This window comes from Streptomyces sp. NPDC045470, from assembly GCF_040646595.1.
Taxonomy (GTDB): Bacteria; Actinomycetota; Actinomycetes; order Streptomycetales; family Streptomycetaceae; genus Streptomyces.
The window spans coordinates 227,606-283,288 of record NZ_JBEZAN010000010.1; the positions used below are offsets into that span (position 1 = coordinate 227,606).

The following is a 55,683-nucleotide window of genomic DNA, read 5'->3' on the forward strand; positions in this document are numbered from 1 at the left end:
GACCTCGCGGGGGTGGGCAAGGCGGCGACCGGCGCACTGGTCACCAAGCGCCTCGACTCCCTGGCGGACAGCCTGCACGAGCGGACTCTGAACGTGCGCGACCGGCTGGACGCCGGCGGGACCGCCGGCAAGGCCGCGGACACCGTGCGCGGCGTGACCGGCGGCGGGCGGGACGACGAGGAAGCGTCCGACGACGGCGAGGAGGAGAGCGCGCCGAGAAGCCGCGGCAGCGGTGCGCGCAAGTCCGGGGGTGAGGGACGCGGCGCCGCCAAGAAGCAGAGCGCGCGGTCCTCGAAGACCTCCGCCAGGACCGGCGCCAAGTCCGACTCCGGTTCCGGCACCAAGGCCGCGCCGGACCAGCGCAAACGGCCCGCGAAGCAGGCGGCAGCCGCGCCGAAGAAGACCGCCTCGGCCGCGAAGAAGACGGCTCGCGCCGGCACCCGCCGGAGCGGAGGTGAGGACCGTGGCTGACACGAAGTCCGGCGGTCCGATGGCCACCGTCAAGGAGACCGTGGCCGGCAACCCGGCCGTCGACCGTCTGAAGGAAGAGGCCGTCTCGTTCGCCGCCGCGCAGGCCCAGCGCCTGCTGGTGGCCACCGGCAAGCGGCTCGGCGAGGCCACCACCCGGCTCACGGACGTGGCCGAGGGGCGCAGTGACAGCCTGATCGGGCCGGTGATCAAGGACACCCTCAAGGGCGCGGTCAAGGACACCGCCAAGAACTCCGTCAAGGGCGCCTTCAAGAAACTCACCGGCGGGCGCAAGGGCGGCGGCGGCAAGGGCAAGTTCGTCACGATCAGCGAGGACGTCGACGTCGGCGTGCCGGTGCGCGAGGCGTACAACCAGTGGACGCAGTTCCAGGAGTTCAGCACCTTCGCCAAGGGGGTGCAGGGGGTGGAGTCCACGGACGACACCGACTCCAACTGGCGCGCCAAGATCTTCTGGTCCACGCGCAGTTGGAAGGCGCACACCACCGAGCAGCTCCCCGACGAGCGCATCACCTGGACCTCCGAGGGCGCCAAGGGCACCCTCAAGGGCGTCGTCACCTTCCACGAGCTGGCCGCCAACCTCACCCGGGTGCTGCTGGTCATCGAGTACCACCCCAAGGGTCTGTTCGAGAAGACCGGCAACATCTGGCGGGCACAGGGCCGCCGCGCCCGGCTCGATCTGAAGAACTTCCGCCGCTTCGTGATGATGCGGGGCGAGGCGACCGGCGAGTGGCGCGGCGAGATCCGGGACGGCGAGGTCGTCGTCGGCCATGACGAGGCCGTCGAGCGCGAGGAACAGGAGCGCGACGAGCAGGGCGCGGACCAGGACCGCGCCGAGCAGGAAACCGAGGGCGCGGGCAAGCCGTCCGAGGACGCGTACGAGGAGGAGACCGGCGACTCCGACGAGGAGCCGGACGCCGAGGACGCGTACGACGACGCCGAGGACGCCGGGGAACCGGAAGCCGAGGACGAGGAAGCGGACACCGAGGCGGCCGACGAGGAAGCGGACGACGCCGAGGGCACGTACGACGACGACGCCGAGGACGCCGACGACGAGCCCGAGGACGCGTACGACGACGAGGAGGACGCCGCGGACGAGTACGACGACGAGGAACCGGCGGACACCGAGGACGAGCGGGAGCCGGAGCCGGCCCGATGAGTTCCCAGGTCCCCTCCCCGTACGGCTCGAACGGCGGCGCCAACCTCGCCGACATCCTCGAACGCGTCCTGGACAAGGGCGTGGTCATCGCCGGGGACATCCGCATCAACCTGCTCGACATCGAGCTGCTCACGATCAAGCTGCGGCTGATCGTGGCCTCGGTCGAGCGGGCGGAGGAGATGGGCATCGACTGGTGGCGCGACGACCCGTCGCTGTCCTCCGGTGCCCGGCGCCGCGAACTCGCCCAGGAGAACGAACGGCTGCGCGAGCGGATCGCCGCCCTGGAGGGCGACCAGGAGCCGCGAGAGGAGATCACTTGAGTACGCACGGCGCCGAGCTGATGTACACCTACGCCGTCGCCCGGGCAGGCTGCCGACCGCCGGACGGACTGCTCGGCGTCGCGGACGCACCCGTGGAGACCGTCACGGAGGGCGCGCTGGCCGCCCTGGTCTCCCGGGTGCCGGCCGCCGACTTCGAGGAGGAGGCGCTCCGCGCCCACCTGGAGGACATGGCGTGGCTGGAACGGACCGCCCGGGCACACCGCAGCGTGGTGGACACCGCGGCCGCGGAGTTCTGTGTGCTGCCGCTGCGCCTGGTGACGGTCCACCGCGACACGCGCGGGGTCCGGCAGGTCCTCGCGCAGCGCGCCGAGGAGTTCCTGAGCGCGCTGGTGAGCCTGGACGGCCGGATGGAGTGGGGCGTCAAGGCGTACGTCGAGGACGCCGGGGCCGCCAAGCCCGCCGTTCCCGCGGGCGGGTCGGCCCGCGAGGCGGCCGCGGGCGGCTCGGGCCGCGACTTCCTGCGCCGGCGGCTGGCCCACCGGCAGGCGCAGGAGCAGAACCAGCGGCGCGCCGACGAGCTGGCCCGCGCCGCGCACGAGGCGCTGGACACGTTCGCCGAGCGCAGCCGGCTGCACCGCCCGCAGGACGCCCGGCTGTCCGGGGTCAGCGGCCGCAACGTGCTCAACGGCGCCTATCTGATCCCCCGCGAGCAGGCCGGGGCGTTCGCGGGCCTGGTCGGTGAGCTGGCGGACCGCAGCCCGGGCGTGCGGATCGAGCTGACGGGGCCGTGGGCCCCGTACTCCTTCGCGCAGCCTCCGCAGCCCTCGGAGGCGGCCGGGGACACCGGGACCGGTGCGGTATGACGTCCCCGGTGGCCGGCCCGCAGCCGGACAATCCGCTGGCCGAACGGCAGATCGCGCTGGTCGACCTGCTGGACCGGCTGCTGGGCGGCGGCGCGGTCATCGCGGGCGACCTCACCCTGCGCATCGCCGAAGTGGATCTCGTACGGATCGATCTGCGGGCCCTGATCAGCTCGGTCAACGCCAACGTTCCCTCGCCCTTCGAGGAGTTGGAGCAGTGAGGTCCGTGACGGGGTCCGGGGAAGCCGAGGAGGAGGTGGCGCCGTGAGCCGGCGTGTGGAACTGGACGAGGACACCGTGGAGCGCGACCTGGTGCGGCTCGTGCTGACCGTGGTGGAACTGCTGCACCAGCTCATGGAACGGCAGGCGCTGCGCCGCGTCGACCAGGGCGATCTGTCGGAGGACCAGGAGGAACGGATCGGTCTGACGCTGATGCTGCTGGAGCGGCGGATGGGCGAGCTGTGTGAGCGGTACGGCATCGGGAAGGACGAACTGAACCTCGATCTCGGCCCGCTGGGGCCCCTGCTGCCCCGGGAATGACCCCCGCGCCGCACCCGTCGGGCCCGCCGCAATGATCCGGCCGGGCTGCGCACACCCTCTCGCGCGACCGGGCCGGGACGGCCATCATGGCTTGAGCCCGAGCACGTCCAGCACGTCCCTTACCGACTTCCCGGGCGCGCCGGAGGGTTCCGGCCGCTTCGGTGTCTCTTGGCGAACGAGGTGGCGCAGATGGGTACGGACACCGTGGAGGCGAGCCCGGGACCGGTGCGGGCGCGGCGGCCCGGCGCGGTGGTGGTGGACTGGCTGACCACCACCGACCACAAGAAGATCGGCCATCTCTATCTGATCACCGCCTTCGGCTTCTTTCTCGTCGGCGGTCTGCTGGCGCTGCTGATGCGGGCCGAACTGGCCCGCCCCGGACTCCAGATCATGACGAACGAGGAGTTCAACCAGGCGTTCACGATGCACGGCACGATCATGCTGCTGCTGTTCGCCACCCCGGCCTTCGCGGGCTTCGCCAACGAGATCATGCCGTTGCAGATCGGCGCGCCCGACGTGGCCTTCCCACGGCTGAACATGCTCGCGTACTGGCTGTTCCTCTTCGGCGGTCTGATCGTGCTGGGCAGTCTGCTGACGCCGACCGGCGGCGCGAACTTCGGCTGGACCGCCTACGCCCCGCTCAGCTCGATGGTCCGCTCCCCCGGCATCGGCGCCGACATGTGGATCATGGGGCTGGCGCTCTCCGGCTTCGGCACCATCCTCGGCTCGGTCAACTTCATCACCACCATCATCGGGATGCGCGCGCCGGGCATGACGATGTTCCGGATGCCGGTCTTCACCTGGAACGTGCTGTTCACCTCGATCCTGGTGCTGGTCGCCTTCCCGGTGCTGGCGGCCTCGCTGCTGGCGCTGGAGGCGGACCGGCGCTTCGGCTCGGTGGTCTTCGATGCCGAGTGGGGCGGCGCGCTGCTGTGGCAGCACCTGTTCTGGTTCTTCGGGCACCCCGAGGTCTACATCATCGCGCTGCCGTTCTTCGGCATCATCACCGAGATCATCCCGGTCTTCTCGCGGAAGCCCATCTTCGGCTACGTGATGCTGATCGGCGCGACGATGGCGATCACCGGGCTGTCGGTCGTGGTGTGGGCGCACCACATGTTCGCGACGGGCGCGGTGCTGCTGCCGTTCTTCTCGTTCATGTCGTTCCTGATCGCGGTGCCGACGGGGGTGAAGTTCTTCAACTGGATCGGCACGATGTGGCGCGGCTCGCTGTCCTTCGAGACCCCGATGCTGTGGGCCGTCGGGTTCCTGGTGAGCTTCCTGTTCGGCGGGCTGACCGGGGTGATCCTGGCGTCGCCGCCGCTGGACTTCCACGTGACCGACACGTACTTCGTCGTGGCCCACTTCCACTACGTCGTCTTCGGCACGGTCGTGTTCGCGATGTTCGCCGGCTTCTACTTCTGGTGGCCGAAGTTCACCGGGAAGCTGCTCGACGAGCGGCTGGGCAAGGTGCACTTCTGGACGCTGTTCACCGGCTTCCACACCACCTTCCTCGTCCAGCACTGGCTGGGTGTGGAGGGGATGCCGCGCCGGATCGCCGACTACCTGGCCGCCGACGGCTTCACCGTGCTCAACACCCTCTCGACCGTCGGCGCCTTCCTCCTCGGCCTGTCCACGCTGCCGTTCCTCTACAACGTCTGGAAGACGACGAAGTACGGCGTGAAGGTCACGGCGGAGGACCCGTGGGGCTACGGCCGCTCCCTGGAGTGGGCGACCTCCTGTCCGCCGCCGCGCCACAACTTCCTGACCATCCCCCGGATCCGCTCGGAGTCGCCCGCCTTCGATCTGCACCACCCGGAGATCGCGCGGCTCAGCCCGCCGGGCACTCCGGAGCCGCAGGGGGCGCGGGAGACGCGGGAACCGCAGGCGTCGCGGAAGCCGTCGGGGTCGGGGCCGTCCCCGACGGAGGAGCCGGATCCGGGGGCAGCGCCCGGGTCAGCCGGTCCCTGACCTCGCGGATCGCGTCCGTCAGCGCCGGCGGCTCGCGCACCTCGAAGTCGAAGCCCAGCAGGACGGCATGGACCACCAGGACGTCCAGGCGGTGCGCGCCGGTGTGCAGCAGGCAGCGGTGGGCGTCGAGCGGTTCGACGACGCCGACGGACGGGCTGATCCGCTGGGCGGCCTCCGCGGCGGTGGCGTGCAGCACCAGGGTGGCCCGCTCGGCGTAGACGTCCGTGGAGACGCCCCGCGAGACGTACGCGGCGAGATCGGCGGCCGGGCCGGGGCGCGGGGTGAAGCGCGGGCCGTGCGGCGGGGTGGGGGTGATCCGGTCGACGCGGAACGTCCGCCAGTCGGCGCGGTCCACGTCCCAGGCGACGAGGTACCAGCGGCGCTGCGCGGACACCAGCCGGTGCGGCTCGACGGTGCGGCGGCCGGCCGTACCGTCGTGGCTCGCGTAGTCGAAGCGCAGCCGTTGGCTGTCCCGGCAGGCGTTGGCCAGTTCGGTGAGGGTGGCGGCGTCGACCCGGGGGCCGGCGGCGCCGGGCATGGGCACGGTGAAGGCGTTGAGGGCGCCGACGCGGCGGCGCAGCCGGTGGGGCAGCACCTGTTCCAGCTTGGTCAGGGCCCGTACGGAGGTCTCCTCGATGCCTTCGACGCCGCCGGCGGCCGCCGTGCGCAGCCCGACGGCGACTGCCACCGCCTCCTCGTCGTCGAGGAGCAGCGGTGGCAGTTCGGCGCCCGCGCCCAGTCGGTAGCCCCCGGCGGTGCCGGGGGCCGAGTGGACGGGGTAGCCCAATTCGCGCAGGCGGTCGATGTCACGGCGGACGGTGCGCGGAGTCACGCCGAGCCGGTCGGCGAGATCCGCGCCCGTCCACTCGCGGTGTGCCTGCAGGAGAGAGAGCAGACGCAGCAGTCGTGCCGAGGTTTCCACCATGCCGGGCAGTCTGGCAGCACATGCGGACAGCTACCGTCCGCGTCTCTCCCGGGTCACCACCTGTACCAGCGTGTGCGACCACCGCCCGCGCCCGTCGAACGGAACAGGAAGCCCAGCAGCCAGACGACCAGCACCGCGACGGCCACCCACCACAGTGCCTTGAGCGCGAAACCCGCGCCGAACAGGATCAAAGCCAGCAGCAGTACCAGAATGACAGGAACCATGTGTATCGCACCTCCGCTGCTCCGAGTGCCCCCGGCGTGCGGTGTTATGCGTGCTGTCTGACGAGGCCCGGTCAAGAACCGGCCGGGTCCGGTCGGTCCGTCCCGCCCGTCCCGCCGGCCCCGTCACTCGCGTCCGTCCCGCCACCCGTGACCCGGACCGTCAGGTCGTTGTCGCGGGTGTAGGAGGGGCCGATGCGCAGCCGGCCCGACGGGCAGCCGACGGACAGCGCCGGGTGGCTGACGGTCTCCGCCTTCTCCGGTACGTCGTCGAGCAGCCGGGCGATACGGACCGGCTCGGCCTCCTCGGTCACCCGCAGCCACAGGGCCCAGTGGTCACTGCCGCCCTGCCAGCGGCCCGCGAGCTGCGTGTGGGGCAGGGTGAAGACGAAGTCGGGGCCGTCGCCGGTGAGCGGGACGGTGACGCGGGTGGCCGGGTCGGCCGTCTCCGGGGCGCCGGGGCGGGTCGTGGCCTCGGCGCGGGCGCCCGGGCCGAGGGCGGCGCCGTAGAGGCGGCCCGCCACCGTCACACCGCAGGCGTCGACGAGGACGTCCCCGGCCTCGGCGTGCGGTCCGCGCAGCCAGCTGCGCAGCGCCAGACTGCCGGACCTGGTGGTGTACGGGATGCGGACGCCGAGCCGGCCGATCCCGGCCAGCGGGCGGCGGTCCACCAGCGGGCTCAGGTCGGTGACGCCGGGCAGCAGCCGCTGCGGGCCGCGGCCGTCGCCGAGGTCGGCGTAGGTGTTCCAGCGGCCCTCGGGGAGCGCGACGGTGCTGGGCAGGACGGCCCGCAGGCACCCGGAGCCGTTCGGGCCGAGCGGCAGCCGCAGCTCCTCGTCGGCGCCGCCGTCGCGCGGGCTGAGGACGAGCGCCGCGCTCCAGACCGGCCTGGTGCCCTGCGGGGTGGTGATGTCGAAGGTCAGGCCGCCGGCGGAGTCGGCTATGCAGTCCGCGTGCAGCGGCTGGGCGGCCCCGCCCGCCGCGCGGGAACCGCGGCCGGTGGCCGTGACGTCCGGCCCGGCGGGGGCCGTGGGCTCGGCCCGCACGGGAGCGACGGCTTCGGGACCGGCCGTCCCGGCGCCCGTCACGGGCAGTTGCGTCGACGCGTTCATACCCTCCGCACCCCTCTCACAGCGGCCTGCGCCGCGTCCTTGGTTGCGTACGCCCCGTGCTCCGGGCGGGGTCGCGTCCGCCGGGCGCCGGTCCGGGCCGCCCCTCCGGTGCCGTGGGCGTGGTGAATCAGGAATGAGCTGTGCATCCGTCCCCGTATTCCGTCCCCGTATCCCTTGGTCGCCGCGGACGAGTCCCGCTGTCTGCCCCGTTGAACGGTTGGACCACGTTCCCGGGTTCCGGGTTGAGGCGTTTGGCCAACTTGTTCCGAAAGAGTTAGGACATCGGTAGCGGCGTCGAGGAACTTTCCCGAACCGTTGATCGTCGGTTCTGTGCCGTGCTGTAACGCCACAAGTTATGCCGTCCCGGGGCGTCCCGTCACGAGGTGTGCAGCCAACGGCTCGCTCCGCCGGTCTTCCCGGGCCGACGGGCCGGGCCGACGGTGACGGCCGGGTCCTCAGGGCCGGTACGGAAGCTGGGGGACGGTGAAACAGTTGGTGTCCATGTCGCCCTGGGTGACCCAGCCGCCCCGGCCGCCCCGCGCCGCGTCGCGCCAGCGGGCGACCGACAGGCAGGTCCGGTCGGTGGCCGGCGGCTCGGCCTGCGGCCGGTACGCGGCGGGGAGCAGCAGGCCACGGGCGGTGTAGGGCGCACCCTGCCCGACGAAGCGCTCCACGCACGCGCGGGTGGGCCGCTGCCCGCAGGAACGCGCCGCGTCGGCGAACCACATCGCGGCCGCCCACCCTTCGAGCTGCCACTGCGACAGCGGTCTCCCCTCGGCGTACCGGGTCATACCGGCACGGAAGGCCCGTACCGCCGCGCCGCCCGGCCCGCTCCCCGGATCGTCGTAGTTGCGGCTGGCGCCGGTGGCCCACAGGGCGTTGCGGCAGCCCGGCGAGTCCTTGTAGTCCTTCGCGACCGTGTCCGACCAGTTCTGTACGTTCGTGACCTTGGCGGTCGGCCGGACGCCCGCCGCGTCCATCGCCTCGCACAGTTGCGCGTTGCCGTGCGTGTCCATCGCGTCGAAGACCAGATCGGCCCCCCGGTCGCGCAGCCCGGCGGCGACCGCCGGGAAGTTGGGCAGCGCGAAGTCGACCTGCTCGCTGGTCACGTCGTACCCCTCGGCCTCCAGACCGCGCACGATCAGCCGGGCGTACGCGGCGGACGCCGCCTGGTTGTAGGAGACGACGGCGGCGGTGCGGGCCCGCTGGACGCGCTTGAAGTAGCGGTAGACCTCCGTGCCGCCGTACAGCTTCCCGCCCCAGCCCGCCGCCTTGCCGTCCCGTGGCGCCCGGCTGCCGTAGATCCCGTACAGATGCGGATACGTGTCGTACGCGGCGCCGACCGGCTGTCCCCCGATGTCGGGGACGCCCGCGGCGGAGACCCTGGGCGCGCCCGCGTAGTCCAGCGCGGTGGTCGCGACCAGCGCGAACACCTTGTCCTCGGTGAGAAGTTTGCGCACGCACTCGTTGTTGCCGACGCCGCTGCCCCCGTCGTCGCAGGTCACCGCCCGCACCGGCCGTCCGTTGACGCCGCCCTTCGCGTTCAGGTCCGCGAAGTACGCCAGCGCGCCGTCCCGTGGCCCGGTGAACGCCTCGCCGCCCACCGGGCTCGTCGCACTGGTGATGATCCCGACGACGATCGGCTCCCGCGCCCGGCCGGTGGCGGACGCGGTCCCGCGGTGTTCGAAGTCGCTCTCCGGCAGCCTGCTGCCACAGGCGGCGGTCAGCGCGAGCAGCAGCGCCGAGGCGGCCGCCCCGGCCGCCTCAGCAGCCCGGCGCGTCCGCATTGCCGCTCATGCCCACCAGCGCGCACAGGGTCTTGAGCGCCACCTTCCACACCTTGCCCTGGTACACGGAGGCGCCCTTGGCGTTCGGCAGCGCGGTGGCGCCCTTGAGGGTGAGGCTGTACGTCACCTCGGCCGCGGTCGCCGAGGTGAACCGTACGGCGGACACCTGCGCCGCGACCTGCTTCCCCCGCTGGTCGCCGTTGAACGCCTCCAGCAGCAACTGGAATTCCTCGCCGTTCTGGAGGTACTTCGCCTTCTCCGCGTTGGACAGCTTCGGGTCGAAGAACTTCCGCCAGTTCTCCTTGATCTCCCGCTCGGCGGCGGCCGGATCGGCCGGGGCGTCGCCCGGGGAGGACGGCGGACCGGAGGTCGCCGTTCCCGTACCGCTCTTTTCCGGGGCGGAGGACGCCCCGCTGGGCGCGCGCTGCCCGCCGTCCTCGGCGTCACTGCAACCCGCCGCCCCGGCCGTCATCAGCAGCACCGCCGCCGTCACCAGCGCCGGAGCCCGCCGTGCACGCCCCCCACGGACCGCCATGTACACCACCGCCTGTCATCGCGACCGGCCGCGACCGGTCTGGCACAAGCCTTCTGGGTGCTGTCTTCACAGGGCATAGTGCAGGCATTCGCCGGAAGCCGCGAGGGGGCGTGATGCGCAACGCGCGAACACGGTTCGGGGCGCGCCTGGCCCCGTGGGGCGGCTGGGCGGCGCTGGCGGGCGGGGCGGTGCTGTGCGCGGCCGGTTGGTACGGCGTCTCCGGCGAGCGGTTCGCCGAGCGCCAGATCCCGTTCCTGGCCTCCTGCTCGATCCCGGGCGCCGCCCTGATCGTCGCGGGTGCCGTGCTGGTGGCGCGGGGCGACCAGGGCCTGGCGGCGGCGCGCGTCGAGGAACTGTACGGGCTGCTGGTGACGTACGGCGCCGAGGACACGGTCACGGCGGCGGGCGGCGGGGAGCCGGCGGGGGCGGGCAGGGCCGCGGCCGTGCGAAAGGAGCAGGACGCGGAGGCCGGTCCGCCCCTCACCGTGCCCGGCGGAACGCTTCTGCACCGGCCCGGCTGCCCGCTCGTGGCCGGACGGCCGGACGCCCGCGCCGCCGCCGGCGGACCGGCGGAAGCGGATGTCTCCCCTCCGGCGCCCTGCCCCGTCTGCGAGCCGGACGACCCGCGCCCCGGCCCGGAACGGTGAGCTCGCTCTCGTACGACCTCACCCTGGCCGGGCTCGCGGTGGGCAGCGCCGCCGCGCTCACCGGCATCGGACTGATCGTCACCTACCGGGCCACCGGCGTGCTGAACTTCGCGCACGGCGCCGTCGCCATGGTGTGCGCCTACGTCCTGCGGCAGCTCGTGGTCGGCTGGAACTGGCCGCTGCCGCCCGCCGCCGCCGTCACCCTCCTCCTCGTCGCGCCCGGCATCGGACTGGCGCTGGACCGCGCCGTCTTCCGGCCGCTCTCCCTACGCGGTACGGGCCCGGCCCGCACCCTGGTCGCCTCCCTGGGCGTCTTCGTCCTGCTGGTCGGCGCCGCGGGACTGCTGTGGGGGCCGGGAGCGCGTGCGGACGCGCCCGCGCTGCTGCCGGACGACCCCTGGGTGCAGCTCGCCACCGCCGTCATCCTGGCCGCCGGGGTCGCCGCCGTCACCCGCTGGACCCGCTTCGGCCGCGCGCTGCGTGCCGTCGTCGACAACCGCCCGCTCGCCGTCCTCAGCGGCATCGACGCCGATCGGGTCGCCGCCGCCGGCTGGGCCTTCGGGTCCTTCACCGCCGGGCTGACGGGCGTGCTGCTGGCCCCGCTGCTGCGCCTGGACCCGTACGGACTGCCGCTGCTCGTCATGGAGGTGATGGCGGTCGCGGTGGCGGCCGGTCTGCGCAGCCTGCCGGTGGCGGTGGCCGTGGCCCTGGCCATCGGCGTCGCACAGAGCCAGCTCACCCGGCTGCACCCGGGCGGCAGCCTGGAACCCCTCGTCCAGGCCGTCGGCGCCAACCTGTTCGTCGTGGCGTTGCTGGCCGCCGCCCTCGCCCGGCGCGGCCTCGGTGCCCCCCGGGCCCTGCCGGACGCGTCCCACGGCGCGGCACCGGCCCTGCGCACCGTCCGGCTGCCCGACCACGACGGCCGCGCCTGGCTGGTCTGCGGCATCCTCTTCCTGCTGCCGCTGGGCTTCGCCCACGGCGACCTGCGCACCTCCGTACAGGTACCGGCGCTCGCCGTGGTGCTGCTCTCCTTGGTGGTCGTCACCGGGCGCGGCGGCCAGATCTCTCTGGGGCAGGCCGCGTACGCCGGTCTGGGCGCCCTGTTCACCGCACTGCTCGCGGCGGGCCGCTTCCCGGGCCTGCCGGCCGTCCCCGGGCTGCCCGCCCTGCTGCTGGCCGTCCTGCTCACCGCACCGCTCGGCCTGCTCACCGGCCGGCCCGCGCTGCGGCGGTACGGCCTCGCGACGGCCCTGGCCACCCTCGCCTTCGGGGTCGCCGTCAGCCGGTTCGTCTTCGCCCAGCCGTACGCCACCGCCGGGCTCTCCCTCGACCGCCCCGCCGGTTTCGCCGGCGACCGCGCGTACTACGTCCTCGAACTGGCCCTGCTCGGCCTCGCGCTGCTCGGGGTGGCGGCACTGCGCCGCGGCCGTACCGGGCGCGCGCTGGCCGCGATGCGCGACCACGAGCCGGGGGCGGCCGCCGCCGGTGTGCCCGTACCGGCCCTCAAACTGGCGGCGTTCACGGTGGGCGCCGCCCTGGCCGCACTGGGCGGCGGGATGCTCGGCATGGCGCTGCGCGCCTTCGACCCGGCGTCCTACGACCCGGTACGCGGCCTGCTGTGGTTCGCGGCCGTACTCGTCCTGGGCGCCGACAGCCTGCTGGCGGCGCTCGCCGCGGCGGTCCTGCTGGTCGGCCTGGACTCGGGGGCCGGGGGCGGCGCGGCGGCCGCGGTGATCGGTGTCCTGGCCGTGCTCGCCGGCCGGCTGCCGAGCGGCCCGCACGCCGCCCTGCGCGAGGCCGTGGCCCGTCGGTCCGGGGCTCCGGAGCCGCGGCTGACTCCGCTGGGGGCACGGGCGCGGGCGAAGATGGCGTCGGCACGTCCGCCCGGGGGCCGTACGTCCGGGAACCGTGGTTCCGGGAGTCGTACGCCCGGGAGCCGGACGCCCGAGAACCGTACGCCCGGAGGGGGCCTCTCCGAGCCCCGCCGCCCCGCTCCGAAGGAGCCCGTCCCCCACGCCCCGGCGCCCCCTCGCGCACCATCACTCCTCTCCTCCCCCTCCTCCCCCATGCCCGCTGCCCGCCTCAGTCCCTCCGGCCGCCCCCTCCCTTCCGGCCGCCTCACCGCCCGCTCCCTCCACGCCCGTTACGACGGCTTCACCGTCCTGGACGGTGTCGACCTGGCCGTCGCGCCGGGCCGGGTCACCGCGCTCATCGGGCCCAACGGGGCGGGCAAGAGCACCCTGTTCCACTGTCTGTGCGGCACCCTGCGCCCCGCGGCGGGCCGGGTACTGCTCGACGGGACGGACATCACACACCGCCCCGCGCACGCCCGGGCCCGCCTCGGGCTGGCCCGGACCTTCCAGCAGCTCGCCGTGTTCGACGGGATGACCGTGGCCGAGAACGTCCGGATCGGCGCCGAGCAGAGCGGCGTACCGGACCCGGCCGCCGCCACCGGCCGGGCGCTGGACCTGCTCGCCCTCGACGGCCCGCTGCGCGCCGCGCCCGTCGCCGGGCTGGACACCGGCACCCTGCGCCGCGTCGAACTGGCGCGCGCCCTCGCCGGCCGCCCGCGCACCCTGCTGCTGGACGAGCCCGCGGCGGGCCTGGACAGCGCGGAGGTGGCCGCGCTCGCCGGTGTGCTGCGCGCCGTGGCGGCCGACGGCACGGCCCTGCTCGTCGTCGAGCACGACCTCGACCTGGTCGCCGGGCTGGCCGACACGGTCTACGCGATGGCCGCGGGCCGGATCGTGACGCGGGGGCCCGCCCGCCGCGTCCTGGCGGAGCCGCGGCCGTGAACGGCCGGCAGCGCGCGGAACGCCGACCGCTGCGGCCCGTGACGGCAAAGACAGCGACGGCGGCGGCAGCGGCATGAGCATCGAGACGGCCCTGAGCGCGGCCCGCGTCCGGTACGGCTCCCTGGAGGCCCTGCACGGCATCGACTTGGCCGTGCCCGGCGCCCGTGTCACCGTGCTCCTGGGACGCAACGGTTCCGGCCGCACCACGGTGCTGCGCGCGCTCGCGGGCACCGTGCCGCTCGCCGCCGGGCGGGTGGTGTGGCGCGGTACGGACATCACCCGGCTGCCCGCGCACGCCCGCGCGCGCCGCGGACTGACCCTGGTGCCCGACCGCGGCGCCGTGTTCGGTTCGCTCTCCGTCGGCGAGCAACTCGAACTCGCCGCGCCGGACGGTGCCGTCGGCCCGGCTCTGGATGCCTACCCGCGGCTTCGCGCGCTGCTCGGCCGCCGCGCGGGCACTCTCTCCGGCGGTGAGCAGCGGATGCTCGCCGTGGCCCGCGCGCTGGCCGGGACCGCCCGGCTGCTCCTCCTGGACGAACCGGCCCAGGGCATGTCCCCGGCCGTCACGGCACGCACGTACGCGCTGCTCGGCGACCTCGCGGCCGCCGGGCGCACCGTCCTCGTCGCCGAGCAGACGCTGCCGCCCGCCCTGTGCCGCGCCGCCACGGTCGCGTACGTCCTGCGGCGCGGCACCGTCGCCTTCGCCGGCGAACCGGCCGAGGCCGCCCGCTTCCCCGGCCTCACCGGCCCGGCGGCACCGCCCAGTCCGTGAGCCCGGACAGCGCCCGGTCCCGCTTGCCGAGCCCGTACCGCTTGGCGCAGTACGGCCAAGCCGACCAGCCCTGCGTGCGCCGCACCCGTTCGGCGACGGCGATCTGCTCCTTACGGGTGGCGAGGTCGGCGCGCGGCGCGTAGGCCAGGCCGCCGTACTGCTTCCAGGTCGACTGCCGGAACTGCAGTCCGCCGTAGAACGCGTTGCCGGTGTTCTTGCGCCAGTCACCGCCGCTCTCGCACTCGGCGATGCAGTTCCACGGCCCCTTGCTGAGGGAGCAGCCCGCCGGGGACGGCAGGTGGTGCGCGGTGTCCCGCGCCTGCGCGCCGCCGGGCACGCACAGCAGGACCACCGCCGGGACCAGGGACAGGACGGCCGCTCGGCGGCGGCCGGTTCTCGCGAGACGCTTGGGCATCAGCGCCCGAAAAGAATGGGACATCGGGTCACGCTAAACAGGGACACGCGTACCTGCGCGCCGCCGCGCCCGGACAGCGCGACGCCCCACCCGGTCGGTGGACGGCCGGGTGGGGCGTTCGGAGTACGGGCTCCGGGGCCGGGGGCCGTGTCGCGGCCCGGGCGTGCCGCGCGGCGGCCCCGTGGCTCAGATCGAGAGCCGCTGCCCCGGGACGATCAGGTTCGGGTCGCCGCCGACGACGGCCCGGTTGGCGGCGTACAGCCGGTGCCAGCTCACGTTGTGCGCGGCAGCGATCCGGCTGAGCGTGTCGCCCTGCCGCACCGTGTAACCGCCGGCGCCGGCCCGCGCCCGGCCACGGTCGGCGTGCCCGCCGGTGCCGCGCGCCTTCTTGCCGACCTTGGCGCCCACGTCCCGGCGGACGTCCTTCTGCATCTGCCGCTTGCCACTGTCCTGGCCGGAACGGAACGCCTTCGGTGCCTTGGGGGCGCTCCCGTACGCACCGGCACGTGCGGCGCAGGTCGGCCAGGCGCCCCAGCCCTGTGTCGCCTGGACCCGGGTTGCCACGGCGATCTGCTGGGCACGGGTGGCTCCGGCGGCCGTCGGCGCGTAGGCCGTGCCGCCGAACGCGCGCCAGGTGCTGTGGGTGAACTGCAGGCCGCCCGAGAAGCCGTTGCCGGTGTTGATGTGCCAGTTGCCGCTGCTCTCGCAGCGGGCGATGCGGTCCCACACTCCGCCGTCCGCCGCCTGCGCCGGTCCGGCGGTCGCGGCCACCAGCGCGAGCGGGGCCACCAGGGCCGCCCCGGCGAGCGCGGCGATGTCACGGCGTATGACGCCCTTCGAAAAAGGCATGGAATCCCTCTCCACGACCCCGGGAGTCCCCCTGGTGACGCGGTGCGGGCGCATCGTGCGTCCGCGGTCCGCGGCACCCCGCCCGCCGCGGGGTGGTGCCGGTCGTGCTCGGTGGTGCTGCGTGCGGTGCATCCGGTGCCACACGATCCGGCCCGTGAGCCGGGTGTCGTGTGGCGCACCGGCCGTGGTGCGGGCCGGCGGATGCGGACGGCGGGCGTCCCCGGGTGGTGCTCGGTGCACACGGCCGGAGAATGTAGGGAGGCTCACGCACGGTTATCAACCGTGGCGCCGTCCTGCCTGGCCAGTCGGTTGTTACCGGAGGTATCAGCCAAAACCGGCCACCCACTTGATTGCTCGATTTCCGCATTTGTCACCCGGGCCGCCCGGCGATCTGTGACCCACCTCACCAGCCCAACTTTCGTGCCCGCAGCACGAGTTGGCAGGGAGTGAGCGGTTCCGGTCCGCAGCTCACGCTCCGCTTCGAACGGTGCGATCCGGTACCCGGCCGCGCGTGACTCCTGCCACAGATCGCCCGTTGTCCTGGTACGAGCCGGGCACCGCCCGGCAGCCCGCGCAACGATCGAGGAGCCATCCGTGCCGCGCATGCTCGACGTCAGTGACGACGTTCGCGCCGAGATCGGTGACGAAGAAGCCGACCGCCTGCTGGCCGGTGGCAACGCCCCCGGCAACTACGACTGCACCTCCTGCCGCACCCCCGGCGACAGCGAGCAGGAGCGCACCAGCACCGTCCTGTTCGTGGGCGAGGAGACCGCGGTGCTCGCCTTCGCCCACGCGTCGTGCATCCCCTCGCAGGTCGTACCGGTCTCCGAGGAACAGCTCCAGGGCGCCGTGCGCTCCATCACCGGCGAGGACGGCCGGGCCGCCGAGCCGCCCGCGGCGCCGCCGCCCGCCACCCCCTTCGCCGCCCTCCCCGGCGAGCACCGGCAGGCGACACTCGGTGTCACCTGCGGTCTGGTCCTGGTCGAGAACGACCTGCGGCCGGCGCTGGTCGTCGAGCCCGCCGGGCCCATCGCCCGCCCCGGCTCCACCGAGCCGGGCGACGCGTTCCTGCCGCTGCTCCTGGAGCACGGCTTCGCCACGGTGACGGACATGGCCCTGCTGCCCGCCCCCAACCCCGGCTGGTCGGTGCTGCTGGCCGCCGGGCAGCTGCACGCCATCCTCCAGCCGGGCGACGACGGCGGCCAGCCCAGCTCGTGGTGGCAGGCGCACCAGCCGCTGCCCGTCTCGGACGGCTGGCGCGCCGCCGCCGCCAAGGCGCGGACCGTCCTGGTGTACGCGGCACCCGTCGGCGCCGTCGGCCACCAGCCGCGGGAGGACCTGATGCGCGAGGCGATGGAGAAGGCCGCGGCGGAGAGCAGGCTGGTGGCCGCCTCCATGCCGCTGGCCGGCACCTGACCCGCGCCCGTCCCCTTCCGGTTCCGGCGCCCCGGTCCCGCCCCCGCACGGGGCGGGGCCGGGGCGCCGCCGCGCGACGGCGCCGGGAGCCGGTCGTGAGCCGGTCGCGCTCCCTCCGATCAGCCGATTCTTCGCAGAGCCCGCATCCCGGGAGCATCCGGGTCGTTGGCACAGACGTGCACCCATACGACCCCTCCTCCCGCGTCCCGTATCCCTACCAGATCCCCGGTATGCGCCCGTCGCACGACGCGACCACGGCGACCATGACGGCCCCGCACGCCGCCCCCGCCTCGGCCACGCCGATCTTCGACGCGCTGTACGCCGAGTACCGCCGGTCCTTCCGGGCGCTGCCGGGGGACCGGAGCGGCGAGGAAGGGCTGAGCGCCGAGGCGATGCGCAGCATCTGGGGCCGTACGACCACCGCGACCGGCCACCTCCCGTCGTCCGGCCACTGGGAGCCGGTCTCCCGCCAGCCGTTCCACGGCCACCCGCACCACGCGGGCGGCCACCACCGGGGCCACTTCCCCCCGGCCCTGCCACCGGCCCCCCGCGAGTACCGCCCGCACGGTCACTGACCAGCCCCGCAAGCCCGTACGCCCGTACGGCCCCCGCGCACGGAAACGGTGGCGGGGCGGCTCCCAGGAGCCGCCCCGCCACCGTTTCGCCGTCGCGCCGACGGCTACTTCTTCTTGCTGCGCTTCTCGCGCACCCGTACGGAGATGTGGATCGGCGTCCCCTCGAAGCCGAACTCCTCCCGCAGCCGGCGCTCGACGAAGCGGCGGTAGCCGGCCTCCAGGAAGCCGGAGGCGAAGAGCACGAAGCGCGGCGGCTTGGTGCCCGCCTGGGTGCCGAAGAGGATGCGCGGCTGCTTGCCGCCCCGGATCGGGTGCGGGTGGGAGGCGACGATCTCACCGAGGAAGGCGTTCAGGCGGCCGGTGGGGACGCGGGTCTCCCAGCCCTCCAGCGCGGTCTCGATCGCCGGGACGAGCTTGTCCATGTGGCGGCCGGTGCGCGCCGAGACGTTGACCCGCATCGCCCACGGGATCTGCACGAGGTCCCGCTCGATCTCCCGCTCCAGGTAGAAGCGGCGCTCCTCGTCCAGCTGGTCCCACTTGTTGTACGCGATGACCAGCGCGCGGCCCGCCTCCACGGCCATCGTGATGATCCGCTGGTCCTGGACGCTGATGGACTCGCTCGCGTCGATCAGGACGACCGCGACCTCGGCCTTCTCCACGGCCGCCGCGGTGCGCAGCGAGGCGTAGTAGTCGGCGCCCTCCTGGAGGTGGACCCGCTTGCGGATGCCCGCGGTGTCCACGAACTTCCAGGTCTTGCCGCCCAGCTCGATCAGCTCGTCGACCGGGTCGCGGGTGGTGCCGGCCATCTCGTTGACGACCACCCGCTCCTCGCCCGCGACCTTGTTCAGCAGCGAGGACTTGCCGACGTTCGGGCGGCCGATCAGCGCGATCCGGCGCGGCCCGCCGAGCGGGGTGCCGAAGGTCTGCTCGGGCGCCTCGGGCAGCGCGTCGAGGGCGGCGTCCAGCATGTCGCCGGTGCCGCGGCCGTGCAGCGCGGAGACCGGGTGCGGCTCGCCGAGGCCCAGCGACCACAGCATGGCGGCGTCCGCCTCGCCGGACGGGCCGTCCACCTTGTTGGCGACCAGTACGACGGGCTTGCCGGCCCGGCGCAGCAGCTTGACGACGGCCTCGTCGGTGTCGGTGGCGCCGACCTTGGCGTCCACGACGAAGACCACCGCGTCGGCGGCCTCGATCGCGAACTCGGCCTGCAGGGCCACGGAGGCGTCGATGCCGAGCACGTCCTGCTCCCAGCCGCCGGTGTCGACGACCTTGAAGCGGCGGCCGTTCCAGTCGGCCTCGTACGTGACCCGGTCGCGGGTGACGCCCGGCTTGTCCTCGACGACCGCCTCCCGGCGGCCGATCATGCGGTTCACCAGAGTCGACTTACCGACATTGGGGCGGCCGACGACGGCGAGGACGGGCAGCGGGCCGTGCCCGGCCGCGGCGATGTCGCCCTCGACCTCCTCCAGGTCGAAGCCCTCCTGGGCGGCGAGCTCCATGAACTCCGTGTACTCGGCGTCACCAAGCGCACCGTGCTCGTCGCCGGTGGGGGTCTGGTCGTTCATGAAGTCCGTTCCTCGTTCTCCGTCATCGGTGCCCGCTCGTCCACGGGCCGCCGTTCAAGTCTCGTTCAGTGCCCGGTCAGGCGCCTGGCCTGGGCAAGGTGAGCGGTCAGCCGCTCCTGTATGCGTACGGTGGCCGCGTCCAGCGCCGTACGGGTGCGCCGGCCGCTGCCGTCCCCCGCCGCGAAGGCGTCGCCGAAGACCACGTCGACCCGGCTGCGCAGCGGCGGCACCGCCTTGACCGCCCGGCTCCGGCGTTCCGCACTGCCCAGCACGGCCACCGGCACCACGGGCGCTCCGGAGCGCACCGCGAAGTACGCCAGGCCCGCGCGCAGCGAGGCGAAGTCGCCCTCGCCCCGGGTGCCCTCGGGGAAGATCCCCAGCACGCCGTCGTTGTCCAGCACGGCCAGCGCGTCGGTGACGGCCTTGCGGTCGGTGCCGGAGCGGTCCACCTTGAGCTGGCCGATGCCGCGCAGGAACGGGTCCAGCGGGCCGACGAACGCTTCCTTCTTGATCAGGAAGTGCACCGGCCGCGGCGCGGTGCCCATCAGCATCGGGCCGTCCAGGCCGTGGGCGTGGTTGACCGCGAGGATCACCGGGCCGGCCGGCGGGACCCGCCAGGCGCCCAGCACCCGCGGCTTCCACAGGCCGTACATCAGGCCGATGCCGATCCGCCGGCCGACCGCGGCGCCGCTCGCGCTGGGCAGCCGGCCGCCGTCGGCGTCCGCCGCCCTGCCGCGCTGCCTCACCGCGCCGCCTTCGCGGCCATCGCCGCCTCGGTCAGGGTGACCACGCACTCGATGACCTGCTCCAGCGTGAGGTCGGTGGTGTCCACCTCGACCGCGTCGGCCGCCTTGGCCAGCGGCGAGGTCTTGCGGCTGGAGTCGGCCGCGTCCCGCTTGACCAGGGCCTCGCGGGTGGCCGCCAGGTCGGCGGCCTCCTTGCCGGTCAGCTCACCGCTGCGGCGGGCCGCGCGGGCCTCCGGCGACGCGGTGAGGAAGATCTTCAGGTCGGCGTCGGGCAGCACCGTGCTGCCGATGTCCCGGCCCTCGACGACGATGCCCTCCGGGGCCCCGGCGGCGATCTCGCGCTGCAACTCGGTGATCCGGGTCCGTACCTCGGGGACGGCGCTGACGGCGCTGACGGCCGAGGTGACCTCCTGGGTGCGGATCGGACCGGCGGCGTCCAGGCCGTCCACGGTGATCGTCGGGGCGGCCGGGTCGGTGCCGGAGACGATCGTGGGCTTGGCCGAGGCGTCCGCCACGGCCACGGCGTCGTGCACGTCGAGGCCGTTGCTCAGCATCCACCACGTGATCGCGCGGTACTGGGCACCGGTGTCCAGGTAGCCGAGCCCCAGCTTGGCGGCGACGGCCTTGGAGGTGCTGGACTTGCCCGTGCCTGCGGGGCCGTCGATGGCGACAATCACTGCAGCCGGGGCGGTCCGGGCGGGGGTTTCCACGGTGTCGGGCACCTTCCTCGATCACGGGGCGGGACAGGGGGCCGCTGCGCGGGGCCCCGCACAAGGTTACTGGCAAGCAGCGGCGCCCCGTGCAGCCCGTACGCCCCGGCCCGCGGGTCCGACCCCCGCCCCGGGCACCGGACCCGGCTACTGGCGGATCGACCAGCCCCGCTCGCGCAGCTCCGCCATCAGTATCGGCGCCGCCTGCGGCTCGACCATGAGCTGGATGAAGCCCGCCTGCTGGCCGGTGGCGTGCTCGATGCGTACGTCCTCGATGTTGACCGCGGCCCGGCCGGCGTCCGAGAAGATACGGGCCAGTTCGCCGGGCTGGTCGCCGATGTGCACCGCGACGATCTCGTAGGCGGCCGGGGCGGCGCCGTGCTTGCCCGGCACCCGCTCGCGGCCCGCGTTGCCGCGTACCAGCACGTCCTCGACGCCGCGCGCGCCCTCGGCGCGCTTGTCCTCGTCGGCCGCCTGCAGAGCGCGCAGCGCCCGTACGGTGCGCTCCAGGTCGGCCGAGACCTCGCCGAGCACGTCGGCGACCGGCCCCGGGTTGGCGGCGAGGATGTCCATCCACATCCGGGGCGCGGACCCGGCGATCCGGGTCACGTCCCTGATCCCCTGGCCGCACAGCCGTACGGCGGTCTCGTCCGCGTCCTGGAGGCGGGCGGCGACCAGGCTGGAGACCAACTGGGGCGTGTGCGAGACCAGCGCCACGGCCCGGTCGTGGGCCTCCGCCTCCATGACGACGGGCACCGCACGGCACAGCGCGACCAGCTCCAGCGCCAGGTTGAGCACCTCGGTGTCGCCGCCCTCGGCGGGGGTCAGGACCCAGGGCCGCCCCTCGAAGAGGTCGGCGGTCGCGGCGAGCGGCCCGGAGCGCTCCTTGCCCGCCATCGGGTGGGTGCCGAGGTACGCCGTCAGGTCGCAGCCCATCGCCTCCAGCTCGCGGCGCGGGCCGCCCTTGACGCTGGCGACGTCGAGGTAGGCGCGGGCGGCACCGCGCCGGATCACCGCGGCCAACGTCGGCGCGACGTGGGCGGGCGGTACGGCCACCACGGCCAGGTCGACCGGGCCCGGCGGCTCCGCGGCGGTGCCGGCGCCCAGCGCGGCGGCGGTCTCGGCCTGGTCCGGGTCGTGGTCGGCCAGGTACACCTGGACGCCGCGGCCGTGCAGCGCGAGGGCGACGGACGTGCCGATCAGGCCGGTACCGACGACGAGCGCGGTTCTCACTGGGCGATGTCCTTCCGCAGGGCCCCGGCGGCACCGAGGTAGACGTGCTGCACCTCGGCCTTGCTGCGGTCGGTCTCGACGTGCGCGAGGACGCGCACCACGCGCGGCATGGCACCGGCGATGTCCAGTTCCTGCGCGCAGATCAGCGGGACGTCGGTGATGCCCAGCTGACGGGCGGCGACCGCGGGAAAGTCGCTGTGCAGGTCGGGGGTGGCGGTGAACCACACGCTGATCAGGTCGTCCGGGGCCAGATCGTTACGCTCCAGTACGGCCGTCAGCAGCGCGGACACCTGCTCGTGCAGGTGCCCGGCCTCGTCCCGCTCCAGTTGCACGGCCCCGCGTACCGCTCGTACCGCCACGTCACCGCTCCCCTGAACATCCGTGTACGGCGCCCGGCACGCATTCCGCGCCGGCCGCCGGCTGCTACCCCACAAGCCTAGCCAGCTCCGGCACCCGGACACGACGCCGACCGGTCCGCGAGACACGGAGCGGCCGGGCACGAGACACGGACCGACCGCACGCGGGTCGCGAACCGGCCGGACACGGGACGCGTGGCCGCGTCCCGGACACCGTCCGGGAAGGAGCGGTCACGTGCGGCTACGTCCGCCCGGCGGTCCGGTGCCGCCGGGCGACGAGGTCCTGCAACGCGGGGTCCTGCGGTATCCGGCCGTCGGGCGTCAGCCGGTCCACGGCCTGCGGCAGCGTGTGCGCGAGCTGCCGGGCCGCCTCCCGGGCGCTGACACCGTTCTCCTCGGCGATCCGCCGCAGGGTCTCGCCCGGCAGCGCCTGGGCGACCTGTTCGGGGGTGACCGGTTCGTTGGCGCCGTGTCCCACCCAGGAGTGCGCCTGCCGTCCCAGCTCCCCTTGGAGGAGCTTGCCGAGCACGGCCTGTATGCCGCCGCCATGGCCGCCGGGACCGGCGCCGCCGTGTCCGCCGGGGCCGGTGCCGCCCAGCGCTCCGAGCAGCGATCCGACGAGGTTTCCTGCCGCGCCGCCCTGACCGCCACCGGGCAGTCCGCCCGTCGGTCTCCCGAGGTCTGGTGATCCCGTCATGTCCGTGCCCTTCCGCGAATTCCGGCAGTGTCGATGAGGCCCGCGCGACGAGTGACGTCATTCCAACGTACCGACGCGCGGGGTTTCCGCCACCCGGAACCGGCTGGCGCCGCACCCCTCCCACCAGCCACAATCCCCCTCATGCCGACCTCCGCCGCAGGCCACGCCCTGGTCACCGGACACACTGTCTACGCCTGCGTCATGGGCTCGCGCGCCTTCGGACTGGCCACCGGCGCCAGCGACACCGACCGGCGCGGGGTCTACCTCGCGCCCACCCCGCTGTTCTGGCGTTTCGAGAAGCCGCCGACGCATGTGGACGGGCCGCGCGAGGAGGAGTTCTCCTGGGAGTTGGAGCGCTTCTGCGCACTGGCGCTGAGCGCCGACCCGAACGCCCTGGAGTGCCTGCACTCCCCCCTCGTCGAACACGCCGACGCCACCGGCCGCGAACTCCTCGCGCTGCGCGGCGCCTTCCTCTCCCGCCACGTGCACCGCACCTTCACCGGCTACGCGGCCGGCCAGTTCAAGAAGCTGGAGGCGGACGTACGGCAGCACGGCGCGCCCCGCTGGAAGCATGCGATGCATCTGCTGCGGCTGCTGCGTTCCGCCCGTGACCTGCTGCGTACGGGCATCCTGACGCTGGACGTCGGCGAGGCGCGCGAGGAACTGCTCGCCGTCCGGCGCGGTGAGGTGCCCTGGGCCGAGGTCGAGCGCCGGATGGCCGTCCTGACCGAGCAGGCCGCGGCGGCCGCGTCCGGTTCCCCGCTGCCGCCCGAGCCCGACCGCCGCCGCGTCGAGGACTTCCTGTACCGCGCCCGGCGGGCCTCAGCGCTGCGCTGCGCCGAGGCGGGCGCGTACGACGAGGTCGTGTAGCGCGTCGTGGCCGCCGGGGGCGTCCGGCAGCGCGGAGGCGGCCTGCGCCGCGTCCAGCCGGGCGTGCAGCGCCGCCACGTCCTCCCGCAGCCGCGCCACGTCCACCAGTTCGGCCGCCGGCCCGTGCTCCGCTTCCGCCTTGGCCTCGACCAGCTCCGGTACGTACGAGGGCGCCGCCACCAGCCCGGTCAGCGTGGGCAGATGCGCCTGCACCTCACCACTTCCCATCAGGTGAATGCCGGTCAGCAGCACCCGCAGCGTGTACAGCAGCGGCTTCAGCTCGCCGGTCTTCTCGAAGAGACGCCACTGCGTGGTCGCGAAGCCGCGGTAGTGGTGGGCGTGATGGCGGGTGAGCACGGCGGGCGCCAGCGCCGTCAGCTCCTCGTGCACCGCGCTCGTCCGCACCACCAGCGGGGAGAGCAGTTGTTCCAGTACGTAGCCGTTGCGGCGCAGCATCAGCCGCGCGAACTTGCGCAGGTCGTGCGTCACCAGATCGACCTCGACGCCGTCCCGGTCCGCCGTCCAGGACCGGGTCTCGTCCGGCTCCCGCAGGCCGACCAGCGCCGCGGTGGGCAGCAGATGCGCCCCGCGCAGGTCCACGTCGGAGTCACGGGACGGGAAGCCGTACAGATGCGCGCCGGAGACCGTCGCGAAGACCAGCGGGTCCCCCTCCCCCGCCGTCACCACGCCAAGGTCGGTCTCCGGCAGCCCGGCCGCCTCCAGCACCGTGCTACGCATCCCACGCCTCCCCGAGCGCCAGCAGCTCGTCGCGGTACTCGATCCGGCCCGCCCACTCCTCGGGCCACGCCCCGGCGCCCAGGTGGGCACCGGCGAAGGCACCTGCGAGGCAGGCGACGGAGTCGGAGTCGCCGGACGAGCAGGCGGCCCGGCGGAGCGCGGCCAGTGGCTCGGCGGGGAAGAGCAGGAAGCACAACAGACCGGCGGCGAGCGCCTCTTCGGCGATCCAGCCGGCGCCGGTGGCCAGGCACGGGTCGGCCTCCGGGTCGGGCGCGCGCAGCGCGGCGTCCAGCCGGTCCAGGGCGCCGAGGCAGTCGTCCCAGCCGCGCGCGACGAAGTGCTCCGGGGTCGGATCCTGGGCGTACCGCCACAGCTCACCGAGCCAGTCGGCCCTGTACACGCCACGGCTCTCGACCGCGTACGAGCGCAGCGACCCGGTCAGCTCGTCCGGCCGGGCCCCCTCGGCGAGCAGGTGCACGGCGTACGCCGTGAGGTCGCTGGCGGCGAGCGCGGTGGGGTGCCCGTGCGTGAGCGCGGACTGGAGCTGCGCGGCGCCGGACCGCTGCTCCCGGCTCAGCCCCGGCACCAGTCCCACGGGCGCCACCCGCATGTTCGCGCCGCAGCCCTTGGAGCCGGTACGGCTGGCCTCGGCCCACGGGCGGTCGCCGTCACTGAGCAGGGAGCAGGCGGTCAGGCAGGTGTTGCCGGGCGCCCGGTTGTTGTCCGGGGAACGCCACCACTCGACGTAGTTCCGCCGGACCGGCGGGAGCAGGCCCGCAGCGTCCAGACCGCCACCCGCGGCCGCCATGGCGGTGCGCAGGCCGCGCCCGAGGGCGATCGTCATCTGCGTGTCGTCGGTGACGTACGCGGGATCGGGCAGCCCCATCCCCCGCCACGGGCCGTACGCGGCCTCGATCGCGCGGACATCCTGGAACTCGGTCGGGTACCCGAGCGCGTCACCGAGCGCCAGCCCGATGAGCGATCCGGTCGCGGCGGACGCCATGAAAAGAACCACCCCTTAATCGTCACAGTGACAATAAGGGGTGGTCCTACCGCCCGCCAAGGCACACGGCTCCAGGTGGCTAGAGCTCGACCTCACGCATCAGCATGCCGACCTCGGTGTTGGTCATCCGCCGCAGCCAGCCCGACTTCTGGTCGCCCAGCGCGATCGGCCCGAACGCCGTCCGCACCAGCTTGTCCACCGGGAAGCCCGCCTCGGCCAGCATCCGGCGCACGATGTGCTTGCGGCCCTCGTGCAGGGTCACCTCGACCAGGTAGTTCTTGCCGGTGTTCTCCACCACCCGGAAGTGGTCGGCGCGCGCGTAGCCGTCCTCCAGCTGGATGCCGTCCTTGAGCTGCTTGCCCAGGTCACGCGGGAGCGGCCCCTGGATCGCGGCCAGGTAGGTCTTCTTCACGCCGTACCGGGGGTGGGTCAGCCGGTGGGCCAGCTCGCCGTGGTTGGTGAGCAGGATGATGCCCTCGGTCTCCGTGTCCAGCCGGCCCACGTGGAACAGCCGCGTCTCGCGGTTGGTCACGTAGTCGCCCAGGCACTGGCGCCCGTCCGGGTCCTCCATGGTCGAGACGACACCGGCCGGCTTGTTCAGCGCGAAGAAGAGGTACGACTGCGTGGCGACCGTCAGGCCGTCCACCTTGACCTCGTCCTTCTCCGGGTCGACACGGACGCCCTGCTCCATGACGATCTGCCCGTTGACCTCGACCCGAGCCTGCTCGATCAGCTCCTCGCACGCCCGGCGCGAACCCATGCCCGCACGGGCCAGCACCTTCTGCAGGCGCTCGCCCTCCTGGTCACCGAACGTCTTCGGCGTCTTGATCTGCGGCTTGCTGTGGCGGGCGCGGTTGCGCTCCTCCACCTGCGCGTCGTACTCACGCGGCCGCGCCGGAGCCTGCCCCCGCCCGCGCGGCTGCCCCTTGCCACCGGGCTTGCCGCCGCTCTTCGGGCTGGTACGGGGACCACCCTTGGCGCCGCCGCGGGCGGCCGCACCGCGGCCCCTGCGCTCGTCGCCCCGGTCCGGAGCACCGCCACGGCCGCCGGAGCCGCCACGGCCGCCCTGGCCGCCGCCGCTCTGGCCGCCGGAGCCGCCCCGGCCCCCGCCGTCGCCACGGCCCGGACCGCCCTCGCCCACGTCGTAGCGGCGCTCCTCGGGACGGGGCCGGCCGGCGCGCTGCTGCTTCTCGTCCTTCTTGTTGCCCGCACCCCGGTAGTTGCCCCTACCGGTGTCCCTGTTGTTCCTGCCGCTGCTTCGCATCAATGATCCGTCTGAGAGTCGCCGCTGTCGTCTACGTCGAACGACGGAACACCTTCCCGGGAATCGCCTTCGACCGCCTCCGCCTCCGGGAGGAAGGGAGCGAGCTCCGGGAGCTCGTCCAGGCCGCGCAGGCCCATCCGCTCCAGAAAGTAGTTCGTCGTCCTGTACAGGATCGCACCTGTTTCAGGTTCCGTCCCCGTCTCCTCCACCAGACCGCGCTGGAGAAGGGTGCGCATCACACCGTCACAGTTCACCCCGCGAACGGCCGAGACCCGGGAACGGCTGACCGGCTGACGGTACGCGACCACCGCCAGAGTCTCCAAGGCGGCCTGCGTCAGCCGCGCCTGCTGGCCGTCCAGCACGAAGCTCTCCACGGCGTCCGCGTACGCCGGACGGGTGTAGAACCGCCAGCCCCCGGCCACCAGCCGCAGGTCGAAACCGCGCCCCTGCCGCGTGTAGTCCTCCGACAGCTCCCGCAACGCCAGCGCGACCTCCCGGCGGGGCCGCTCCAGCACCCTGGCCAGGTGTTCCTCGGTCGCGGGCTCGTCCACGACCATCAGCACCGCCTCCAGCGCGGGCCGCAACTCCAGCTCCGCCACACCGAGCGCCCCCGCCGGGGCGTCCTGCGCCTCCGCGTGGGCCACCTCCACGTCACTCACCCCGCGTCCTCCTCACCCTCACCCGCCGGCGCCTCCGGCCCGGGTTCCCGGTCGAACTCGTCCGTAACGACCGGCTCGGCCTCCGCCCCGCCCGTCCACCGGACCGTCAGCGCACCCAGCGCCTGCTCCTGGTCCAGTTCCACCACCCGCTCCCGGTACAGCTCCAGCAGCGCCAGGAAGCGGGCGACGACGGTGAGCGTGTCCGGCGCGTCCGCGGCCAGCTCCGGAAATCCGGCCTCCCCCACCGCGCGCAACCGGGCCACCAGCACCTCCGCCTGCTCCCTGACACTGACCAGCGGCGCGTGAATATGGTCCACATACACCTGCGGCCGCGCCTTGGGCTGCATCGCCTTCACCGCGAGCCGCGCGAAACCCTCGGCACCGATGCTGATGGCGACCTCGGGCAGCAGTTCCGCGTGGTGCGGCTCCAGGCCGACCGTACGGGGACAACGGCGCCCCTCGTCCTCCAGCCGCTCACCGAAGATGTCCGCGATGCGCTTGTACGCGCGATACTGCAGCAGCCGCGCGAACAACAGGTCACGCGCCTCCAGCAGCGCGAGGTCCGCCTCGTCCTCCACATCGGCCACCGGCAGCAGCCGCGCCGCCTTCAGATCGAGCAGCGTCGCCGCCACGACCAGGAACTCCGTGGTCTGGTCCAGGTCCCAGTCCGGCCCCATGGCCCGGATGTACGCCATGAACTCGTCCGTCACCCTGGACAGCGCGACCTCGGTGACGTCCATCTTGTGCTTGGAGATCAGCTGAAGCAGCAGATCGAAAGGCCCCTCGAAGTTCTCCAGTCGAACGGTGAACTTCCCGTCCCCGGCCGCACCGTCCTCGACGGACGGGGCATGGTCTTCGGTCGTGGGCATCGCGATCCAGGTGGGGGTTTCGGGACCACCCAAGCGTAGCCGCCCCAGAGACCACCCGAACCGCTGGGCGCGCCCAGAGCAGGGAGCCGACGGAGGCGCACGCCGTGCGAGTGGCCCGTCCCCGCGCGCAGCGCGGGAGGCGCCCCGGAGGGGCGCAGCAGCGGCGCCTACACCAACGTGAGCCTCACCGCCAGGTCGGCGCGCACCAGGGCGATCGTTCTTCTTCTCCCCCCCACCGGGCCGAGCTCGCGGAACCGGCCGGAGGGGGCGCGTAGGGGGCCATCCCCGCAGGCAGTCCGGAAACTGGCCCACTATCCGATGCACCTCAGCTAAAGGATGCCGTGGGGGTACCCCCGGCCGAAGGCTGGGGGAGAGTTGGCCCCCTGCGCGCCCCGCCCCCACAACGCAACCAATGCGATCAAGCGCAGCGCGCAGCGCAAGACCCACTACCCGCCCGCCGCGTCAGCGCCCCCGCAACCGCCGAACCAGAATGCTCGCATCCCCCCGCGACTCCAGATCCGCCAGAACCACCGCCACCGCCTCGCGGACAATGCGCCCCCGATCGACCGCGAGCCCGTGCTCGCCCCGCAGGACCAGCCGTGCGTGCTCCAGGTCCATCAGCTCCTCGGCGGACACATAGACCGTGATCTTCTCGTCGTGCCGCTCCCGGCCACTGGGCCGCCGGTTCGCCCCGCGCCCCCGGCGGCGCGAGGAAGCGGCCTGCTGGCCCGCGGCCGGCTGCGCCGCCGCGGACTCCGCGTCCTGCCGACGCCGCCCCTTCGGGGCATCCGCCTCCGTGCCGCGGCCCCCGTGCTCGGCCGCCGAACCCTCCGCGCCGGAATCCGGCTCGGCCCGCCGCTGCCGCGGGGTCGTTTCCTCGCCGGACCCCGGCCCGGGCGCAGGCTCCGGCTCGCCGCCGGGAGCGGGAACCCGTGCCGTCTCCCCGCCGCCCGGCGGGACCCCATTCGTCTTGCGGGGCGCCGGGGACTGCAGCCCCGACCCCCCGGTCGTGCGGAACAATTCGTCGGCTCCGGGCAGACTCACTCGGCGTGACACCGGGCGAGCACCTCCCTGGCCAGCTGACGATAGGCGGCGGCACCGACGGAGTTGGACGCGTACGTGGTGATCGGCTCACCCGCGACGGTGGTCTCCGGGAAACGCACGGTACGGCCGATGACCGTGTGGTACACGTGGTCGTCAAAGGCTTCGACGACGCGCGCGAGGACCTCACGGCTGTGGACGGTCCGCGAGTCGTACATGGTCGCCAGGATGCCGTCGAGCTCCAGGTCGGGGTTGAGCCGTTCCTGGACCTTCTCGATCGTCTCGGTGAGCAGCGCCACACCGCGCAGCGCGAAGAACTCGCACTCCAGCGGGACGATGACCTTGTGAGCCGCCGTCAGCGCGTTGACGGTGAGCAGGCCGAGCGAGGGCTGGCAGTCGATGACGATGTAGTCGTAGTCGGCCATCAGCGGCTTCAGCGCGCGCTGGAGCGTCGACTCGCGCGCGACCTCGCTGACCAGCTGGACCTCGGCGGCTGACAAATCGATATTGCTGGGCAGCAGGTCCATGTTGGGGACCGCGGTCTTCAGCAGCACCTCGTCGGCCGACATGCCCCGCTCCATGAGCAGGTTGTAGACCGTCAGGTCCAGTTCCATCGGGTTGACTCCGAGCCCGACGGACAGCGCGCCCTGCGGGTCGAAGTCGACGAGCAGCACCCGTCGGCCGTATTCGGCGAGCGCGGCACCCAGATTGATGGTCGAGGTGGTCTTTCCCACCCCGCCTTTCTGGTTGCACATCGCGATGATTTTGGCGGGGCCGTGGTCCGTCAACGGTCCTGGAATCGGGAAGTAGGGAAGGGGGCGCCCGGTGGGGCCGACACGTTCGCGGCGCTGGCGGGCGGCGTCCGGCGCGAGCGTGGCCGCGTATTCGGGGTCCGGTTCGTACTCCGCGTCCGGGTCGTAGAAGTGCCCCTCGGGCAGGTCGTCGTAGTCGGCGAGCCGGGTGGGATCTGAGCCGCCCCGGTCGCCGGCCATGGCGTTCACGTGATGGCCGTCCATGCTCTGGTGGGCTGTCGTCGTGGGGCTCTGTTGGGTCGCGAAGGTGTGGACAGCGACGGAGCCGACAGCCTGGAGCCCCGAGGGACCCTGGCCCCGTGCAACCGCTCCTGGTCGACCACCTCCGGGAGTAAATGTCGACTCATTCACAAGTCGTCTTACCTCCTTGGATGTGACCAGGAAACTTATCGATAGGTCAGCGTGGCACTATGCCGACGGTTGGCGACTCTATGGCGTGTCGGGCGTTCGCAGCAACACAATCCGCCGGACCCGGCCCGATGTGTCGGCAATCGAACATGCCGATGTCAAGGGTGCAAGCCGCACAAGCCCGAGGTTTCGAGGGTGTGCGAATCGGTTAAAGGGTTACGTTCTCGGCGAGTTGGGGTGCGCTCGTGCCGTTCCGGGCGTGCGGCGTGTCGGCGAACGGCCGCGGCCGGGCCTTGTGGACAAGGCCCGGCCGGCACTGCGTCATTGACGCGCGCTATTGACGCCTCAGCCGAGAAGCGCCGCGAGGTCGGTGGCCTCCAGGCCGTGCGCCTCGGCGACGGGACCGTAGACGACCTTGCCGTCGTGCGTGTTCAGACCCTTGGCCAGGGCGGCGTCGCGGCGCAGCGCCTCGACCCAGCCGTTGTTCGCCAGCGACACGATGTAGGGCAGCGTGGCGTTGGTCAGGGCGTAGGTGGAGGTGCTGGGGACGGCGCCCGGCATGTTGGCCACGCAGTAGAAGACCGAGTTGTGGACCTGGAAGGTCGGCTCGGCGTGGGTGGTGGGCCGGGAGTCCTCGAAGCAGCCGCCCTGGTCGATGGCGATGTCGACAAGGACACTTCCGGGCTTCATCTTGGCGACCAGCTCGTTGGTGACCAGCTTCGGGGCCTTGGCGCCCGGGATGAGGACCGCGCCGACGACGAGGTCGGCCTCGACGACGGCCTTCTCCAGCTCGTAGGCGTTGGAGACGATCGTCTGCACCTTGGTGCCGAAGATCCGGTCCGCCTCGCGCAGCTTGTTGATGTCCTTGTCGAGCAGGGTGACGTGGAAGCCGAGGCCCACGGCGATCTGCACGGCGTTCCAGCCGGAGACACCGCCGCCGATGACGACGGCCTTGCCCGCGGCCACGCCGGGGACGCCGCCCGGCAGCACGCCGCGGCCGCCGGCCTGGCGCATCAGGTGGTAGGCGCCGACCTGCGGGGCGATGCGGCCCGCGACCTCGGACATCGGGGCGAGCAGCGGCAACTGGCGGCCCGGGGTCTCCACCGTCTCGTAGGCGATGGCGGTGGTGCCGGACTCCAGGAGGGCGTCGGTGCACTCGCGGGAGGCGGCCAGGTGCAGGTAGGTGAAGAGGGTCTGGTCCTTGCGGAGGCGGTGGTACTCCTCCGCGATCGGCTCCTTGACCTTCAGCAGCAGGTCCGCGGCGGCCCAGACCTCGTCGGCGGTGCCGAGGATCTCGGCGCCGGCCGCGACGTACTCCTCGTTCGGGATGGCGGAGCCGAGGCCGGCGTCCTTCTCGATGACGACCTGGTGGCCGTGGCGGACCAGCTCGTGCACACCGGCGGGCGTGATCGCCACCCGGAACTCGTTGTTCTTGACCTCGCGGGGGATGCCGACCTTCACGTCGATCACGGTCCTTGTAAGAGAGCTTGCAGGAGGAAATCCATGCATGCCAGGCATGCCGGGACTGACCGCGGTGTCCGCGGCCCGGCCAGTCTATTTAAGGATTCCGAGTTGTCTAGCCTTGCAAAGCATCTGTTACTGAGAGGAACACCACCGATTTCGTAGGTCACTGTGGGTGATCTGAGAGGAGACGTTCCCCCAGCCCGCGGTGCAGCCTTGCGGCTGCCGGGTCGCCGAGCCGGTCGAGGGTGTCCGCGATCCGTAGCTGGAGCGCCGCCTCCAGCCGTCCGTCGCGGGCCTCGGCGGCCAGCGAGAGGGCCGCGGTGCAGGTCCGCAGCGACTCCTCGGGGCGGCCCGCGTACTCCTGCACCCGCGCCGCCTCGCCGAGCGCGCGCGCCTGGCCCGCGACATCGCCCAGCCTCCGGTACGCGCCGTAGGCGGCCCGCCACTCCTTGAGGGCCTCGCCCCACCGCGCCGCATAGGTCAGCACCGCGCCGATCCGGCCGTGCAGCCGGGCCCCGTCCGCGTTCTCGCCGCGGGTCATCCGCAGTTCCAGCGCCCGCCCGTACCAGTCGGCGGCCCGCTGCCAGTCCCCCAGCTCCGTGTACGTACCGCCCAGCGACTCCAGCGCGCGTACCGTCGCGATCGGGTCCCTGACCTCGCGCGCCGCGGTCAGCGCGCCCCGGTAGCGGGCCATCGCGTCCGCGGTCCGCCCGGCCTGCGCGTCCAGATCGCCGAGGTTGAGCAGCGCCGCGGCCCGCTCCCGCGCCAGACCGCGCCGTTCGGCGACCTCCAGGACCAGGCCGTGCAGCCCGTACAGGTCGGGCGCGGCGGCCTCGGCGCCCTGGTGGGCGATCAGGGTGCGCACGATCGCGGCCATCAGCCGCCGGTCCAGGGTGTCCAGCTCGCCTTCCTCGACGGCGATCCGGGCCGCCTCCAGCAGGGCGGGCCGGCGGCTGCGCAGCCAGGCGGCGGCGGAGGCGGCGGACGCGAAGCGCAGCGAGCGCGGCAGGCCGGCCACCTTCTGCCGGGCCGGCGACCCGGCGGGTTCGCCGAGCGCCCGGCACGACTGGAGGAGCCGTACGGTGCGTTCCAGCATCCGGGCCCGGGCGAGCTGGATCTCGGCGGGCCGTTCCTTCTCGTGCAGCGCGGCGCGGACGAGCTGGACCAGGCAGCCGGGCATCCGGTACTGCGCCTGGAGGCCGGCGCTCCCGGCGGCCGGGGCCCCGGGCCCGGACGGCTGCGGCTCCGCGTCCTCCACCGGCCGCAGCAGCCCCCGGGCGGCGAAGTCCTGGAGCGCCGCCTCGGCCGCGGCCACCGAGCAGCCGGCCAGGGCGGAGGCGATGTGCGCGTCCACCAGCCCGGCCGGGGCGAGGGTGAGCAGCCGCAGGGTGCGGGCGGCGACCGGCGGCAGGGTGGCGTAGACGAGCCGGAAGGCGCGGGCCATGGGGCGGCCGCCGGCCGGTTCGTCGGCCTGCTCGGGTACGTCCCGCAGCGCTTGGAGGAGGTCGGCGACGGAGTTCTTGGGGTGCCCGGCGAGCCAGCCGCCCGCCAGGACGAGCGCGGCGGGGCGGCCGCCGCACTCCTCGGCGACGGCGTCGGCGGAGCGCGGGTCGACGGTGATGCGGGTGGGGCCGGCGTACCGGCTGAGCAGTTCGACCGCGGACGCGTTGTCCAGGCCGCCGAGGGTGCAGGGACGCACGTCCGTGATGCCGGTGAGCGGGCCTTCGGAGACGGCGACGACGAGGCAGTCGGCGGCGTCCGGCAGCAGCGGTTCGACCTGCTCGGCACCGGCCGCGTCGTCCAGCAGGAGCAGGGCGCGGCGCTCGGCGAGGGCGGCACGCAGCGCCTCGGTCAGTTCGTCCTCGGCGGCGCCGGGCTGGACCGGGGCGCCGAGTGCGGTGAGCAGGTCGCGGGCGACGAGGTCGAGGGGTACGGGGCCGCCGCCCGGGGTGCTCAGGGTGGCGCGCAGGACACCGTCGGGGTAGTCGTCGGCGAGTTGCCGGGCCAGTTCGGCGGCGAGGGCGCTGCGGCCGGAGCCGGGGCGCCCGGCGATCAGCAGGACGCGGCTGCGGGCGCCCCGGCGGCCGGAGAGGGTGTCCAGGCCCGTACGGGCGATGTCGGCACGGAGGGACTTCAGTTCGCGGCGGCGGCCGATGAACCCGCCGGCCGCGGTGGCGGCGGACGGGACGGTCCGGCGGGCGGGGGGCCTGCGGCTGCCCGGTCCGGCCGCGGCGGTGCCCCCGGCCGGATTCCGGCCGGGGGCGGCGCGGTCGGTGGCGGTCTCCACGGCCGTGCCGTCCGGGTCCGGTCCCGGCCGCTGCCGTGCCGCCGTCGCGGGCCCGCCCGCCTTCCCCGGCGGGGCACCTCCCCCGCCCACCGCCTGATCCGCCACGGGTCACGCTCCCGTCCACCTGCGCTTACGAGCCCGCCGCGGTCGCGTACGGGCACGCCGTCGAGCGTAGTTCACGACCCGTCACACGCCCGGTGGAGCGCGACGGTTGCGTCACTCGTCCGGATCAGCACATCATCGGACCGCGGGTGTGTACGGAGCCGGCGCGGCGGCGCTCAGGCTTCGAACGGGCGGGCCGGCCACGGCGCGTCGGCCGGGCGCAGCGCGTCCAGTCCGTCCCCCGCGCGGGCGGCGGCCAGCGCGAGCACGCCGACCACCAGGCAGTTGTTGTGCAGTTCGCCGGCGAGCGCGCCGCGTACCAGGTCGGCGACGGGCACCCGCGCCAGCTCCATGTCGGCCTCCTCCTCGGAGACTTCGAAGCGCTCGCCCTCGGCCTCGGACAGATCGCGGGCCAGGAAGATCCGTACGGCTTCGTCGCAGCCGCCGGGGGTGGTGTAGACGTCCGTCAGCACCCGCCAGTCCTCGGCCTTGACGTGGGCCTCCTCGTACAGCTCGCGCTGGACGGCGTGCAGCGGGTTCTCGCCTGGGACGTCCAGCAGTCCGGCCGGGATCTCCCAGAGCTTGTGCCGCACGGGGTGGCGGTACTGGCGCAGGACCAGCACCCGGTCCTCCTCGTCGAGCGCGACGACGGCCACCGAGCCGGGGTGCACCTGGTAGTCGCGGGTGGCCGTGGAGCCGTCCGGCATGACGACCTCGTCCGTACGCATGCTGGTCTTCTTGCCGGTGAACGGCGTCGCGGTGGCGGTGACCCGCCACGCTTCCGGGCTGTCCTGGATGGCCATGTACGTCCTTCCGCAAAGCAGTCGACCGGGGCACCCGGCCGGGAAAGGCCAGGTACCCCGGTCAACCGTACCCAACGGCGGCCGGTCCCCCGCGCGCGCTGCGAGGGGGACCGGCCGCCCGCGGATCAGCCCTTGGCGCCCTTCTTGGCACCGGCGGCGGCGCCGGTCTTGCGCTCGACGGCCGCCTTCACCAGGCCCGCGAAGAGCGGGTGCGGGCGGGTCGGGCGGGAGCGCAGCTCCGGGTGCGCCTGGGTGGCGACCAGGTAGGGGTGCACCTCGCGCGGGTACTCGACGTACTCGACCAGCTTGTTGTCCGGGGAGGTGCCGGAGAACAGCAGGCCGGCCTTCTTCTCCAGCTCGCCGCGGTAGGCGTTGTTGACCTCGTAGCGGTGGCGGTGGCGCTCCTCGACGTACGGCTGGTCGTCGTAGACCTCGCGCACGATCGAGCCCTCGGCCAGCTTCGCCGGGTACATGCCCAGCCGCATGGTGCCGCCCATGTCGCCCTCGCCGGCGACGATGTCCATCTGCTCGGCCATGGTCGAGATGACCGGGTCGGCGGCGGCCGGGTCGAACTCGGTGGAGTTCGCGCCCTCGATGCCGGCCAGGTTGCGGGCCGCCTCGATGACCACGCACTGCAGGCCCAGGCAGAGGCCGAGCAGCGGGAGCTTGTTCTCCCGGGCGTACGTGATGGCGCCGACCTTGCCGTCCACGCCACGGTCGCCGAAGCCGCCGGGGACGCAGACCGCGTCGCAGTCGGCGAGCTGCTGCTTGGCCCCGGCCGGGGTCTTGCAGTCGTCGGAGGTGACCCACTTGATCTTGACGCGGGCCTTGTTGGCGAAGCCGCCGGCGCGCAGCGCCTCGGTGACCGACAGGTAGGCGTCGGGCAGGTCGATGTACTTGCCGACCAGCGCGACCTTCACCTCGTGGTCCGGGTTGTGCACCCGGTCCAGCAGGTCGGCCCAGACGGTCCAGTCCACGTCGCGGAACGGCAGGTCCAGCTTGCGCACGACGTACGCGTCCAGGCCCTCGGCGTGCACGACCTTGGGGATGTCGTAGATGGACGGGGCGTCCGGGCAGGCGATGACGGCGGCCTCGTCCACGTCGCACATCAGCGAGATCTTGCGCTTGATGGCGGTGGGCACCTCGCGGTCGGCGCGCAGCACGATGGCGTCCGGCTGGATGCCGATGTTGCGCAGCGCCGCGACCGAGTGCTGGGTCGGCTTGGTCTTCAGCTCGCCGGAGGGGCCGATGTAGGGCAGCAGCGAGATGTGCACGACGAAGACGTTGTCGCGGCCGACCTCGTGGCGGACCTGGCGGACGGTCTCCAGGAACGGCAGCGACTCGATGTCGCCGACCGTGCCGCCGACCTCGGTGATGACGACGTCGACGTCCTCGTGGGCCAGCCGGCGGATGCGGTGCTTGATCTCGTTGGTGATGTGCGGGATGACCTGCACGGTGTCGCCCAGGTACTCGCCGCGCCGCTCCTTGGCGATCACGGTGTTGTAGACCTGGCCGGTGGTGACGTTCGCGGAGCCGTCGAGGTCGACGTCCAGGAAGCGCTCGTAGTGGCCGATGTCCAGGTCGGTCTCGGCGCCGTCGTTGGTGACGAAGACCTCACCGTGCTGGAACGGGTTCATGGTGCCGGGGTCGACGTTCAGGTACGGGTCGAGCTTCTGCATCGTGACCCGCAGGCCCCGCGCCTTGAGCAGCGCGCCCAGGCTGGAGGCGGTGAGGCCCTTGCCGAGCGAGGAGGCGACGCCCCCGGTGACGAAGAGGTGCTTGGTCGTCGTGCCTGTGTTGTTCCGAAAGGCACTGGGCGGCATGGCCAAGAGGGGGCTCCCGTGGTCGCGTGGTGAAGAGGTGCGAATCAGCCACGCCCTGCGGTTTTCAGGGGTGCCTTCGCTGCGGTCGGGGGTGCCTTGTGACTTGCGCCGGGCCCACCGGTCCACGGGGTACCAGGCTATCAGCGACCGGGCATGGTCGCGCCCGGCCACGCTCGCGGCGCACACGTACGGCCGTCTCCCGCGGGGCGCGCGGCGCCGCACGTGACCCAGGCCACCCGTTCGGCGCAGTGCTGTCTCACCGCAGCGGCGAGCGGATCACTGCCGTGCGTCGTATCCTGCTCGGACACTCGCCACGGGCCGTCCGGCAAGGCACCACCCCCGCCCGATTTCCGGACTCGCTGCTCGGCGGAGTTTCATGGGCAGGACGGACAAGATCACACGTCCCATGGGGGGCGTCACTCCAGTTCGACGGGAGATGCACGTGGCCGGGCGCATCGAGGACTACGCACTCATCGGCGATATGCAGACCGCCGGTCTTGTGTGCCGGGACGGCACGGTGGATTGGCTGTGCCTGCCCCGCTTCGACTCACCCGCGGTCTTCGCAGGACTGCTGGGCACGGAAGAGAACGGTTTCTGGCGGCTGGGGCCCGCGCACAGCCCCGAAGGCGGGCCGCTGCCCGCCGACCGACGCCGCTACCGGGGCGACTCGCTCGTCCTGGAGTCCGAGTGGGACACCCCGCGCGGCACCGTGCGCGTCATCGACTTCATGCCGCCGCGCGAGGGCGCGGCACCGCAGCTCATCCGGATCGTGGAGGGGGTCAGCGGGCGGGTGCCGATGCGTTCGGCGCTGCGCATGCGGTTCTCCTACGGCTGGGTGGTGCCGTGGGTCCACAAGATCGACGAGCGTACGGTCGCCGTCGCCGGGCCCGACTCGGTGTGGCTCGACACGGACGCCGAGACCTACGGCAAGGACCTGACGACCTACGCGGACTTCACGGTCGGCCCGGGCGAGCGGATCGCCTTCACGATCAGTTGGCAGCCCTCGCACAGCCGCCCGCCGGGCGTGCCGGAGCCGGAGGCGGCGCTGGAGGCGACCGAGGACTTCTGGCGCGAGTGGGTCGACCACTGCACGTACCACGGCCCGTACCGGGACGCGGTGGTCCGTTCGCTGATCACGCTGAAGGCGCTCACGTACGCGCCGACCGGCGGCATCGTCGCGGCGCCCACCACCTCGCTGCCCGAGGACATCGGCGGCTCCCGCAACTGGGACTACCGCTTCACCTGGCTCCGCGACGCGGCGATCACCCTGTCCTCGCTGCTGCGCACCGGCTACCGCGAGGAGGCCCGCGCCTGGCGCGAGTGGCTGCTGCGCGCGGTGGCCGGCGACCCCGAGAACCTCCAGATCATGTACGGGATCGCGGGCGAGCGGGAGCTGGGCGAGAACGAGCTGACCTGGCTGACCGGCTACGAGAACTCGCAGCCGGTCCGGGTCGGCAACGGCGCCGCCGGTCAGCTCCAGCTCGACGTGTACGGCGAGGTCACCGAGGCGCTGCACCTGGCGCACAACACCGGCCTGGCCCGCAACGACTACGCCTCGCTGCTCCAGCTCAAGCTGATCCAGTGGGTGGAGAAGCACTGGGACGAGCCGGACGAGGGCATCTGGGAGGTGCGCGGTCCGCGCCGCCACTTCGTGCACTCCAAGGTGATGACCTGGGTCGCGGTGGACCGCACGATCAAGCTGATCGAGTCCGGTGACGTGGACGGCCCGCTGGACCGCTGGCGGCAGCTGCGCGAGACGATCCACCGGGAGGTGTGCGCCAAGGGCTACGACCCGGAGCGCAACACCTTCACCCAGTCCTACGGCTCCAAGGAGCTGGACGCCTCGCTGCTGCTGATCCCGCAGATGGGCTTCCTGCCGCCGGACGACAAGCGGGTGATCGGCACCATCGAGGCCATCCAGCGGGAGCTGGGCACCGAGGACGGCTTCATCCTGCGCTACCCGACCTCGGGCGACGACGCGGGCGTGGACGGCCTGGAGGGCGACGAGGGCGCGTTCCTGGCGTGCTCGTTCTGGCTGGCCGACGACCTGGCGATGATCGGGCGGGTCGAGGAGGCGCGGATCCTGTTCGAGAAGCTGCTCGCGCTCCGCAACGACCTGGGCCTGCTGGCCGAGGAGTGGGACTCCAAGCTCCAGCGGCAGGTGGGCAACTTCCCGCAGGCGTTCAGCCACGTCCCGCTGATCGACACGGCGCTGCGGCTGACGGCCAGCGGCGCGTACGGCGGCTGACGGAGGACACGGACGGCCGAGGGGCCACGGCAGCGGTGCCGTGGCCCCTCGTCGTGTCCGGTGGCTCAGGAGGCCGTGGTGGCCCAGGGCCGTGGTGGCCCAGGGCCGTGGTGGCTCAGAAGGCCGTCAGCGTGAGGGTCATCTCGCGCGGCGCGCCGTCCTCGATGTACGAGGCGAAGTTGGCCACGTCGTCGAAGGCGAAGCCGTACGCCTTGCCGTCGGCGGCCTCGGCGTGCAGGACGCGCGCGTAGTGGTTGGCGAGCTGTCCCTTGTAGAAGGTGCCCGCGTCGGTGGTGGGCTGGGCCGCGTGGTCGGCGAGGGTGGCGCGGTTGAGGGCGGCGCCGAGGACCGCCGCGACGGGGCCCCGCAGTCCGTCGTTGGGCGCTTGCAGGGCGCCGTGGCAGAAGAGCACGTCGCGGGTGGAGGGCTTGGCGATGGAGAACTGGGCGGGGCCCCGGAAAGTGAACTGCCCGCCGCTGACCCGGCCGGTGAAGGTGCCCCTGTCGGTGGTGACCTTCAGGTCCTTGGACGTGTACGCGTTCCAGGAGCGGTCGATGTACGGCGCGAGGTAGTTCCGGTCGAACAGCCCGGCGTCCAGGCCGTGACTGGGGGCGATGACGCGCTTGTCGCCGACGACGAGCTTGCCGAAGCCCGGCGTACGGCCGATCTCGGAGAAGATGCGGGAGCGGGCACCGGCCTTGAGCGCCCCGGCCGTCTGGTCCCGCGCGCCGGTGAGGCGGATGGACATCGGGACGCTGAACATGTCGACCGACGTGGTGTTGCAGTGCATGCCGGCCGCGTCGTACGTGAACTCCGCGCAGTCGTGCACGATCGGGTAGTTGGGGTCGCCGGACACCCAGCCCGCGGGGTAGGCCAGCGCGGGTTTGCCGTTGCCGTCCCGTACGGCCTTGAACTTGAGCTTGGAGCCGAGCGACGCGTAGATGCGGCCGGACATCCGCGGAATCCGCAGGGTGGTGTTGCCGTTCGCGGCGAGCGGCATGGCGTAGTCGGTGAAGCCGTCCGGGCGGTTGTCGCCGAGGGCTATGGGCTTGATGTCACCTTGTGGAGTGACCCGTACCTGCTCGCCGCCGACATTGCCGACGATGTAGATCCAGACAGCCGAGTTGGCGTAGCGGCCCGTGCGGTTGACGACGTGCAGCGGCAGTCCGGCCGCGGTGGCGCCGGACGGCGCGGCACCGGCGGTGCGGGCGAACAGGCCCGCGCCGGCTCCGGCGGCGGCGGTCGCGGCGACACCGCCGATGAGGGTGCGACGGGAGATCATGCGGTGGCTCCTTGCTGTACGGAGACGGACACGTGGTCGACCAGGAGGGAGGCTCCGGGGCGTGTCGCGTCGGTGGGAGTGGCGCGGCCCGCGACGGCGTCGGGGAAGGCGCCGCCCATCGCGAGGTTGATCAGGAGGAAGTGGCCGTGATGGGTCGTCCTGGCCCACGTGGCGGCGTCCATCTGGGCGGAGCTGACGGTGTGGAAGCGCTGCCCGTCCACGGACCAGTGCAGGTACTCGGTGGGCCCGGTGCGGTCCAGTTCCAGTGCGTAGGTGTGGAAACCGGCCTGGCAGGCGGCGCCGGGGCAGACACGGGAATTGCCGATGCCCTGCGCCTCGTTGCAGGGGCCGCCGGGGTTGACGCCGCAGTGCAGCACGCCCCAGACGCGGTTGGCGCCGTTGACGTTCTCCATGATGTCGTACTCGCCGATGCCGGGCCAGTTCCAGTAGTTGCCGCGGAACTCGGCGCCGAGCGTCCAGAACGCGGGCCAGTAGCCGAGCGCCGCGTCGCCGGAGATGTTCGGCATCTGGACGCGCGCCTCGATGCGCAGCTTGCCGCGGGCCGGGGCGGCGAAGTCGGTACGGCGGGTCTCGATGCGGCCCGAGGTCCAGGTGGCGCCGTTCTTGAGGGCGGTGATCTTCAGGCGGCCCGCGCCGTCGAGCTGGAGGTTCTCGGGGCGGTCGGTGTAGGTCTGGTGTTCGCCGGTGCCCCAGTTGGCGGGGCCGCCCGGGTAGCCCTTACCGGTGTCGATGATCCAGTCGTTGGCGGACGGGCGGGAGCCCGCCGGGCCGTTGAAGTCGGTGCGCCACACTTCCTTGAACGCGGCGACCGGTGCGCCTGCCGAAGCGGTGGACAGGGCGGGTGGCCAGGCGAGGACGAGGGCGAAGGCGGCGCCGAGCGCGCCGAGCAGGGACGCCGTTCTGGCCCGGGCCCGCTTCCTTACCGGTATTTTCGTGTTCATGACATAGCTCCTCGGCGACGTGGGGTGATGAGGAGTTCCGTGTTCACACGCGGCCTGAGAAGATGTGAGAGCGCTCTCATGCCGTGTTGGGGCACACAGTGCCGACTTCCTGCCGAGCCGTCAAGGCTTGGCAAGGGCCGAGGAGTTGGCCCGAATTCAGCTACGGGGGTTCAATGGTGCATCCGTCAAAAGGCGGGCGTCCGACTCTGGAAGCGGTCGCCGCACGGGCCGGCGTCTCCCGCGCCACGGTCTCCCGCGTGGTCAACGGCGGCGCCGGAGTCCGCGGCGAAGTACGCGAACGGGTCCGGCGCGCGGTCGCCGACCTCGGCTACGTACCGAACAGCGCGGCCCGCTCCCTGGTGACCCGCCGGACCGGCGCGGTCGCCGTGGTGATCGCCGAACCGGAGTCCCGGATCTTCGCCGACCCGTTCTTCGGCCGCCAACTCCGCGGTATCAGCCGGGAACTGTCGGCCGCCGACATCCAACTCCTGCTGCTCCTCCAGGAGACCCGCGCCGACTGCGACCGCGTCGGCCGCTACCTGGCCGCCGGACACGCCGACGGCGTACTGATGTTCTCGCTGCACCGCGACGACCCGCTGCCCGCGATGGCCGAGGCGTCCGGCCTGCCCACGGTCTACGGCGGCCGCCCCGGCTGGGCGGACACCGGCCACGGACCGCGCCCGCTGTACGTCGACACCGACAACCGCGACGGCGCGAGGCAGGCGGTGCGCCACCTCCGTGACCGCGGCCGCCGCCGGATCGCCGTGATCACCGGCCCGCTCGACCAGACCTCCGCCCAGGACCGCCTGGACGGCTACCGCGACGCGCTGGCCCCCGCCGTACCCGACCCCCGGCTGATCGCCGACGGCGGCTTCACCGCCCAGGGCGGCGAGCGCGCCATGGCCCGGCTGCTGGCCGCCGCACCCGACCTGGACGGCGTCTTCGTCTGCTCCGACCTGATGGCCTCCGGAGCGCTGCGGACCCTGCGGGCACACGGCCGCCGGGTGCCGGAGGACGTCGGCGTGGTGGGGTACGACGACCTGGACCCCGCGGCGTGGACGGACCCGCCGCTGACCACGGTGCGCCAGGACGTGGAGGAGATGGGCCGCCTGATGGCACGGCTGCTGCTGCGGCGCCTGGCCGCGGGCCGGACGGGGCGGGGGGCGGCCGGGGGCGAGGCGGACGAGTCGGAAGAGCCGGCTCCGGTGGTCACGCCGGCTCGGCTGGTGGTGAGGGAGTCGGGGTGAGAGGGCCGGCGAGGCGGGGGCCGGGGTGCGGGCGCCCGGGTGAAGAGGGCCGGGGTGAGGAGCCTGGCCTGCCGGGCGGCGTCCCGTCCCGGTACGTCCGGCCAGCGGACTGCGGGTAGCGTTCCCCGCCATGGGGCCGGAAGCGGAAGTCGAAGCGGTGATCACGGTACGCAGGGCACTGGAGCTGCCCGCGCTGCGGCGCGGGCTGCCCGAGGTGCTGGCCGGTGAGGACCGTCTCGACCGCGCCGTGCGCTGGGTGCACGCGGGCGAGGTGCCGCACATCGCCTCCCTGCTCAAGGGCGGTGAGCTGCTGCTGACCACCGGCCTGGGCCTGGGCACCCGCCCCTCCGAGCAGCGCGCCTTCGTCCGCGAACTGGCCGACCGGGAGATCGCCGCCCTCGTGGTGGAGCTGGGTTCCCGCTTCGAGGCGCTGCCGTCGGCCGTCGTGGACAGCGCGCGGGCCTGCGGCCTGCCGCTGGTGCAACTGCACCGCGAGGTCCCGTACGTCACCGTCACCGAAGAGATCCACACCGAGCTGGTCAACAGCCACTACCTGCTGCTGCGGCAGGCCGACGAACTCCTGCGCAGTTGTACGGACGTCCTGCTGCGCGGCGGCGGCGCCCCCGAGGTGCTGCGGCGGCTGGCCGCCTTCACCGGCAACCCGCTCTGCCTGGAGACCCCCGACGGCAGTCCCCTGTACGCGGCGGGCCCGGACGGCGGCGGGGCAGCGGACGCCGATCCCCTCCAGGCGTGGGAGGGCCTGCGGGAGACCGGACTGCGGGTGGACGTACCCGGCGGCGGGCCCGGTCCCGACGCCGTACGCGCCCGCCTGGTCCTGCTGCCCGTCAACGCGCCCGTCGCGCCGGTGCACCGGATCGCCGCCGAGCGCGCCGCCGACCTGCTCGCCGTCGTGATGCTCCAGTCCCGGCAGGAGGAGGTGCTGGCCGCGCGCGGCCGCGGTGACTTCCTGGCCGATCTGGCGGAGGGCCGGATCACCGCGGGCGAGGCCCCTGCCCAGGCCCGCCTGCTGGGGTTCCGGCCGGGCGGCGAACCGATCCTTCCCGTGGTCATGCGGCTGCCCTCCCAACTGCCCGCACCGGGCAGTTGGGCCGTACTGGCCCGCGCCCTGCGGGAGGAGCTGGCCGCGCTGGGCGTACCCGTCCTGCTCGGTGTACGTCCCGTCGAAGGCCGGGTGCCGCTGCTCGTCGCGCTGCGCGCGGGCCAGGACCGTACGGCCGTCGCCGACCGGGTCGCCGAGGCCCTGCGCGCGGGGGTCGAACGGGCCGGGGCGGACTCCCCGGCAGCGCGGCGCCCGGTGGTCGTGGTCGGCACGGCGGGCGACTGGCCTGCGGCGGGCCCCGGGCTGCGGCACGCGACGGAGGCAGCCGCCGCCGCGCAGGGCCTGCCGGAGCAGCCCTGGCACGACGCACGCCGGCTCGACATCGAGCTGCTGCTGTGGCGGATGCGCGAACACGGCGAACAGGGCGTGCTGACGGACTTCGTGGACCGTGCCGTCGGGCCGCTGCTCGTCCACGACCGGTCCGCCCGCCAGCCGCTGCTGCCGACCCTGGAGGCGTACCTGGCCAGCGCGGGCCGCAAGGCGGAGACGGCACGCGACCTGAACGTCAACCGGCAGACGCTCTACGACCGGCTGGCCCGCATCGCCCAGCTGCTGGGCACCGACCTGGACGACCCGCAGACGGTCCTCGGGCTACGGCTGGCCCTGCGGGCCAGGAGGCACACGGAACGGGGGTGATGGCGTCCCCAGGAATGCTCGCTCAGGCCCGCAGCGTCTCGGCTGCCGTGCCGACGCCCAGGGCCAGCAGGACGCCGCCGGTACCGCGCTCCAGATTGCGGTGCACCCGGGGCCGCCGCAGCCAGCGGAGCAGCCGCCCGGCACCCACCGCCACCAGCAGCAGCCAGCCCGCCGCGATCACCGCGTCGATGACGCCGAAGAGCAGGGTCACCCCCAGCACCGAGCGGTCCTGCGGGAGGAATTGCGGGACGACCGCGACGAAGAAGATGCCGACCTTGGGGTTGAGCAGGCAGCTGTAGAGGCCCTGCCGGAACGCCTGCGTCGGCCGGACCGCCGTGGTATCCGTGTCGTACGCGGGGTCCGTCGTGCCCTCGCCGCCGCTCTCCCCTGCCGGGCCCGTGCCACCGGCGGCCGCCCGCCGGTACGTCCACAGGGCCTGCGCCCCCAGGAGCACCAGATAGGCCGCGCCCACCAGCCGTACGGCCATGAAGGCGGCGTCCCAGCGTTGCAGAGCGGCCGCCAGTCCCGCGGCGGCGGCGACGGCCCAGGCCAGCGAGCCCGCCGCGGAGCCGAGCGCGGAGGCGGCTCCGGCGCGTCTGCCGCCGCGCAGGCAGTTGCGGAGCACCAGCAGGGTGTCCGGCCCGGGGGCCATCGTCACCAGCAGGGCGAAGAGCGCGAAGCCGAGAAGCGCAGCCGTCACAGCGGCCTCCTGTCGTACGGGGCGTGCCTGGCCGCGGCGATGTGAAGATCGCGCGCGGTGCCGGGCGACTCTACCCACCGCCGGTCTGCGGAGGCGCTCCGATTTCCGGACGGCGAAGGCCGGACATCAAGGACCGGACGGCGAAGGCCGGACGCCAGGGCCGGACGCCAGGGCCGGACGCCCGGCTCCGAGCGCCCCGTCCCGGTCGCTCAGCGCTCCCGCCGCTGCATCAGCTCGTCGTACACGCTCAGCACCTGCGCGACCGTGGCGTCCTCGGTCGGCCAGCCCGCGGCCTGCGCGCGCCCGGCGGCGGCGAGCGTGTCCCGGCGGGCGGGATCGGCCAGCAGGTCCAGGACGGTGCGGGCGAGGGCCGCCGCGTCGCCGTACGGGACCAGTTCGGCGGCGTGGCCGACCAGTTCACGGGTGCCGCCGACATCGGTGGCCACCAGCGGGACACCGGCCCGCAGCGCCTCCTGGGCGATCAGCGAGCGGGCCTCCCAGCGGCTGGGCAGCACCAGCAGGTCGGCGGCGGCGAGGAGTTCGGGCACGTCGTCGCGGCGGCCGAGCAGCCGTACCGGCAGGTGCTCGGCGTCGATACGCCGCTGGAGCATCTCACGCTGCCCGCCCTCCCCCGCCACCGCGACCATCGGCTGCGGGTCCAGGGCGCACCAGGCGTGCGCGGCGTCCAGCAGGAAGTCGTGCCCCTGGTGCGTCTCCAGGCGGCCGACGACGAGGATCAAGGGGCGGTCCACGGCACCCAGTTCGGCACGCTGCTTGTGGGCGGGGCGGTCCTCGGCCGTCAGCGGGCGGCCGCCCGACCGGGGAGCCGGGATGGCGACGGGGGCCAGGCGCGCGTCCCGGGCGCCGCGTTCGCGTGCCCGGTCCACCAGGTCCGAGCACGCGCCCAGGACGACCGCGGCGGTCCGCGCCACCCGCCGTTCCAGGAGCTGGACCAGACGGGCCCGCGGCCCGTCCGTGTGCGCCTTGGTGTGCCAGGTGACGACGAGGGGGACGCGGCGGCTCCGCTGGCCCTGGAGGGCCATCGCGGCGCGCAGGCCCGCCCGCAGGCCGTGCGCGTGCACGAGGTCGGCGTCCCCGCAGGCGGCCCGCAGCGACGTGACGCTCGCCGGGTCGGCGCGCGGCGGGACCGGCACGAACCGCGCGCCCGCGTCCGTGTAGTCGTACGTGTCCTCGGCGTCGGGCGGGGCGCACACCGTCACCCGGACCCCGCGCGCCACCAGCCCGGCGGCCAGCGAACGCACATGGGCGGCGCTGCCCGCGCTGCCACGGCCCAGCACCTGGACCGTGCGCAGCGGCGACGGTCCGTGCGGCGGGGCCGGGGTGCTGGTCACGTGGGCGGTGCTCCTGGGGTCGGTGGCGGGCCTGGCGGCGCGCCGCGGCGTCCGGCTCCGCCCGGGGCAGGCGCCGGTACGGGGGGCGCGGTCGCGCAGCTGTACGCGCTGCGCCCCCAGGATGCCAGCCCGCGCCGTGGATCCGGGACCGCCGACGAGCCGTTCCAAGGGCACACATCGCCCATACACCCATCTGACCACCCATATGGGCGACAAACCACCCACCCCGTCGGCCCAGCGGCAGTGACCTGACGCGGGGTCCGGCCGTTACGCGCCGCCGGACGCGGCCGCCCGGCCGACCCGGTCACCGGCCACCGCGGCTCCGACCAGGGCGGCGGCGTGCACGGCCAGCCCCGCGCGGCCGCACCCGGCGGCGACGGCGAGGCCGAGTCCGGCGCCCAGGGCGTGGGCGCCCGCGTCGCCGATCATGGTGCGCTCCCCCAGGTCGTCCGCGAGGACCGCCGCCGCGGCCCCCGCGGGCGCCGCGGCCAGGGCTCCCGCGGGGCCGCGCCGCAGCAGCCCGGGCGCCGACGCGGCGAGCGTGGCCAGCGCCGCCCGGCCCGGCCGTACGTCCACCAGGTTCACGGCGTGCGCGGCGCCCGCGATCACCACCCCGGCGAGCGCCTTGTCCAGCGGCCGCTCCTTGAGCAGCGCGCCGGCGGCCAGCCCGGCCGCGCCGATCCCGAACAGCTTCACCGCGCCGCTGGTCAACTCCCCGTCCCGCAGGGCCGACAGGTGGGCCCGGAAGCCGCGCCGGGTGTCACCCGCCGCGGCAAGGTCGTCGTACGTACCGCAGCCCCCGGCCGCCAGGACGGCCAGCGCTGCCGCCGTGCGCGTACGGGCGGACAGTCCCGGCGCGGCCACGGCGGCGAGCGCGGTGCCCGCCACGGTGGCGGGCCCGCTGTACAGGCCGACCGTGCGGCCCGCGTGGTTCGTACGCTCCCAGCGCCCGCGCCCACCGGGCGGCCGGCGCCGCACCTGTCCGTACACGACCCGCGTGACACCTGCCGCGACGGCGAACGGCAGGCCCTTGCGCAATGTTCCGATCATGATCGGCAGCGTAGGGCGGCCGGGCGGCGTGGCGTACGCCGGGCCGGTGCGTCCGTACGGCTCCGGGGGCCGGCCCCCTGCTTCCGGCCCCGATTGTCGGCCCTCAGCCGTCAGCCCTCGGCCGTCCGCCCTCGCCTCAGCGTCCCGCGCGGGCCGTCTCCAGGAGTTCCTCCGCGTGCGCCCGCGCCGTCTCGGAGTCCTCCTGCCCGGCGAGCATCCGGGAGAGTTCGCGCACCCGGTCCTCGCCCTCCAGGACCGTGACCCCGCTGCGGGTCACCGAACCGTCGTGGGTCTTCTCCACGAGCAGTTGCCGGTCGGCGAAGGCCGCCACCTGCGGGAGGTGGGTGACGACCACGACCTGGGCCGACCGGGCCAGGCGAGCCAGCCGGCGGCCGACCTCCACGGCGGCCTTGCCGCCGACGCCCGCGTCCACCTCGTCGAACAGATAGGTCGGTACGGGGTCGGAACCGGCGAAGACCACCTCGACCGCGAGCATCACCCGGGAGAGTTCACCACCCGAGGCGCCCTTGGCGATGGGGCGGGGCGGCGTGCCGGGGTGCGGGGCGAGGAGGAGTTCCACCTCGTCGGCGCCGGTGGGGCCGTAGGCCACCGTTCGGCCGCCGACCTCGATGCCGTCGCTCTCGTCGGCGGTCTCCGGCAGCCCCGTCTGGCTGATCTGGACGCTGACCCGGGCGTGCGGCATGGCCAGCTCGGCCAGCTCGGCCGTCACCGCGTCGGCGAATCGCTTCGCCGACGCCGCTCGGGCGTCGGTCAACGCCTGCGCCAGCTCGCCCAGTTCCGCGCGGAGCGCGTCCCGCTCCGCCGCCAGTTCGCCGATCCGGTCGTCGTCACCGTCCAGCTCGGCGAGGCGGGCCGAGCCCTCCTCGGCCCAGGCCAGCACGGCGGCGATGTCCGCGCCGTACTTGCGCGTCAGGTGCGTGAGCGCGGCCCGGCGCTCCTCGACGGCGGCCAGCCGCAGCGGGTCCGCGTCCAGTCCGTCCGCATAGCTGGCCAGTTCGCCGGCCACGTCCGCCATCAGGATGCCGATCTCGCCCAGCCGCTCGGTGAGCGCGGACAGCGCCGGGTCGTGGCTGCGTACGGCGTCCAGTGCCCGGTGCGCGCCCGCGACCAGGGTGCTGGCGTCGACGGCCTCCAGGTCCTCGGGGTTTCCGGCGAGCGCGGCGTGCGCGGCCGACGCGGCCGACGCCAGTGCCTCGGCGTGGCCGAGCCGTTCGGCCTCGGCGGCCAGCTCGGTGTCCTCGTCCGGCTGCGGTTCGACCCCGGCGATCTCCTCCAGGCCGAAGCGCAGCAGGTCGGCCTCCTGGGCCCGTTCGCGGGCCCGGGTGGTCAGCTCGTCCAGTTCGGCGGCGACGGCGCGCAGCCGCCGGTACGCGGCGGTGTACTTGGCGAGCGGTACGGACACCGCGTCGCCCGCGTAGCGGTCCAGTGCCTGCCGCTGCCGGGCCGGGCGCAGCAGACCCTGCTGGTCGGTCTGGCCGTGCACGGCCACCAGGTCGTCCGCCAACTCGCCCAGCAGCCCGACCGGGACGGAACGGCCGCCGACATGGGCGCGGGAGCGGCCTTCGGCCGAGACCGTGCGGCTGATCAGCAACGTCCCGTCGTCCAGCTCGGCACCCGCCTCCTCGGCGCGCACCGCGGCCGGTGCCGCCGGTCCCACCGTTATGCGGCCCTCCACGACCGCCGATTTGGCTCCGATCCGCACCAGGGCGGGGTCGGCGCGCCCGCCGAGCAGCAGCCCGAGGCTGGTGACGACCATGGTCTTGCCCGCGCCCGTCTCGCCGGTCACCGCCGTGAAACCCGGCGACAGCTCGACGACGGCATCGTCAATGACGCCCAGGGACCTGATCCGCATCTCCTCCAACACGGATACGACCTTACGAGGTCCCGGGCCCGCCCCGCGACGGCCTCCCCTCCCCTTACCGCTCCGCCCTGCGGAAAACCCCACCACAGAACGGATGTTTTCCTCAGGGCGCTGCCCCCGCCCCGCCTGTCACGCTGAGGAAGAGGACACGATCGGAAGGGGGCCGCATGGTCGGCGGAGCGGCGGTGGACGGCGGGGCGGAGCCCAGGGCCGGGTCCGGGGCTCCTGCCCACGGCGGTCCGGCAGGCGGCAGCGGGGCCGCTGCGGGCCGGCGCGGCGGCAGGCGCCGAAGATCCGGAGGGCGCCCTTCCGGACGCCGCCGGAGGACGTTCCGCCGGACGCCGCGGCCGACGACCATCTGAACCATCGCACCACGGGGGAACCACCATGACCGAACAGCCACCCGAACAGCCACTTGAGCAGCCGCCCACCCGGCGGGCCGCCCTCCTGCTGGCCGCCACCGCCCTGGTCACCGTCTGCGCGCCGTCCGCCGGAGCCCGTGCGGCCCGTACGCCGGGCGGCGGTGCGGCACGGCCCGCCGCACGGCATCCGGCTTCTCTGGAGGGCGTGTGGCGGATGGACGGGTACGGCACCCTCGTCACGATCGACAGCCGGCGGCTGCGTACGTACGAGACCACGGCCGTCAGCTGTCTCCCCGGCTCCGCCGACGGTGTCCGTACGGGGCCGCCGGACGCCGCCGGCCGGGTGGAGTTCGCCGTGCCGGACGCGGCGCGCGTCACGGTCGCGCCGCACAGCCCCGGCGTGGCCCGCCTGAGCATCCAGGACAATGTCGGGTACCGCACACTCCACCGGATCGCCGCGCTGCCCGCCCGCTGTCACCGGCGCCCGGCGAAGGACCCCCGTACGGTCTTCGACGTCTTCTGGCACACCTACGCCGAGAACTACCCGTTCTTCGCCGCCAAGGGGACCGACTGGGCCGCCGTCCGCGCCCGGTACCGTCCGCGGGTCACGGCGCGGACCACCGACGACGAGCTGTTCGCCGTGCTGCGCGGGATGATCGAACCGCTCCACGACGGGCACACCAACCTCTCCGCGGGCCCCGGCCGGGTGTACGCGGGGGCGCGGCCCGGGACGACCGCCCCCACCCCCGCGCTCCTGAGGCAGGTGGACGCGGCGGTCGCGGCCGCTCTCGGCCGGGACGTCACCCTGCGCCGGTGGGCCGGGGGTGCGTTCTCCTACGCCGACCTCCCCGGCCGGCTCGGCTACCTCCGCATCACGTCCTTCCACGGCTACACCGACCAGGACGATCACGAGAGCGATGTCGCGGAGCTGGACCGCGCGTTGGACGCCGTGTTCACCCCGGGCCGTACGTCCGGGCCGAGGGCCCTGCGCGGCCTCGTCGTCGACCTGCGGCTGAACGGCGGCGGATCGGACCGGCTGGGTCTGCGCGTCGCCTCCCGCCTGACGGGCCGCCCGTATCTCGCGTACCGCAAACACGCGCGCAACGACCCCGCCGACCCGCGGAAATTCACCCCCGCCCAGCCCGCACGGGTACGTCCGCACGACGGCCCCCGCTACACGGGTCCGCTCGCGCTGCTGACCGGTCCGCTCACGATCAGCGCGGGCGAGACCTTCGCCCAGGCCCTGCTCGGCCGTGCCCCCGCGCCGGTCCGCATCGGGGAGAACACCCAGGGCGTCTTCTCCGACACCCTGGACCGCGCCCTGCCGAACGGCTGGAGGTTCGCGCTGCCCAACGAGGAGTTCCTGACCGCGGAGGGCCGCACGTTCGACGGGACGGGCATCCCGCCGACTGTCCGCGTCCCGGTCTTCGCCGCCGAGGACCTGGCGGCCCGCCGCGACCCGGCCCTGTCCCGTGCCCGAGCCCTCCTGGCCGCCGGCCACCCGATGTCATGACCCGGGCTGCGAGGGGCGGCGGATCGCCCTGCACGTTCATCGCGTTACTGGCGGCCCTCTCCGTCCCGTTCTGGGTGGCCGGTGCGGTCTTCGACCTGTCCGGTGCGCTGCCCATGGGCATGCCGCTGACCGCGTTCCAGTTCGTCCTGCCGGTGGCGGTGGCCTCGCTCCTGCTCTTCCGCGAGGAGGGCGGGCACGGGGTGCGACGGCTGGTGCGGCGGACGTTCGCGGTGCGCGGTGCGGCGCGGCCCGGCTGCTGGGCGCTGCCCGTGCTCCTGATGCCCGCCCCGTTCCTCGCGACCGGGCTGCTGTCGGCGGCCGGAGCACCGCCCACCGGGCCGCACTCCCCGCTCGTCCGTGCCGCTGCTCCTCGTCCTGTACTTCTTCGCCGCCGCTGCCGAGGAGGCGGGGTGGACGGGATATCTGCTGCAACCGCTGCGGGAGCGGTGGGGCACGCTCGGCGCGGGCCTGGTCATCGGCCTGGTGTGGGCGGCCTGGCACCTTGTCGCACACACCCAGGCGGGCCGTTCCGCCGCGTGGACAGCCGGTCAGGTGCTCGGCTCGGTCGCGGTGCGGGTCCTGATGGTGCGGCTGTACGACAGCTCCGGCGGGATCGTGCCGACCGCCGTCGCGGTGCACACCACGATCAACGTCGCCGAGTCGGTGTTCCCCGGCTGGACCGACCACGCCGCACCCGCCCTGGTCCCAGGCGTCAGATTCCCGCCTGCCGCGCGACTCCCCCAGCTACCGCTGGGGGACCCCCAGCACGCACGCTCTCCCCCACGCCTGAACGGCGCGGGGGGGGACCCCGTCATTGTCGGGCTCTTCCCGGTACACCCAGTACCGGGAAGACCCTCCGCCTTGCGATCGGCTCGGCTTCCGAAAGGCAGATCCGAAGAGCCGAGCCGTGGCGAAGCGACGTGCACCAGACGCCGCGCGGCCCGCCCTCCGGGCGGAACGACGGGAAGGTGACGACAGGGCTCGGCGGCCGTGTCGCTCGCGGCCGCGCTCATGACGCTCCTCGGGCCAGGAGCCGCGGCCGTAGCCGTACGCCCGCTCCGGGCCCGGGACGAGCCGGTGCCGGTCCGCGCTGCCGCGGAACCGATATCCGTCCGCGCCGCCGCGGCTACTGCGGTGCGCCGCGCCAGCCCGCCACCGGCAGGGCGAACTTGGCCACCAGACGATCGGTGAAGGAGGCGTGATGCAGACGGGCGAGGCGTACCGGGGTGGCGCCGCGGCGGACCTCCACCCGCGCGCCCGCGGGCAGTTCGACGCTGCGGCGGCCGTCGCACCACAGCACGCCGTGCGGCGTCTTGGGCTGCACCTCGACGGCCAGCACCGAGTCCGGCGAGGTGACCAGCGGCTTGGCGAACAGCGCGTGGGCGCTGATCGGCACCATCAGCAGGGCCTCGACCTCGGGCCAGACCACCGGGCCGCCCGCCGAGAAGGCATAGGCGGTGGAGCCGGTCGGGGTCGCGCACACGACACCGTCGCCGCCGAAGCGCGAGACGGGCCGCCCGTCGACCTCGGTGACGACCTCCAGCATGCGCTCCCGCGCGGCCTTCTCGACGGACGCCTCGTTCAGGGCCCAGTCGGTGTGCGCGATGCTGCCGTTGTTGCGCACCAGGACGTCGATGGTCATCCGCTCCTCGACCTCGTAGGAGCGGGTCACGACCCGGTCGACGACCTTGTCCAGGTCGTCCCGCTCGGCCTCCGCGAGGAAGCCGACCCGGCCGAGGTTGACGCCGAGCATCGGCACGCCGGACGTACGGGCGAAGTCCGCGCCGCGCAGCAGAGTCCCGTCCCCGCCGAGGACCACCAGCAGTTCGCAGCCCTCGGCCGCGCACTGCTCGGACTCGACGCGGACCACGGACGCCGGCAGCGGCAGGTCCGCCGCCTCCTCGGCCAGGACCCGTACGCCGATGCCGCTGCGCAGCAGCCCCTGGACGACGAGTTCGGCGCTGCGGACGGCCGCGGGGCGGCCGGTGTGCGCCAGCAGGAAGACGGTGCGCTGCCCGGACGGCTCCGGGCCGCCCGGGGACGGTGCGGTACAGGTGGTGCGCGAGCCGGCTGTCTCAGCCGCTCCGGATGCTTCAGAACTGGTCAACGGGGCCCCTCCGCCACTGCTCGGTCGACGTCCGCCGGGTCGAGTGCGTCCGCCCCGGCGCGCAGCCACAGAAAGTACTCGACATTGCCGGAGGGCCCGGGCAGCGGGCTGGCGGTCACCCCGGCCACCCCCAGTCCCAGCGCGGCGGCCCGCTCGGCGACACCGCATACCGCCTCGGCCCGCAGGTCGGCGCTGCGCACCACTCCGCCGCTGCCGAGACGCTCCTTGCCGACCTCGAACTGCGGCTTGACCATCAGCACCAGGTCGGCGTCGGGCGCCGCGCAGCGGACGAGGGCGGGCAGCACCAGACCCAGCGGGATGAAGGACAGATCGCCGACGACGAGGTCGACGGGCTCGCCGTCGATCTGCTCCAGCGTCAGCTCGCGCACGTTGGTGCGGTCCTTGACGGTGACCCGGTCGTCGCTCTGCAACGACCAGGCGAGCTGCCCGTACCCGACGTCCACGGCGACGACGTGTCCCGCGCCGGCCCGCAGCAGGACGTCGGTGAAGCCGCCGGTGGAGGCGCCCGCGTCGAGCGCGCGGCGGCCCGTCACCTTCAGGCCGCGGGGTTCGAACGCGGCGAGGGCCCCGGCCAGCTTGTGGCCGCCGCGTGAGACGTAGTCCGGATCGCTGTCGTCGTCGCGCACGACCAGGGCCGCGCTGGTCTCCACCTGGGTGGCGGACTTGGTCGCCGTCGTTCCGCCGACGGTCACCCGCCCCGCGGCGATCAGCTGGCTCGCGTGCTCGCGGGAACGGGCCAGCTTGCGGCGCACCAGCTCCGCGTCGAGTCGGCGTCGTGCCACTCCTGCCACCTGTGGTTCAGCTCCTGTTGTCGTACGTTGCGGACGGCTGCGGGGACGGGGCCGCGCCGGACGGGCCGGCGGGCCCGGGGCGCCGGTCGAGCGCGGCCAGCGCGTCGCGCAGTCCCCGGTGCACATCCTCGTACACCTCCAGGTGCCCGCTCGCGGCGAGGTGGTCGGCGTCGGCCAGGCGCCGGAGCTGGGCGTCGACCGCGGCGTCCCCGGTGGGCGTCACCGCGACACCCAGCGGCTGCGGCCCGGCGGGCCCGGCACCGTCCCGCTCCGGCCCGGCGCCGCCCCGATCCGGTCCGTCCGGCCCGGCACCGCCGCGCTCAGACCGGTCCCGGCCGTCCGGGCCACCGGAACCAGGCCCGTCCGGCACCCGCTCGTCCGGTACCCCGCCGCCCACCGGCTCCTTCGGCTCTTCCATGCCTCGACGCTACCTCGAACCGCCCGCCGACCGGGCCACCGCCCGCCCGTCCCGTACCGGCGTATCGTCGATCTCGATGGCAACCCTCGAAGAGTGCCGCGCCGCCCTCGGCCGGCTCGCACAGAACCTGTCCACCGCCGACGGCGACGTCCGGAGCGCGGCCGCCTTCGACCGTTCGCTGAGCTGCCGGATCACCGACCTGGACGTCACCTTCACCGGCCGGCTGGCGAACGGCACCCTGGAGGACGTCACGAACGTCCCCGGGCCGCCGCCCGAACGCGCCCAGATCCGCCTGGCCATGCGCGGCGACGACCTGGTCGCCATGGTCGACGGCAAGCTGCACTTCGCCAAGGCGTGGGGCAGCGGCCGGGTCAAGCTGGAGGCGGGCTTCCGCGACCTGCTGCGCCTGCGGTCGCTGCTCTGACGGTGGCCGCGGGCCTCTGACCGTGGCCACCGTCCGGCCCCTCGCCCGTACGCCTCAGACCCCGGCCCGCGCCTTGCGCGCCGCCGGCACCACCAGCGGCGTACCCGTCTCCGGGTCGTCGATGACCTGGCACTTCAGGCCGAAGACCCGCTCGACGAGGTCCGCCGTGACGACCTGTTCCGGCGGTCCTTCGGCGACGATCTCGCCCGCCCGCATCGCGATCAGGTGCGTGGCGTAGCGCGCGGCGTGGTTGAGGTCGTGCAGGACGGCGACGAGGGTGCGGCCCTGCTCCTCGTGGAGTTCGGCGCACAGGTCCAGCACCTCGATCTGGTGCTGGATGTCGAGGTAGGTGGTCGGCTCGTCCAGCAGGAGCAGCGGTGTCTGCTGGGCGAGGGCCATCGCGATCCACACGCGCTGCCGCTGCCCGCCGGAGAGTTCGTCGACGTAGCGTTCGGCCAGTTCGCCGACGCCGGTCGCGTCCATGGACTCCCGTACGATCCGCTCGTCCTCGCCCGACCACTGGCGCAGCAGTCCCTGGTGCGGGTAGCGGCCGCGCGCGACCAGGTCGGCGACGGTGATGCCGTCGGGCGCGATGGAGGACTGCGGGAGCAGCCCGAGGGTGCGGGCGACCTTCTTGGCGGGCAGCGAGGAGATGGCCGCGCCGTCCAGCAGTACGGAGCCGGCGGCGGGCTTGAGCATCCGCGACAGCGCGCGCAGCAGCGTGGACTTGCCGCAGGCGTTCGGTCCGACGATGACCGTGAAGGACTGGTCCGGTATGGCCACCGAGAGGTCCTCGGCGATGACCCGCTGGTCGTAGGCGAGGGTCACGTTCTCG

The 55,683-nt window shown here is 73.8% G+C and carries 52 protein-coding genes and 1 pseudogene (2 of these 53 only partly in view); 19 read left to right on the top strand and 34 right to left on the bottom strand.

The features are described 5' to 3' along the window. From AB0A97_RS26215 to ctaD, 7 genes are all read left to right on the top strand, one after another. Positions 1-471, top strand: the 3' portion of a protein-coding gene (locus AB0A97_RS26215) for a hypothetical protein (RefSeq protein WP_361154436.1). 273 nt of this gene lie to the left of the window's left edge; 471 of the gene's 744 nt are visible here — the last part of the coding sequence; its start codon lies beyond the left edge, outside the window; its stop codon occupies positions 469-471. Further along, a complete protein-coding gene (locus AB0A97_RS26220) occupies positions 464-1,645 on the top strand; it encodes an SRPBCC family protein (RefSeq protein WP_361154439.1) in 1,182 nt (393 codons plus the stop codon). Before AB0A97_RS26215 ends, AB0A97_RS26220 begins: the two co-directional genes overlap by 8 nt. After that, positions 1,642-1,965 carry a gas vesicle protein gene (locus AB0A97_RS26225; protein ID WP_030019464.1) on the top strand — a complete coding sequence of 108 codons (324 nt, stop codon included), beginning with the start codon at positions 1,642-1,644 and terminating at the stop codon, positions 1,963-1,965. The genes AB0A97_RS26220 and AB0A97_RS26225 overlap by 4 nt, the downstream gene beginning before the upstream one ends. Then, entirely contained in the window at positions 1,962-2,789 is an 828-nt protein-coding gene (locus tag AB0A97_RS26230) for a GvpL/GvpF family gas vesicle protein (protein WP_361154443.1), read from the top strand. Before AB0A97_RS26225 ends, AB0A97_RS26230 begins: the two co-directional genes overlap by 4 nt. After that, entirely contained in the window at positions 2,786-3,007 is a 222-nt protein-coding gene (locus AB0A97_RS26235) for a gas vesicle protein (protein ID WP_361154446.1), read from the top strand. Before AB0A97_RS26230 ends, AB0A97_RS26235 begins: the two co-directional genes overlap by 4 nt. 43 nt (positions 3,008-3,050) lie before the next feature. Beyond that, a complete protein-coding gene (locus tag AB0A97_RS26240) occupies positions 3,051-3,326 on the top strand; it encodes a gas vesicle protein K (protein ID WP_031008978.1) in 276 nt (91 codons plus the stop codon). A 189-nt stretch (positions 3,327-3,515) separates the two neighbouring features. Further along, complete coding sequence (gene ctaD / locus AB0A97_RS26245) at positions 3,516-5,294, top strand: cytochrome c oxidase subunit I (protein WP_361154450.1); 1,779 nt, start codon at positions 3,516-3,518, stop codon at positions 5,292-5,294. Here ctaD and AB0A97_RS26250 read toward each other — a convergent pair. The 5 genes and pseudogenes from AB0A97_RS26250 to AB0A97_RS26270 form a co-directional block, all read right to left on the bottom strand. Further along, positions 5,269-6,219 (bottom strand): annotated as a pseudogene (locus tag AB0A97_RS26250) (YafY family protein); the annotation flags it as partial. The gene ctaD and the pseudogene AB0A97_RS26250 overlap by 26 nt on opposite strands. A gap of 53 nt (positions 6,220-6,272) precedes the next feature. Next, positions 6,273-6,443 (bottom strand): hypothetical protein, encoded by a 171-nt coding sequence (locus AB0A97_RS26255; RefSeq protein ID WP_030019458.1) that lies wholly within the window; start codon positions 6,441-6,443, stop codon positions 6,273-6,275. Between the two features lie 71 nt (positions 6,444-6,514). Then, a complete protein-coding gene (locus tag AB0A97_RS26260; protein WP_361154453.1) occupies positions 6,515-7,552 on the bottom strand; it encodes a hypothetical protein in 1,038 nt (345 codons plus the stop codon). A 455-nt stretch (positions 7,553-8,007) separates the two neighbouring features. Next, positions 8,008-9,339 (bottom strand): ABC transporter substrate-binding protein, encoded by a 1,332-nt coding sequence (locus AB0A97_RS26265; protein ID WP_361154455.1) that lies wholly within the window; start codon positions 9,337-9,339, stop codon positions 8,008-8,010. Next, positions 9,317-9,874: a hypothetical protein gene (locus tag AB0A97_RS26270; protein ID WP_361154458.1), complete on the bottom strand. Its 558-nt coding sequence runs from the start codon at positions 9,872-9,874 to the stop codon at positions 9,317-9,319. The genes AB0A97_RS26265 and AB0A97_RS26270 overlap by 23 nt, the downstream gene beginning before the upstream one ends. A 113-nt stretch (positions 9,875-9,987) precedes the next feature. Between AB0A97_RS26270 and AB0A97_RS26275 the strand changes: the two genes are divergently transcribed. From AB0A97_RS26275 to AB0A97_RS26285, 3 genes are all read left to right on the top strand, one after another. Then, positions 9,988-10,521, top strand: a complete 534-nt coding sequence (locus AB0A97_RS26275) for a hypothetical protein (RefSeq protein WP_361154460.1) — start codon at positions 9,988-9,990, stop codon at positions 10,519-10,521. Further along, positions 10,518-13,316 (top strand): ATP-binding cassette domain-containing protein, encoded by a 2,799-nt coding sequence (locus AB0A97_RS26280; protein WP_361154463.1) that lies wholly within the window; start codon positions 10,518-10,520, stop codon positions 13,314-13,316. Before AB0A97_RS26275 ends, AB0A97_RS26280 begins: the two co-directional genes overlap by 4 nt. 73 nt (positions 13,317-13,389) lie before the next feature. Beyond that, complete coding sequence (locus tag AB0A97_RS26285; protein ID WP_361154466.1) at positions 13,390-14,088, top strand: ATP-binding cassette domain-containing protein; 699 nt, start codon at positions 13,390-13,392, stop codon at positions 14,086-14,088. Here the strand turns inward: AB0A97_RS26285 and AB0A97_RS26290 are convergent. Both AB0A97_RS26290 and AB0A97_RS26295 read right to left on the bottom strand, forming a co-directional pair. Beyond that, positions 14,057-14,527 (bottom strand): transglycosylase family protein, encoded by a 471-nt coding sequence (locus tag AB0A97_RS26290; RefSeq protein ID WP_361154468.1) that lies wholly within the window; start codon positions 14,525-14,527, stop codon positions 14,057-14,059. The two genes, AB0A97_RS26285 and AB0A97_RS26290, sit on opposite strands and share 32 nt — an antisense overlap. Positions 14,528-14,689: 162 nt before the next feature. Then, on the bottom strand, positions 14,690-15,352 hold the full coding sequence (locus AB0A97_RS26295) for a transglycosylase family protein (protein ID WP_361154471.1): 663 nt from the start codon (positions 15,350-15,352) through the stop codon (positions 14,690-14,692). A 603-nt stretch (positions 15,353-15,955) separates the two neighbouring features. On the opposite strand from AB0A97_RS26295, the gene AB0A97_RS26300 reads away from it, so the two are divergent. Continuing rightward, positions 15,956-16,768 carry a hypothetical protein gene (locus AB0A97_RS26300; RefSeq protein ID WP_361154604.1) on the top strand — a complete coding sequence of 271 codons (813 nt, stop codon included), beginning with the start codon at positions 15,956-15,958 and terminating at the stop codon, positions 16,766-16,768. 263 nt (positions 16,769-17,031) lie between these two features. Continuing rightward, entirely contained in the window at positions 17,032-17,343 is a 312-nt protein-coding gene (locus AB0A97_RS26305; RefSeq protein ID WP_361154474.1) for a hypothetical protein, read from the top strand. A gap of 104 nt (positions 17,344-17,447) precedes the next feature. On the opposite strand, the gene der is transcribed toward AB0A97_RS26305, so the two are convergent. The 6 genes from der to AB0A97_RS26335 all read right to left on the bottom strand — a co-directional run bounded on the left by der (position 17,448) and on the right by AB0A97_RS26335 (position 22,650). Next, positions 17,448-18,908 carry a ribosome biogenesis GTPase Der gene (gene der, locus AB0A97_RS26310; RefSeq protein ID WP_361154476.1) on the bottom strand — a complete coding sequence of 487 codons (1,461 nt, stop codon included), beginning with the start codon at positions 18,906-18,908 and terminating at the stop codon, positions 17,448-17,450. A gap of 65 nt (positions 18,909-18,973) precedes the next feature. Continuing rightward, complete coding sequence (locus AB0A97_RS26315; protein WP_361154607.1) at positions 18,974-19,561, bottom strand: lysophospholipid acyltransferase family protein; 588 nt, start codon at positions 19,559-19,561, stop codon at positions 18,974-18,976. Between the two features lie 89 nt (positions 19,562-19,650). Further along, on the bottom strand, positions 19,651-20,364 hold the full coding sequence (cmk, locus tag AB0A97_RS26320) for a (d)CMP kinase (RefSeq protein WP_361154479.1): 714 nt from the start codon (positions 20,362-20,364) through the stop codon (positions 19,651-19,653). 147 nt (positions 20,365-20,511) lie between these two features. Next, entirely contained in the window at positions 20,512-21,597 is a 1,086-nt protein-coding gene (locus AB0A97_RS26325; RefSeq protein ID WP_361154481.1) for a prephenate dehydrogenase, read from the bottom strand. Continuing rightward, the gene (gene aroH / locus AB0A97_RS26330; protein ID WP_361154483.1) at positions 21,594-21,956 is read right to left on the bottom strand and encodes a chorismate mutase; all 363 of its coding nucleotides are present in this window, start codon (positions 21,954-21,956) and stop codon (positions 21,594-21,596) included. Before aroH ends, AB0A97_RS26325 begins: the two co-directional genes overlap by 4 nt. Before the next feature lie 238 nt (positions 21,957-22,194). Beyond that, on the bottom strand, positions 22,195-22,650 hold the full coding sequence (locus AB0A97_RS26335) for a YidB family protein (RefSeq protein ID WP_361154486.1): 456 nt from the start codon (positions 22,648-22,650) through the stop codon (positions 22,195-22,197). 141 nt (positions 22,651-22,791) lie between these two features. On the opposite strand from AB0A97_RS26335, the gene AB0A97_RS26340 reads away from it, so the two are divergent. After that, the gene (locus AB0A97_RS26340) at positions 22,792-23,520 is read left to right on the top strand and encodes a nucleotidyltransferase domain-containing protein (RefSeq protein WP_361154488.1); all 729 of its coding nucleotides are present in this window, start codon (positions 22,792-22,794) and stop codon (positions 23,518-23,520) included. Here the strand turns inward: AB0A97_RS26340 and AB0A97_RS26345 are convergent. The 11 genes from AB0A97_RS26345 to AB0A97_RS26395 form a co-directional block, all read right to left on the bottom strand. Beyond that, positions 23,473-24,258, bottom strand: a complete 786-nt coding sequence (locus tag AB0A97_RS26345) for a nucleotidyltransferase domain-containing protein (RefSeq protein ID WP_361154491.1) — start codon at positions 24,256-24,258, stop codon at positions 23,473-23,475. The genes AB0A97_RS26340 and AB0A97_RS26345 overlap by 48 nt on opposite strands. Continuing rightward, positions 24,251-25,261, bottom strand: a complete 1,011-nt coding sequence (locus AB0A97_RS26350; RefSeq protein WP_361154610.1) for an ADP-ribosylglycohydrolase family protein — start codon at positions 25,259-25,261, stop codon at positions 24,251-24,253. The genes AB0A97_RS26345 and AB0A97_RS26350 overlap by 8 nt, the downstream gene beginning before the upstream one ends. Before the next feature lie 79 nt (positions 25,262-25,340). After that, a complete protein-coding gene (locus AB0A97_RS26355) occupies positions 25,341-26,525 on the bottom strand; it encodes a pseudouridine synthase (RefSeq protein WP_361154494.1) in 1,185 nt (394 codons plus the stop codon). Beyond that, complete coding sequence (gene scpB, locus AB0A97_RS26360) at positions 26,525-27,184, bottom strand: SMC-Scp complex subunit ScpB (protein WP_361154496.1); 660 nt, start codon at positions 27,182-27,184, stop codon at positions 26,525-26,527. Before scpB ends, AB0A97_RS26355 begins: the two co-directional genes overlap by 1 nt. Next, positions 27,181-28,053, bottom strand: coding sequence for a segregation/condensation protein A (locus tag AB0A97_RS26365; RefSeq protein WP_361154498.1), 873 nt, complete (start codon positions 28,051-28,053; stop codon positions 27,181-27,183). Before AB0A97_RS26365 ends, scpB begins: the two co-directional genes overlap by 4 nt. Positions 28,054-28,515: 462 nt before the next feature. Then, positions 28,516-29,097 (bottom strand): hypothetical protein, encoded by a 582-nt coding sequence (locus AB0A97_RS26370; protein ID WP_361154500.1) that lies wholly within the window; start codon positions 29,095-29,097, stop codon positions 28,516-28,518. Next, positions 29,094-30,110: a ParA family protein gene (locus tag AB0A97_RS26375; RefSeq protein ID WP_030019435.1), complete on the bottom strand. Its 1,017-nt coding sequence runs from the start codon at positions 30,108-30,110 to the stop codon at positions 29,094-29,096. The genes AB0A97_RS26370 and AB0A97_RS26375 overlap by 4 nt, the downstream gene beginning before the upstream one ends. A gap of 489 nt (positions 30,111-30,599) precedes the next feature. Then, entirely contained in the window at positions 30,600-31,724 is a 1,125-nt protein-coding gene (gene ald / locus AB0A97_RS26380; RefSeq protein ID WP_361154502.1) for an alanine dehydrogenase, read from the bottom strand. Positions 31,725-31,881: 157 nt separating this feature from the next. After that, on the bottom strand, positions 31,882-34,110 hold the full coding sequence (locus tag AB0A97_RS26385) for a tetratricopeptide repeat protein (RefSeq protein WP_361154505.1): 2,229 nt from the start codon (positions 34,108-34,110) through the stop codon (positions 31,882-31,884). Positions 34,111-34,283: 173 nt separating this feature from the next. Next, positions 34,284-34,910: an NUDIX hydrolase gene (locus AB0A97_RS26390; RefSeq protein ID WP_361154508.1), complete on the bottom strand. Its 627-nt coding sequence runs from the start codon at positions 34,908-34,910 to the stop codon at positions 34,284-34,286. Positions 34,911-35,035: 125 nt separating this feature from the next. Further along, the gene (locus AB0A97_RS26395; protein ID WP_361154613.1) at positions 35,036-36,733 is read right to left on the bottom strand and encodes a CTP synthase; all 1,698 of its coding nucleotides are present in this window, start codon (positions 36,731-36,733) and stop codon (positions 35,036-35,038) included. Between the two features lie 436 nt (positions 36,734-37,169). Between AB0A97_RS26395 and AB0A97_RS26400 the strand changes: the two genes are divergently transcribed. Beyond that, complete coding sequence (locus AB0A97_RS26400) at positions 37,170-38,981, top strand: glycoside hydrolase family 15 protein (RefSeq protein ID WP_361154511.1); 1,812 nt, start codon at positions 37,170-37,172, stop codon at positions 38,979-38,981. 115 nt (positions 38,982-39,096) lie between these two features. On the opposite strand, the gene AB0A97_RS26405 is transcribed toward AB0A97_RS26400, so the two are convergent. Beyond that, the gene (locus AB0A97_RS26405; RefSeq protein ID WP_361154513.1) at positions 39,097-40,263 is read right to left on the bottom strand and encodes a beta-1,3-glucanase family protein; all 1,167 of its coding nucleotides are present in this window, start codon (positions 40,261-40,263) and stop codon (positions 39,097-39,099) included. Then, complete coding sequence (locus AB0A97_RS26410; RefSeq protein WP_361154516.1) at positions 40,260-41,225, bottom strand: glycoside hydrolase family 16 protein; 966 nt, start codon at positions 41,223-41,225, stop codon at positions 40,260-40,262. Before AB0A97_RS26410 ends, AB0A97_RS26405 begins: the two co-directional genes overlap by 4 nt. Positions 41,226-41,398: 173 nt before the next feature. Here AB0A97_RS26410 and AB0A97_RS26415 point away from each other — a divergent pair, with 173 nt between their 5' ends. Both AB0A97_RS26415 and AB0A97_RS26420 read left to right on the top strand, forming a co-directional pair. Next, positions 41,399-42,472 (top strand): LacI family DNA-binding transcriptional regulator, encoded by a 1,074-nt coding sequence (locus AB0A97_RS26415; RefSeq protein ID WP_361154519.1) that lies wholly within the window; start codon positions 41,399-41,401, stop codon positions 42,470-42,472. 130 nt (positions 42,473-42,602) lie between these two features. Further along, entirely contained in the window at positions 42,603-44,228 is a 1,626-nt protein-coding gene (locus tag AB0A97_RS26420) for a PucR family transcriptional regulator ligand-binding domain-containing protein (protein WP_361154522.1), read from the top strand. Between the two features lie 22 nt (positions 44,229-44,250). Here the strand turns inward: AB0A97_RS26420 and AB0A97_RS26425 are convergent, their stop codons facing one another. From AB0A97_RS26425 to recN, 4 genes are all read right to left on the bottom strand, one after another. Continuing rightward, entirely contained in the window at positions 44,251-44,928 is a 678-nt protein-coding gene (locus AB0A97_RS26425) for a LysE family translocator (RefSeq protein ID WP_361154525.1), read from the bottom strand. Positions 44,929-45,137: 209 nt separating this feature from the next. Then, complete coding sequence (locus AB0A97_RS26430) at positions 45,138-46,280, bottom strand: glycosyltransferase family 4 protein (protein ID WP_361154528.1); 1,143 nt, start codon at positions 46,278-46,280, stop codon at positions 45,138-45,140. Between the two features lie 267 nt (positions 46,281-46,547). Next, a complete protein-coding gene (locus AB0A97_RS26435) occupies positions 46,548-47,330 on the bottom strand; it encodes a hypothetical protein (RefSeq protein WP_361154531.1) in 783 nt (260 codons plus the stop codon). 136 nt (positions 47,331-47,466) lie between these two features. Further along, complete coding sequence (gene recN, locus AB0A97_RS26440; protein ID WP_361154616.1) at positions 47,467-49,203, bottom strand: DNA repair protein RecN; 1,737 nt, start codon at positions 49,201-49,203, stop codon at positions 47,467-47,469. Between the two features lie 396 nt (positions 49,204-49,599). On the opposite strand from recN, the gene AB0A97_RS26445 reads away from it, so the two are divergent. Together AB0A97_RS26445 and AB0A97_RS26450 are read left to right on the top strand one after the other, a co-directional pair. Further along, on the top strand, positions 49,600-51,087 hold the full coding sequence (locus AB0A97_RS26445) for a S41 family peptidase (RefSeq protein ID WP_361154534.1): 1,488 nt from the start codon (positions 49,600-49,602) through the stop codon (positions 51,085-51,087). A gap of 357 nt (positions 51,088-51,444) precedes the next feature. Beyond that, complete coding sequence (locus tag AB0A97_RS26450; protein WP_361154536.1) at positions 51,445-52,059, top strand: CPBP family intramembrane glutamic endopeptidase; 615 nt, start codon at positions 51,445-51,447, stop codon at positions 52,057-52,059. Between the two features lie 154 nt (positions 52,060-52,213). Here AB0A97_RS26450 and AB0A97_RS26455 read toward each other — a convergent pair whose 3' ends face one another. The 3 genes from AB0A97_RS26455 to AB0A97_RS26465 are packed head-to-tail and all read right to left on the bottom strand — an operon-like array spanning position 52,214 to position 54,424. Then, the gene (locus AB0A97_RS26455; RefSeq protein WP_361154539.1) at positions 52,214-53,194 is read right to left on the bottom strand and encodes an NAD kinase; all 981 of its coding nucleotides are present in this window, start codon (positions 53,192-53,194) and stop codon (positions 52,214-52,216) included. After that, complete coding sequence (locus tag AB0A97_RS26460) at positions 53,191-54,006, bottom strand: TlyA family RNA methyltransferase (RefSeq protein ID WP_361154541.1); 816 nt, start codon at positions 54,004-54,006, stop codon at positions 53,191-53,193. Before AB0A97_RS26460 ends, AB0A97_RS26455 begins: the two co-directional genes overlap by 4 nt. Positions 54,007-54,013: 7 nt before the next feature. Continuing rightward, positions 54,014-54,424 (bottom strand): hypothetical protein, encoded by a 411-nt coding sequence (locus tag AB0A97_RS26465; RefSeq protein ID WP_361154544.1) that lies wholly within the window; start codon positions 54,422-54,424, stop codon positions 54,014-54,016. A gap of 76 nt (positions 54,425-54,500) precedes the next feature. Between AB0A97_RS26465 and AB0A97_RS26470 the strand changes: the two genes are divergently transcribed. Further along, positions 54,501-54,848, top strand: coding sequence for a sterol-binding protein (locus AB0A97_RS26470; RefSeq protein ID WP_030024178.1), 348 nt, complete (start codon positions 54,501-54,503; stop codon positions 54,846-54,848). Positions 54,849-54,902: 54 nt separating this feature from the next. Here the strand turns inward: AB0A97_RS26470 and AB0A97_RS26475 are convergent, their stop codons facing one another. After that, positions 54,903-55,683, bottom strand: partial view of an ABC transporter ATP-binding protein gene (locus AB0A97_RS26475; protein ID WP_361154547.1) — the 3' portion only. 17 nt of this gene lie beyond the right edge of the window; 781 of the gene's 798 nt are visible here — the last part of the coding sequence; its start codon lies beyond the right edge, outside the window; it ends in the stop codon at positions 54,903-54,905.

What these genes read in the sequence shown, in the direction of transcription:
- AB0A97_RS26225 (WP_030019464.1), top strand. Translation starts at nt 1,642, where the DNA reads ATGAGTTCCCAGGTCCCCTCCCCGTACGGCTCGAACGGCGGCGCCAAC.
- AB0A97_RS26235 (WP_361154446.1), top strand. Translation starts at nt 2,786, where the DNA reads ATGACGTCCCCGGTGGCCGGCCCGCAGCCGGACAATCCGCTGGCCGAA.
- ctaD (WP_361154450.1), top strand. Translation starts at nt 3,516, where the DNA reads ATGGGTACGGACACCGTGGAGGCGAGCCCGGGACCGGTGCGGGCGCGG.
- AB0A97_RS26255 (WP_030019458.1), bottom strand. Translation starts at nt 6,443, where the DNA reads ATGGTTCCTGTCATTCTGGTACTGCTGCTGGCTTTGATCCTGTTCGGC.
- AB0A97_RS26260 (WP_361154453.1), bottom strand. Translation starts at nt 7,552, where the DNA reads ATGAACGCGTCGACGCAACTGCCCGTGACGGGCGCCGGGACGGCCGGT.
- AB0A97_RS26265 (WP_361154455.1), bottom strand. Translation starts at nt 9,339, where the DNA reads ATGCGGACGCGCCGGGCTGCTGAGGCGGCCGGGGCGGCCGCCTCGGCG.
- AB0A97_RS26270 (WP_361154458.1), bottom strand. Translation starts at nt 9,874, where the DNA reads ATGGCGGTCCGTGGGGGGCGTGCACGGCGGGCTCCGGCGCTGGTGACG.
- AB0A97_RS26275 (WP_361154460.1), top strand. Translation starts at nt 9,988, where the DNA reads ATGCGCAACGCGCGAACACGGTTCGGGGCGCGCCTGGCCCCGTGGGGC.
- AB0A97_RS26285 (WP_361154466.1), top strand. Translation starts at nt 13,390, where the DNA reads ATGAGCATCGAGACGGCCCTGAGCGCGGCCCGCGTCCGGTACGGCTCC.
- AB0A97_RS26290 (WP_361154468.1), bottom strand. Translation starts at nt 14,527, where the DNA reads ATGTCCCATTCTTTTCGGGCGCTGATGCCCAAGCGTCTCGCGAGAACC.
- AB0A97_RS26295 (WP_361154471.1), bottom strand. Translation starts at nt 15,352, where the DNA reads ATGCCTTTTTCGAAGGGCGTCATACGCCGTGACATCGCCGCGCTCGCC.
- AB0A97_RS26300 (WP_361154604.1), top strand. Translation starts at nt 15,956, where the DNA reads ATGCTCGACGTCAGTGACGACGTTCGCGCCGAGATCGGTGACGAAGAA.
- AB0A97_RS26305 (WP_361154474.1), top strand. Translation starts at nt 17,032, where the DNA reads ATGACGGCCCCGCACGCCGCCCCCGCCTCGGCCACGCCGATCTTCGAC.
- der (WP_361154476.1), bottom strand. Translation starts at nt 18,908, where the DNA reads ATGAACGACCAGACCCCCACCGGCGACGAGCACGGTGCGCTTGGTGAC.
- AB0A97_RS26315 (WP_361154607.1), bottom strand. Translation starts at nt 19,561, where the DNA reads ATGTACGGCCTGTGGAAGCCGCGGGTGCTGGGCGCCTGGCGGGTCCCG.
- AB0A97_RS26335 (WP_361154486.1), bottom strand. Translation starts at nt 22,650, where the DNA reads ATGACGGGATCACCAGACCTCGGGAGACCGACGGGCGGACTGCCCGGT.
- AB0A97_RS26340 (WP_361154488.1), top strand. Translation starts at nt 22,792, where the DNA reads ATGCCGACCTCCGCCGCAGGCCACGCCCTGGTCACCGGACACACTGTC.
- AB0A97_RS26345 (WP_361154491.1), bottom strand. Translation starts at nt 24,258, where the DNA reads ATGCGTAGCACGGTGCTGGAGGCGGCCGGGCTGCCGGAGACCGACCTT.
- AB0A97_RS26350 (WP_361154610.1), bottom strand. Translation starts at nt 25,261, where the DNA reads ATGGCGTCCGCCGCGACCGGATCGCTCATCGGGCTGGCGCTCGGTGAC.
- AB0A97_RS26355 (WP_361154494.1), bottom strand. Translation starts at nt 26,525, where the DNA reads ATGCGAAGCAGCGGCAGGAACAACAGGGACACCGGTAGGGGCAACTAC.
- AB0A97_RS26365 (WP_361154498.1), bottom strand. Translation starts at nt 28,053, where the DNA reads ATGCCCACGACCGAAGACCATGCCCCGTCCGTCGAGGACGGTGCGGCC.
- AB0A97_RS26375 (WP_030019435.1), bottom strand. Translation starts at nt 30,110, where the DNA reads ATGGACGGCCATCACGTGAACGCCATGGCCGGCGACCGGGGCGGCTCA.
- AB0A97_RS26390 (WP_361154508.1), bottom strand. Translation starts at nt 34,910, where the DNA reads ATGGCCATCCAGGACAGCCCGGAAGCGTGGCGGGTCACCGCCACCGCG.
- AB0A97_RS26395 (WP_361154613.1), bottom strand. Translation starts at nt 36,733, where the DNA reads ATGCCGCCCAGTGCCTTTCGGAACAACACAGGCACGACGACCAAGCAC.
- AB0A97_RS26400 (WP_361154511.1), top strand. Translation starts at nt 37,170, where the DNA reads ATGCACGTGGCCGGGCGCATCGAGGACTACGCACTCATCGGCGATATG.
- AB0A97_RS26405 (WP_361154513.1), bottom strand. Translation starts at nt 40,263, where the DNA reads ATGATCTCCCGTCGCACCCTCATCGGCGGTGTCGCCGCGACCGCCGCC.
- AB0A97_RS26410 (WP_361154516.1), bottom strand. Translation starts at nt 41,225, where the DNA reads ATGAACACGAAAATACCGGTAAGGAAGCGGGCCCGGGCCAGAACGGCG.
- AB0A97_RS26415 (WP_361154519.1), top strand. Translation starts at nt 41,399, where the DNA reads ATGGTGCATCCGTCAAAAGGCGGGCGTCCGACTCTGGAAGCGGTCGCC.
- AB0A97_RS26420 (WP_361154522.1), top strand. Translation starts at nt 42,603, where the DNA reads ATGGGGCCGGAAGCGGAAGTCGAAGCGGTGATCACGGTACGCAGGGCA.
- AB0A97_RS26435 (WP_361154531.1), bottom strand. Translation starts at nt 47,330, where the DNA reads ATGATCGGAACATTGCGCAAGGGCCTGCCGTTCGCCGTCGCGGCAGGT.
- recN (WP_361154616.1), bottom strand. Translation starts at nt 49,203, where the DNA reads ATGCGGATCAGGTCCCTGGGCGTCATTGACGATGCCGTCGTCGAGCTG.
- AB0A97_RS26445 (WP_361154534.1), top strand. Translation starts at nt 49,600, where the DNA reads ATGACCGAACAGCCACCCGAACAGCCACTTGAGCAGCCGCCCACCCGG.
- AB0A97_RS26465 (WP_361154544.1), bottom strand. Translation starts at nt 54,424, where the DNA reads ATGGAAGAGCCGAAGGAGCCGGTGGGCGGCGGGGTACCGGACGAGCGG.
- AB0A97_RS26470 (WP_030024178.1), top strand. Translation starts at nt 54,501, where the DNA reads ATGGCAACCCTCGAAGAGTGCCGCGCCGCCCTCGGCCGGCTCGCACAG.